This window comes from Oleidesulfovibrio vietnamensis (assembly GCF_055388115.1).
Genome location: NZ_AP042419.1, coordinates 115,343 through 173,013, shown reverse-complemented (window position 1 = coordinate 173,013; position 57,671 = coordinate 115,343). Strand labels below are relative to the sequence as shown.

The window sequence follows — 57,671 nt, the reverse complement described above, 5'->3', positions numbered from 1 at the left end:
TTCGGCGCCGAGGTGACCACCGACCTGCTGCGGCCTGACACACGCCCGAGGTGGAGCATTTTCGGGCAGGCCGGTAAACGATACTTTGTGGTCTACCGTGAATTTGCACCGCTGCAGGGCCGCCATGCCCGCAGGGGACACATGATGCCGCACATGCGCAACCACGCGTGGGATAACTGGCAGCAGCCGGACGGCCCGCCGCCCATCATTTTTGTCGGGTTCGACGTTCAGCCGTTCGAAGACGCCCGCAGACAGGACAAACAGCACACCATGACCATGGCAGCCATAGTGCTGCTGTTGGGGGTTGCGGGTTTCATATCGCTTATCTGGGCACAGAATGTCCGCCGCGCACGCAAAGAGCTGGAAAGCACACAGGCCCTGTCGGATGAGATTGTTTCCAATCTCCCCGAAGGTCTGGTGGTGCTGGATGCCGCCGGAGATGTTTCTTTCATGAACAATACGGCCCGCGCCATGCTGGGAGACGGTACCGCCGCTCACGATACGCACGAAGCAGCCGCAAGCTGCCCGCCGCTGCCGCCGGTACTCATGCATGCCGTACGCCAGCTGGACACCCAGCACATACTGAGCGGCAGAGAAACGGTGCTTTCCGGCACCGGAGGCCCTGTCCCCGTCAGTGTTACCGGTGCGTGCATAACAGGCGAAGACGGTTCGCTGATGGGCAAACTGCTGCTGCTGCACGACCTGAGCGAAGTGCGCAGACTGGAAGAAGAAGTACGCAGGCGCGAAAAGCTGGCAGCCATAGGCAGTCTGGCTGCGGGGGTGGCTCACGAAATACGCAATCCGCTCAGCTCCATCAAAGGATATGCCACCTATTTCGGCACCCGCTTTGCCGAAGGCAGCGAAGACCGCGATGCCGCCCGGATCATGGTGCAGGAGGTGGACAGGCTCAACCGCGTCATTTCCGACCTTATCGGTCTGGCCCGCCCGTCGGACCTGTCTTTAAAGCCCAGCAGACCGGAATCGCTGGCAGAAAACGTACTCCGCCTTATCCGGCAGGATGCCGCGGGCAAAAACATAGACTTGCGGTTCGCCGCGGCGGACGACCTGCCGCAGGCAGTGCTCGACCCCGACAGAGTGACGCAGGCGCTGCTGAATGTCTGCCTTAACGCACTGGATGCCATGGAAAGCGGCGGCGTACTGACGCTGAGCGTTGACACCGACAGTACCTCTTCCGAAGGCCGCAGGCTGCTGCGGTTCAAGGTGCGTGACACGGGCTGCGGCATAACGCCCGAAACCCTGAGCACCATGTTTGACCCGTATTTCACCACCAAAAGTCAGGGAACGGGGCTCGGGCTGGCCATTGTGCACAAAATAGTGGAGGCCCACGGCGGCGAAATAGCCGTGCAGTCTTCCGTAGGCAGCGGAACGGAAATATCTCTCATTCTGCCGCTTGAACCGCAACGCAACGCGAACAGCTGACCCGGCGGCGCGTCAAAGGAACAGCCATGACAAACGCTCCTACCATATTGATAGTGGATGATGATCAGGCGCACAGAACCATGCTGCGCACCATGCTGCGCGGCTGGCAGTACTCGGCGGAAGAAGCCGACGACGGTTCCGTGGCCGTGAGCAAGGTGCAGGAGCGCGCATATGACGCCATCCTGATGGATATCCGCATGGCCCGCATGAGCGGCATAGAAGCCCTGCGGCATATCATGGCCCACAATCCGGCCATTCCCGTGCTTATCATGACGGCATATTCTTCGGTGAATACAGCGGTGGAAGCCCTGAAAATAGGTGCTTATGACTACCTGACAAAGCCGCTTGATTTCGACGAGCTGAAACTGACGCTGGAGCGCGCGCTTGATCACACGCGGCTGGCCTCGGAAAACAGAGAGCTGCGCAGCTCTCTGTCCGCGGGGCAGGCTGCCTCGCGCATTATCGGCCGCAGCGAGGCCGTGCGCCGGCTTACCGAGCTGGTGGCCACAGTGGCGCCCAGCGACGCCACGGTACTCATCACCGGAGAATCGGGCACAGGCAAAGAACTGGTGGCCAGAGCCATACACGAAGGAAGCAGCAGACGTGACAGACCGCTGGTAACCGTCAACTGCGCCGCCCTTACGGAATCGCTGCTGGAATCAGAACTGTTCGGCCACGAAAAAGGTGCTTTTACCGGTGCGGACAAAAAACGCGACGGGCGGTTTGTTCAGGCGGACGGCGGTACGTTGTTTCTGGATGAACTGGGCGAAATGTCTCTGGCACTGCAGGCAAAGCTGCTGCGTGCGCTGCAGCAGGGTGAAATCCAGAGGGTAGGCAGCGACAACCCGCTGAGAGTCGATGTACGCGTCATCGCCGCAACCAACCGCAATCTGACCGCAGAGGTGACCGCAGGCAGGTTCCGCGAAGACCTGTTTTACCGGCTCAACGTCATCGGCATAGCGGTACCGGCACTGCGGGAACGGCGCGACGACATCCCCCTGCTGGCCGGACACTTTCTGACCCGCTATGCCGAACGTAACCGCAAGATGCTCAAAGGATTCACCCCGCAGGCCATGAACTGTCTGGTCAACTATGACTGGCCGGGCAATGTGCGTGAACTGGAAAACGCCGTGGAGCGCGCCGTTATCATGAGCATGGGCGAATATGTCACCGGACGCGAACTGCCGCCGGACATTGCAGCGGCTGACGGCGAAACGGATATCACCGCAGCAGTGCCCGATACGGACACACCGCTGCCCGACACCGTCCATGACCCCTATGCGGGGCTCTCGCTGGAAAATCTGGAACGCCGCGCCATTGAAGCAACGCTGCGCGAATGTGCCGACAATAAAAGCGAAGCCGCCCGCCGGCTGGGCATCACCCGCGCAACACTGCACAACAAGCTGAAAAAATACGGCATGGAATAACCGGAAGACCGGAACCGGAACAAGACCTCCGGCGGGCAAGAGGCATGATTCCCCCTGCATCCCCCGTTGCGCATGTTCTGCCGCGGTCAGCTGACATCGAAGAGCTTACGGTTGCGGCTGCATGGCGGCAACCGCACGGCGCGTCGCGTTGCGGGCATCGCTGTGCCTTGCACGGGGCGCATTACAGGGGGGAAGGTTCAGCCGCCCCCTGACGGAGTTTTCTTCAGGCTTCTCAGGCTTCTCAGGTTTCTCAGGTTTCTCAGGCATCCGGCGGGCAAAATCCGCAAAATCAGGCAAACAGCGATTTATCTGATCCGATCAATGAAAGCGCCAGTTCCATTTCGCGTTCAAGGCGGTTTTGCACTGCGGAGCGCACGGCGTTGGTGGAGGAACCGAACTGCCTGCTGCGCAGGTCATAAACTGTGCGTATAAACCGCCCTTGAAATGCAGGATCGGTAAAAGAATCATCCTGTCCGGTTCTGCCCAGAGCCTGACGGAAAATGCGAGCTGCGCCCGTGGGCCCGTGCTGCACGGCGGTGCTCCACAGCACTTCGCCCAGAACACCGCTCATATGGTCGCGTTCAAGTACCGAGTTGCGGGTAACCTTTCGCAAAGCGGGAAGGAAATTGTTCTCCCGCACGAATCTGTTCTGCAATGATTCAAATCCTGCCGGATCAGCAGCGGCGATTTGCGCCCATACACGGGGCATTGCACCTTGCGTACCGCCGGTGTTGGCCGGCCCTGCGGCGTTGAGACGCTGCGCGTACTCGGGTGCTGCCCGCTGCAGAAAGCGGATAAAGGCATCCATGCTGCCCGCCCGCGAGGAAATCTGATATTTTCCGTAGGAGGTGCCGCCATGACGGTCGTAGCCGATGCTTGCCACGCCCTGCGTGCCGGACTCAAACTGCGCTGCCAGCCAGCCGGTAAGCGGTGCAGACTCCGCAACGCCGCCTGCGGCGTTCTTCCCGTCAGCAGGAGCAATCTTTCCGGCAGATTCGGGCGCAGCAGGTTCCTGCCGGAGCGCGCTCATGCCGTCCGGAGCTTCCGCGGCCTGCCGGTAGGCTGCAGCCGCACCGTTCCATGATATGCGGCCTCTTACTTCACCGGTTTCACTGCCCAGTCCCACGGCATCGGCTATGGCAGACCGCAACGAAGCCAGCCCTTCCACGGGCAGTGCCGCGGTACCGGCAGGTGCTCCGCCCGATGCCAGACCCGCCAGACCGGAGGAACCGGCCAGACCGGACGGGCCGGACGGGCCGGAGAGCACTCTGGTAAGGGTGGCCAGCGCTCTGGTATTCAGCAGATTCATGCTGCCCAGCATGGCGCCTTCAAGCGGAGATTCTTCTTTGCCGTCACCTTTGCCCAGCCCCAGAACATCATCAAGCAGCTTCTGACCGTTGCGTGACAGGGCGCTGCCGCCCAGCAGCTCCCCGAAGCGTCCGGTGCCGGAACCTGCAGCGGCGGTCTGCTGTGCAGGCAGTGTACGGCCGGTAACGGGCCTACGCAGAACCCTGTCCGCCCTCTGCAGGCTTATGGTGCTGAAAGGATCGTATGCCATGGTGCCTCCTCGCTCGGGGCAGTACCCCGCAGCAGGACTAGCAACCATAGTGCCGATATTTCATACCCTCTTTTTTCCGGCATGTTACCCTTGCAAAAAAACATGGACAGCAACCGGAACATGCAGGGCCGACGATTCTCCGACACGGCCGTACGGTTATGAAGAGGCGGGCCGGTAGTAGCCTTTTGCCTCGGGCAGCAGCTGGCGGATGGCTTTTATGCGGTTTTCATCAGCAGGGTGGGTAGAAAGGAACTCCGGCGGTTTTTTGCCGCCCTTGGCAGCCATGTTCTGCCAGAAAGTCAGCGCGGCTTCCGGGTTGTACCCCGCCTTGGCCATAAGAATAAGACCTATCCGGTCGGCCTCGTATTCGTGGGTGCGGCTGTAGGGCAGCAGTATGCCCACGCCCACACCTATACCATACGCCGCCACCGCGGCCTGCGCCACCTCAGGCGATGTCTGGGAGCCCACGGCGATGGCCGTCCCCAGCTGCCCCAGCTGCGCCACAACCTGTGTGGAATACCGCTCGGCCCCGTGCCGCGCGATGGCGTGGCCCACTTCGTGACCGATAACAGCGGCCAGCTGCGCATCGTCTTTGGCGGCTTCAAACAGCCCTGTATACACAAATATTTTTCCGCCCGGCAGGCAGAAGGCGTTGGGTACGTCTTTTTTGACGGTATGAAATTCCCATTTATATTCAGGGTGTCCGGCCACGGCCGCTATGCGGCGTCCCACGCGGGTCACGGCACGGGCATAGTCGCTTGTGGTATCAATCTGCTCCGACTTGACCACTTTCTGCGCTTCAGAGGCCCCCAGCGCCATTTCCTGCTGCGAATCCATCATGATAAACTGGTTGCGGCCGGTATACGGCGCCTTGGCACAGGCAGAGACAACCAGTACCGCCACTGTCAGTGCGGCAAAAAGCCATTTTTTCATATTTCTGCGCATAATCCCGTCCTTACTGGCTTCCTGCCCGCCGCGGACTGCCCTCAGCGGGCAAAGCGCGGCACGTCAAACTTGACGCTGTTGGCATTTGTCGTATCTTCCCCTACCTGAAAGCATGTGACAGCCCGACGGCCGCACAGGCTTTATACACCAAGCACCCGAAAGGCCGCAACGCGCTCCGTCCGCGGAACCGCCTGCGAACAAGGACAACTCATGGGCAAAGACCTCATCATCGTCGAGTCTCCCGCCAAGGTGAAGACTATCAAAAAGTTTCTGGGCAACAAATATATGGTCCAGGCCAGTGTGGGACATATCCGCGACCTGCCGACCAAGGAGCTCGGCGTGGACGAGGAAAACGACTTTTCTCCTGACTATCAGGTAATTCAGGGAAAACAAAAGGTTGTTTCCGCCCTTCGCGAAGCTGCGGCAAAAGCTGATAATGTATTTCTGGCGCCCGACCCCGACCGCGAGGGCGAGGCCATTGCCTGGCATGTTGCTGAAATAATTGCCAAGGAAAACAAAAACATCAGCCGTATCCAGTTTAACGAGATTACCGCCCGCGCCGTGCGCGAAGCGCTGGAAAACCCGCGCGAGCTGAACCGGAGTCTGTTTGACGCACAACAGGCACGCCGCGTGCTCGACAGACTGGTCGGTTACAAAATTTCGCCCATTCTGTGGAACAAAATAAAACGCGGCATCTCTGCCGGCAGGGTGCAGTCGGTGGCGCTGCGGCTGATTGTAGACCGCGAACGCGAACGCTATGCATTCACATCGGAAGAGTACTGGGTTTTCCGGGCCAATCTGGCCGCGGAAACGCCCCCGCCCTTCAAGGCGGAACTTTTCAAGGTGGATGACAAAAAACCCGCCATTGCCAGCGCGGAGCAGGCGCAGGAACTGGAAAAGTCCATTGAGGGCAAAGCGTTCATCGTGGATTCGGTGCAGGAGAAAGAACGCTCACGCAAACCGCAGCCGCCGTTCATCACCTCCACCCTGCAGCAGCTGGCCAGCCAGCGGCTCGGTTTTTCCGCCAAGCGCACCATGTCGGTGGCGCAGCGGCTGTATGAAGGCCTTGATCTGGGCGACATGGGCACCACGGCGCTCATCACCTATATGCGTACCGACTCCGTCCGCATTTCGGATGAAGCCCGCGACAGCGCGCGCGAGCTTATCGTCTCGCTGTACGGCAAAGAATACTGCCCCGCCAAGGCGCCCGTATACAAAACCAAAGGCTCGGCACAGGACGCGCACGAAGCCATCCGCCCTGTTGACGTAACGCTGACTCCGGACAAAATAAAAGGTCTGGTGGCACCGGAACAGTACAGCCTGTACCGCCTTATCTGGTCGCGGTTCATGGCCTCGCAGATGGCGCCTGCCCGCTTCCACGACACCACGGTGCTTATCGGATGCGGCGGCACGCAGTGGCGCGTAAAAGGCGAACGGCTGCTTTTTCCGGGGTATATGGCCGCCGCGCCTGCTTCGGCCAAAGAAGCCAATGTGGAGCTGCCCCCCATGCAGCAGGGGCAGACGCTGGAACTGACCCTGCTGGAAAAAGAGCAGAAGTTCACACAGCCTCCCGCCCGCTATTCCGAAGCCTCTCTGGTGCGGGAGATGGAAGAAAAAGGCATCGGCCGTCCCTCAACGTATGCCAGCATCATTTCCACCATTGTAGACCGCGACTACACCCGTCTGGAAGAGAAGCACTTTGTGCCCACCGATCTCGGCTTTGTGGTGTGTGACATGCTTACCAACCACTTCGGCACGCTGATGGATATCGGCTTTACCGCGCAGATGGAAAATTCGCTGGATAAAGTGGCCGAAGGCGACCTTGACTGGGTGGCACTGATGAAGGACTTCACCAGCGACTTCAACCCTACGCTGGCATCCGCCGCCAAAGAAATGAAAACCGTGAAGGCGGGGCTGGAAACGGACATCGTGTGCTCTGAATGCGGCAAACCCATGGCCATCAAGTTCGGCAAGGCCGGCCCCTTTCTGGCATGCACCGGCTACCCCGACTGCAAAAACACCAGTAACTTCACGCGTGATGAAAGCGGAACAATACAGCTGGTTGAACGTGAGCAGGAAGAACTGAAACCCGTCGGCACCTGCCCCGAATGCGGCAAAGACCTTGTGGTCAAACAGGCACGCACGGGCAGCAGATTCATCGCCTGTACGGGCTATCCCGACTGCAAGCATACCGAACCGTTTTCCACCGGCGTTCCCTGCCCCAATGACGGCTGCGATGGCCAGCTGGTGGAAAAAAGCTCGCGCCGCGGCAAGATATTCTATTCCTGCAACCGGTACCCCCAGTGTGACTATGCCACATGGAACTGGCCTGTGGCCGAAGCCTGCCCGCAGTGCGATTCCAAAATTCTGACCATCAAGTCCACCAAGGCAAGAGGCAAACATATTGCCTGCCCTGCCTGCAAGTACACGCGGGCGCTGGAAGACGAAGAATAGCATGACGCGGGGCTTAACGGCCCCGCGTTTTTTGTGGATTTATGCTAGGGGCGGCTTCAGCCCGGCAGATATTCTGCAAACGATATACGGCGTTTTTGTATTACAGAACGCTTGCATAATGTTATACAAAGAACAGGCTCCGGCAGAGAAAAGAAACCGGCAGATAACCGAGCGCGGCAGGCGCAGAGCCGTGTCTGCGGCCTGTCCGGCCCGTATTCCGCGTCTGCCGCCATCCGGCATGCATGGCTGTGTCTGCTCCGCGGCTGGCATTACCGAAAATAAAACCCCGTCCGGAAAGGACGGGGTTTGTCATTACGCGTAAACCGCCGCCACGGAGAGGCAGACGGTGCACCGGCTACAGGACCGGCAGATACCGCTTAAGCTCAAACTCGGAAACATGGGTGCGGTAGGCATCCCATTCAATGAGCTTGTTGCCCACAAGATTCTGGTGCGTATGTTCGCCCAGCACTTCTTTCATCAGGGCGCTGTCCCGCAGGGCCACCGCGGCCTCGTACAGCGAACCGGGCAGCGAATCAATGCCCTTGGCGCTCAGGTCTTCGGCCTCCATGGCAAAGATATTCTCTTCCACCGCGCGCGGCACTTCGTACCCTTTTTCTATGCCTTCCAGACCTGCGCCCAGCATGGCGGCAAAGGCAAGGTACGGGTTGCAGGCAGGGTCGGGGTTGCGCAGCTCGATACGGGTTGCCGCTTCCTTTCCGGGTTTGTACATGGGCACACGGATAAGCGACGAACGGTTGCGCTGCGCCCACGCGATATACACCGGGGCCTCATATCCGGGCACCAGCCGCTTGTATGAGTTCACCCACTGGTTAGTGATGCAGGTAATCTCACTGGCATGGGTCAGCAGACCGGCGATGTAATGGCGGGCTTCGGCCGACAGGTGATGCGGGTCGTTGGCATCAAAGAAAGCGTTTTTACCGTTCTTGAAAAGAGACTGGTGCACATGCATGCCCGAGCCGTTTTCGCCGAAAATGGGCTTGGGCATAAACGTGGCGTACACGCCGTGTTTACGGGCAATCTCTTTGACCACAACCTTGTAGGTCATGGCTATATCAGCCATTTTCAGGGCTTCGTTGTACCGCAGGTCTATTTCGTGCTGCGAAGGAGCCACCTCATGGTGGCTGTATTCCACATCTATGCCCATTTTCTGCAGGGCAAAAATAATGTCACGGCGCACTTCATTGCCCAGATCCAGCGGGGGCGCGTCAAAGTACCCTCCGGAATCAAGAGGTCTGGGGCATGTGGAGTCGGCGAAAAGGAAAAATTCCAGTTCCGGGCCTACATAATAGGTGTAACCCTTCTGTGCGGCCTTATCCACCAGCCTGCGCAGCACATATCTGGGGTCGCCTTCGTAGGGGTTGCCGTCGGGCGTGCGGATATCGCAGAACATGCGGGCCACGGGGCGGTCCATGGGACGCCACGAGCATATCTGAAAGCTTGAAGCGTCAGGAAACGCGATCATGTCGCTTTCTTCAATGCGGGTGAACCCGAGAATTGAGGAGCCGTCAAACCCCATTCCTTCTTCAAAGGCTGCTTCCAGTTCGTCAGGGGTTACCTGAAAACTTTTGAGGTTGCCCAGAATATCCACAAACCAGAACTGCACAAAGCTGACATTGTAGTCCTTCACAGCTCTGATGACATCATCGCCGTTTTTGCAGTTGAAGACGGGATAATTTGTACTCATACGCTATTTCCTCTCGGTGGTTGGTTGCGGTGCATGAGACAAGGCGCCGCTGAGGAGGCAGACACGACGTTCCGCCCCGCAAGCGGACGGGCATGGCGGCTGATGAACCTGTACGGAACGTCATATCACATTTTTGCAAAACTAGCCATGAGACAAAACGGATTCAACGCAGAATTGCTTCCGTCCTGCTCCTGATTCCGCTTGATAGCTTCTGGCGCAGAAAAAGGAAAGGCCCGCTGACGCGGGCCTTTACAGTGTCGGAAAAACAGGCGTCTGCCTATTTGATAAACAGCATTTCCTGATAGCTGGGCAGCGGCCACAGATCGTCAGCCACAATGTTTTCCAGCTGGTCGGCATAGCTGCGCACCTTTTCCATGGCGGGCAGCACTTTTTCGCGCATGAAAGCAGCCTCTTCAATCTCGGATTCAAAATGACTGTTCACAAGCGCATCCAGAGCATCGGTATTCTGCTGCAGGCCGCGCAGCTTTTCGGTCAGGTCCGACAGCGTGTGCGTCACAAAGTCCATGCCGATGGCCTTCATGTTTGCGCAGGTGGCTGCCAGTTCGCTCTGATAGCGCACTGCCGCGGGGAATATCTGGGTGCGGGCCATTTTCACCACCAGCGCGGCTTCGGTGTGAATGGTGCGGCAGTACTGCTCAAGGTAGATGCTCTGGCGGCTTTCCAGCTCGCGGCGAGAGAATACACCGTACTTTTCAAACAGTTCCACAACCTCTGGTGCGGTCAGCACGGGCAAAGCCTGCACCGAAGTGGGCAGATTTCTGAGGCCGCGGCGTTCCGCTTCCTTGTGCCATTCGTCAGAGTAGCCGTCACCGTTGAAAATAACGGCTTCATGCTCGGTGATGATATCGCGCAGCAGGCACTGCACGGCTTCGGGCAGCTTGCTCTGGTCGCCGCCGGTGGTTTTTTCCAGCTCGGTGGCAATGTAGTCCAGCGATTCTGCAAGCATGGTGTTCAAAGCCACCTGCGGACCGGCAATGGACATGTTGGACCCCACGGCACGGAACTCGAACCGGTTGCCCGTAAAGGCGAAGGGGCTTGTGCGGTTACGGTCGCCCGCATCCATGGGCAGGGGCGGCAGCGTATCCACACCCACCTGCAGCATGCCGCGTTTTTTGCACGACTTGGCACCGCCGTTCTTTATCTGTTCAAACACATCGGTCAGCTGTTCGCCCAGATACACGGACATGATGGCGGGCGGTGCTTCATTGGCGCCCAGACGATGGTCGTTGCTGGCAGATGCCACAACGGCGCGCATAAGATGACCGTACTTGTGCACGGAGCGGATCATGGCAGCGCAGAAAACAAGGAACTGGGCATTTTCGTGCGGGGTATCGCCGGGGTCAAACAGGCTGCCCAGTTTGCTGTTGCCAAGAGAATAGTTGACGTGCTTGCCCGATCCGTTGATGCCCGCAAAGGGTTTTTCGTGCAGCAGGCAGGCCATGCCGTAGCGCTTGGCGATGCTTTTAAGCGACGTCATGATTATCTGGTTATGGTCGGTGGCAAGGTTGGACACCTCGAACACGGGGGCTATTTCGAACTGTGCGGGGGCCACTTCATTGTGGCGGGTTTTCACCGGCACGCCCAGTTTGTACAGCTCGTGCTCCACTTCCAGCATAAAGGCCAGCACCCGCCGCGGCACCGTGCCGAAATAATGGTCTTCGAATTCCTGCCCCTTGGCCGGTTTTGCCCCCAGCAGGGTACGGCCTGCAAGCTGCAGGTCGGGACGCGCAAAAAAGAAGTTGCGGTCGATCAGAAAATATTCCTGCTCGGCACCGGCGTAGGAAACCACCCTGTCGCCCGTATCAGTGCCGAAAAGGCGCAGCACGCGGCGCGCCTGCGTGTTCAGGGCCTGACTGGCGCGCAGCAGCGGAGTCTTTTTATCCAGCGCCTCGCCCGTCCACGAAACAAACGCCGTGGGAATGCACAGAAACGTTCCGTTGGGGTTTTCAATGATGTACGCGGGGTTGGTCACATCCCATGCGGTGTAGCCGCGGGCCTCGAAAGTGGCGCGCAGTCCCCCGCTGGGAAAGCTGGAAGCGTCCGGTTCGCCCTGAATGAGCTGGCTGCCGCTGAATTCCGCCAGCACGTTACCGTTGCCGTCAGGGGTAAGAAAGCCGTCATGCTTTTCAGCCGTCAGCCCGTTGAGCGGATAGAAAACATGCGTGTAGTGCGTGGCACCCTTGGACATGGCCCAGTCCTTCATGGCGGTGGCCACCACATCCGCCACCGAAGGATCCAGCTTTTCGCCCTGCTCGATGGTGCGCATGAGCGACTTGTACACCTTTTTGGGCAGACGCTCGCGCATGACTTTATCATTAAATACATTCGAGCCGAACAGTTCCGTGGGCGTCGAGTCCGCAAAGCTGAATGCCGGCGTTCCGGCCTTGTAGTTGGTAACTGCCGCAATCGCGTTCAGTCTTGCCTGATGTCCGCTCATTCTGCTGCTCCTTACTAGGGTCTTGAACATTGCATGGATGTGGGGCGGGTTGATCCGCAAAAAACCTGTGTACCACATTGCAGAGTCGGTGCCAACAAACCCGGAAGTAACTATTACAGCATGTTATGAAAAATGCCTGTTTTTTGTTTAAATTATTTTTTACATAAATGTTTAAAAATAGCATTACGAAAACATTTTAGTTAACTTTTTTGTTAAAATAACAACTTTCTGCACATAATCCCCTCCGCCGTGCCGCGCGCACGCCGTGATGCCGCACTCTTGACCGCAACCACCAATCCGCCTATCCCTTCGCAAGAAGCAGCAGCCGCGCACAGACAGGCCGCCCATTGTTCTACCAGCCACGCGAAGGAGACTCTTTTATGAAACGTACGCAGATACTCGACGCCCTCAACGCATCCGCCCCCTGCGACGATATCCGCATCTGCGGATGGGTGCGCACCCGCCGTGATGCCAAAGGCTTTTCCTTTCTCGAACTCAACGACGGGTCGTGCCTGACCAATATACAGGTTATCGTCGATGAAGAGACCGATGCCTACCGTTCGGTGGGAGAGGCCACCACGGGCGCTTCGGTGGACATCCGCGGGCAGCTGGTGGAATCGCCGGGCAAAGGGCAGAAATGGGAAGTGCGCGCCGCAACCATGACGCTGCTGGGCAAAGCCGACCCCGAAACTTTTCCGCTGCAGAAAAAACGCCATTCCGACGAATACCTGCGCACCATCGCGCATCTGCGTCCGCGCACCAACAAATTCGGCGCCGCGTTCCGCATCCGCGCGGAAGCAAGCTACGCGGTGCACTCATTTTTCCGCGAAAACGGCTTTTTCAACGTGCACACGCCCATTCTCACCGGTTCGGACTGTGAAGGCGCCGGAGAAATGTTCCGGGTGACCACCCTGCCCGCGGTGGGCGCATCGGCACCCGCAGAAGGTTCGGTGTTTGACGGGGACTTTTTCGGCAAGGAATGCAGCCTGACCGTTTCCGGTCAGCTGGAAGCCGAAATAATGGCACAGAGTCTCGGCAAGGTTTACACCTTCGGCCCCACCTTCCGCGCCGAAAATTCCAACACTCCGCGCCATGCCGCCGAATTCTGGATGGTCGAGCCGGAAATGGCCTTTGCCGACCTTGAAGACGACATGCAGCTGGCAGAAGACATGGTCAAGTATGTAATCAGCCATGTGATGAAGCATTGCGCAGCTGACCTGGACCTGTTCTGCAAGTTTGTGGATAAAGAGCTTTCCGCACGGCTTGAAAACATTCTCGCCCACCCCTTTGCCCGCGTCAGCTACACGGAAGCCATCGAAATCCTGAAAGCCAGCGGCAGAAAATTTGAATACCCCGCGGAGTGGGGCGCAGATCTGCAGACCGAACATGAGCGCTATCTGGCCGAAGAACACTTTAAAAAGCCTGTGGCTGTCTATGACTACCCCAAAGAAATCAAGGCTTTTTACATGCGTCTGAATGATGACGGCAAAACCGTGGCCGCCATGGACCTGCTGGTGCCGCGCATCGGCGAACTGGTTGGCGGTTCGCAGCGCGAAGAGCGGCTGGACGTGCTGGAAGCCCGCATAAAAGAACTGGGCCAGAATCCTGATGATTACTGGTGGTACCTTGAACTGCGCAAATTCGGCACCGCTCCCCACGCCGGCTTCGGCATGGGGTTTGAGCGTCTGCTCATGCTGCTTACCGGCATCGGCAACATCCGCGACGTCATTCCCTTTCCCCGTACGCCGCGGCATCTGGAATTTTAGCCTCTCCGGCAGCCCGTCATAAAAAAAGCTCTGCATCTGCAGAGCTTTTTTTATGCGTACTCCCTGAATTTCCGGAATCCGTTGCCATAGCCCTACAGACGTTATATGCTGTATGCCAGTCTGTCGTACTGAAAGGAGGCGCACTATGGAAATCAAACGGATACTGCTCCCTGTGGACGGTTCGAAAAGCTCTCTGACCGCTGCCGGAGAAGCGGCCAGCCTCGCCAATATATTCACGGCCGACGTGCTGCTTGTGCACTGCAACGAAGTGTTCCCCAATCTTAAGCAGCACCTTGACTATGCCCGCGAAGTGGCAAAGCTTTCCAACGAAATCCTCGGTCCGGCACGCGATATTCTGCAGGACCATAACATCCGGTATGTTGAACGCGTGGTGGATGGTTCTCCGGCAGAAGAAATCGCCGAACTGGCCCGCAGGGAAAAATGTGATCTCATCGTCATGAGTTCGCGCGGACGCACCGTGCTGGAAGGGCTGCTGCTGGGCAGCGTCACACAGCGCGTGCTCAAGCTGGCCCCCTGCAGGGTGCTTGTCATACCCGCAGGCTCATAGCCGCACCTGTCTGCGCCGGTATTTACGCAGGGCCTGCCACCGCAGGCCCTGTCGCATAAGCAGGCCGCAAAAAAACGTTAAACAGGATAATCAGGCAGATTCGCGCATGCAGCGTGCATAGTGCAGCAGGTCCTGCGCCATAAACTGTATGCTGTGATAAAAAGCAAAAAACTGCAGCAGCTTCTGCAGATAAAAGCGGCGGGTGGCGCCTTCGCTGCGCAGTGCGGCAAGCCGTGTTTCACACGCCTGCAACGCACTCTCCAGATGCTCCGTACAGGGCACCTCACCGGCGCCGATGGCTTTCATGCCTTCCATGGTGGCTTCTGCCAGTGTGCGCAGCTCGTGCTTCATAATCACGTCATACCCCTCGCCCTGCGTGTTATTAAGGGCGTGCAGCATGGCGCGCAGGTGAGCCGCACACTTGGCCAGCGTATCGACCTTCAGCGAAAGCAGCCGGACATCGTCGTGGTACAGAATCCGCTCGTGGCTGGCCACCTTGCGGTACAGGGTCTTGTCTTCCAGCACTCCGGCATTGAAGCCGTCCAGCATGCCGGCATCCAGTTCTTTCTGCGAATCAATGAATGCCTCCATCATCAGCTGGTACAGACGGGCACCTTCGGCAAACTGCGCACGCAGACGCTGGCGCAGCACTTCGCCCACCCGCTGGGGCCACAACGTGACGGAAACAAGAAACGCACACCCTACCCCCACGGTGATTTCCAGCACACGAAACAAACCGAACATGACAGGCTGCGGCTGCCCGTAACTGGCCAGCACCACGATGCATACCGTGATGGCAGCCATACGGTACCGGGCATTGTACCGGGTCATGTATGCGCAGAACGCCACAGAAACAAAAAGCGACAGCAGATGCATGGGCAGCGTATCGGGAAACGCCAGAATGGCAAAAACCCCGATGACGGCCCCCACAGCGGTCCCCGTAAACCGGTACCACCCCATCTGCAATGAATCCGCCACGTTCATCTGCATGACGATAACGGCTGATATGGCGGCCCAGTACCCGAACTTGAAGCCGAAATACTCTGCCAGCCAGTAGGAAAGCACCGCCGCAAGGCCGGTTTTGAAACCGTGGCGCACATGCGCAGTGCCTGATGTGGGATCGTGATATGCCATATATAACCTGAGTAAACCGCGACGGCGCTGCCCGCAGCTAGTCGCGCGCCAGAATATCCTTGTCTATGATGGGCCGGTCCCATACGCAGTTGATAATAGCACGTTTGATAAAACGCTCCAGCGGCAGCGAATCATCATACTGGTCGCAGGTTTTGGTAAACGCCTCGACCTTCTGCGCGTCGTTGAACCGTCCGGGGTGCTTTTCCTCGATGGCCCGCATAACTGCACGCAGCAGGTCAATATCCTCTTTGTCGGGAAATACAAGATGTTCTCCGCTCATTTTTTTCATCCTCAAAAATCTTGTTATATCAATAAGACAGACACACAACAGTGTCGTTACTGCCTGCACAGTGCCAGCAGTGTTTCCCTGTTTTTCTCTTTGTTCAAAAAGTCATAGCGCAGCACCCGCCAGCCGTCCCACGGCAGCGCGGCGCAGAAATCGTGTACCGCTGCGGCTTCTGCACTGCCGCCCGCATGACCTGTATACAGATGCAGCGTCACAAGCCCTCCCGCACGCAGCAGCGGCATAACCGCCCTGAGTGCCGCCTCGGTGGTGTGCCAGGTGGTGACCACCTGCTTGTCGCTGCCGGGCAGATACCCCAGATTGAACATGGCGCAGGCCAGATTTTCAGTACCGGCAGGCAGCAGCCTGCCTGCCGCTTCATGTCCGGCATGAAACAGCGTCACCTGCCTTTCCGCACCGTGCCGCTGCAGACGCCTAGCCGTATTTTCCAGTGCCTGCGCCTGCACGTCAAATCCGTACACCCGCCCCTGCGGTCCCACAAGACCTGCCAGAAACAAAGTGTCGTGACCGTTACCCGCGGTGGCGTCCACAACGGTATCTGCGCTGCGCACAACCTGACGCACAAGTCCGTGCGTAAATTCCAGTATGGAGGGGATGCCCCCATCAGGCGCTCTGCTCATCTGATCCCCCTGCAGGCATTGCACATGTGCATCATGCTGCACAAAAAGCTGCACGCAGCTGTCCGCTTATGCACAACACCTTGCACCTGAACACCGCCTCTCATTTGTAACACCCCGGAATAAAAGAAATGAACATTTTGGCACGCCCTGTGCTTTATGGTCTGCATAGGTGAGGTTATGAATATGTACACTGTCCCGACACAACCTGCTGCAACCTGCAGACCCGTTCCTCCTTCCGGGTCATCGTTTATCGCCGGAGCCCTGCGTGCCCTCTCCGCCCAAGAGCGGCAGCGTGTCTACCAGACCATGAACTGGTGGAAGGCCACGGCACCCCATACAGCGGGACAGCTGCAAGACTCCCCCTGTTCTTCCCTTACCTGATGACTCCCTTTGCCCGGCCGGAAGATACTCCGGCAACTCCAAAGGCCCCTTACGGGGCCTTTCGGCGTTTCAGTCAGGCTTTCCCGATGACTTCCAGCGGGTCCTGCGCGCTGGTCTGTGCAAAAAACAGCGTGCGGTCAAAGGGGCCGAACTCTCCTTTTTCCGCCACCAGTGTAAAATATTCCACCCGCGCATACCGGCGCAGACGCTCTTCGGTGATGCCGTTGGCCCTGTAATATTCCTCACGGCGCACCGGACGGTTAGACTCGGTCAGGTCATACACGGCTTCGGGTGTTTCCGCCCAGGCGTGCAGCACCCACTGCCCGTTGCGCCTTACCCACCCGTGTACCACACCGAACTCTTCCACTTCGCTGGCCACTTCCATGGCTGCATCAAAACACAACGGTCTGTACGGCATTCCGTGCTCCTTATTCAGACGGGGACATGCCGCGCAACGCCAGCGCGGCCGCGCCCATGGCGTTGCCCACTTCATACAGTTCGGGAAAAACAGCCCGGGTTCCCAGCCGCGCGGCCACCCCGGGCACCAGATACCGTGCAGCCGCGCCAATGCCCACCACGGGCACCGCAAGCCGTACGGAAACATCAAGCAGAGAAAAAGACTGACGCCGTGTCAGAAATCCCGCAAAATTCGCCCCGACCTCTCGGCGGGCCACATGCTGCAGTATAGCCTCCTCAATACGGGCTTCAGCCCGCTCAAGAACATTACGGCTGAAGGTCACAGCATCTTCACCCCGCAACGCCGCCAGCGCCCGCGCCATCCGCAGCGATGCGCCGGCATCTCCCAGCTGCAGGGCACCGGTCACATGCAGTGCGTCCGTGGGCGTAAATCCGCACTCAAAAATTTTCTGCCCGCGGGCCAGCCGCATCATGCGGCCGTTATAGGTGACCTCGGCCATGGACAACGCGGCCAGCAGTTCTGCCAGCGGCATAGCGCGCCGTGCGCACAGCAGCTGCAGCAGCGCATCGCCGGAGCAGGCATCGCCTTCCAGACCGGCACCGGCACAGACACAGCGCCCGCCCAGCCCCGGACCTGCCCACAAGGCAGGATCGGGCAATTCCACCCCCCAGGCGGCGGCCATGCATACGGGCACCACCCGCGCAGGTCCGAGAGACAGTGTTCCCACGGGGTCCAGTTCCACCAGACTGTCGCCCCCCACAGCCACGGTAAACATCTCCACGGCATCTACGTGCGTCTGCCATTCGCCCACCAGCATGCCGCCGGTATCAATAACCGGCCGCCCCTCGTGCACAATGGTCATATCAGTGGTTGTTCCGCCCACATCAACCACCAGCACGTCCTGCGGCTGCTGCCCCGCATAGTCGCAGCACGCCGTGGCCGCGTATTGCGCACCGAAGCATGCCGTGGCCGCGGGCCCGCTGGCCACTGTGCTGGCCGCACTGCGCACCGCCTGTTCCATGCCCATGGTCGAAGCATCGCCGCGCACCACCTGCACCGTTCCCCTGATGCCCTGCTCGTCCAGAGCCTTGCGCACACCGGCCAGAAACTGTTCCATCACCGGCAGCAAGCGGGCATTCAGCACCGCCGTGGTGGCCCGTTCACGCATTCCCGCCTGCATGCTCACCTCGTGCGAACAGAACACGGGCAGACCGCTGGTCAGCCGGATGGCCTCTGCCGCCACCAGCTCATGAGCCGGATTGGCGTAACTGTGCAGCGAGCACACCGCATATGCATCCACCCTGCCATGCAGGTCTTTCAGGTGATCCAGCAAAAATTCCAACCCCAGCGGTTCAGCTTCGGTACCGTCCTGCCTGTGGCCGCCGGGCACATAACGGGCGGCAGCGGCAGGAACCTCCATACGCTGGTTGAAACCGATGACGATCAGCCCCACATCCACGCCTTTGTTTTCCAGCAGGGCGTTGGTGGCCAGCGTGGTGGAAACCGCCGTGCTGCGGACATCAGCCGGATTGATGCCTGCCTTCAGCAGCACATCACCTATGGCTGCAGCAACCCCCGTACTGGGCTGATAGTGTGTTGTGGGCCTCTTGGCACGCGCCACGGCGTGCCCTCCGGCTATGTCCACCACCACGGCATCGGTGTATGTGCCGCCGGCATCCACTCCGATGACAAACCCGCCGTCAGGGGCTGCCGTCCGGTTCTGCTCTGTAAAGTCACTCATGATTCCCGCTCCGTCTTCTGCTGTCCGCCGATGGTTCCGGACGGCTGTGATACCGCCCGTTGCCTTGGTTTGGCAATGGCTGAACCGTCAGGCATAGACATTGACTATGACACGCGCAGCGTTTCATCGGAACAAACTATTTGCCCGCTGCCGGAACCTCCTGCACACGAAAGAGACCCGCCCCCTTACACACAGGGCTCACCGCAATTTCAGCATCGGAGGAACAATGAGCAACCCGGCATACACAGCAATGTGGGAAAAACTCAATCTCGACATTCCCGCTCATGACGGACTTCTGGAAGTACTGGGCAAATTTTACGGCGATATCTACATGTCGCAGCAGGGCCGCCTGCAGGGCATGGAATATCTGGATTTTGTACTTTCAGAAGTACACGGCCTGCGCATACAGGAACTGCAGCAGGCTAAAGAGCAGGGCAAGAAGATCATCGGCACGTTCTGTGTCTTTGTTCCCGAAGAAATCACACTGGCTGCCGGTGCCGTGCATGTGGGGCTGTGCTCCGGTGCCGATGCAGGAACCGAAGAAGCGGAAAAGCTCGTTCCCCGCAATACCTGCGCCCTTATCAAATCCTTCATCGGTTTCAAACTGGCACGCCTGTGTCCGTTTACCGAATCCTGTGATCTGGTGGTGGGAGAAACCACCTGCGACGGCAAGAAAAAAGCTTATGAAGCCTTTGCAGAACATGTTCCCATGCATGTGATGGAGGTACCCAACACAAAAAGCGATGCCGCGCGCGATCTTTTTAAAACCGAAGTGCTGCGCTACATGCAGGCGTTGCAACAGCTCACCGGCACGGCCATAACTCCGCAGGCGCTTGCCTCGGGCATCCGCACCGTCAACGCCAAACGCCGGGCACTGCAGCGTCTTTCCGCCCTGCGCAGCGCCGATCCCGCCCCCATATCCGGACGGGACGCCCTGCTTATCAATCAGGTTTCATTCTACGACGACCCGGAACGCTTTACCCGCTCCATAAACACGCTGTGCGACCAGATGGAAGAACGCATAGCGCGCAAGGAAGGCATAGCCCCCGCAGGCACACCGCGTCTGCTGCTTTCAGGATGCCCCATGGCCGTCCCCAACTGGAAACTGCCTTACATCATGGAAAGCTCCGGCGCCGTGATAGTGGGAGAAGAGTCCTGCATCGGCACGCGCAACACACGCGACCTTGTGGATGAATCGCAGGAGACCCTTGACGGAATGATAGACGCGCTGGTGGACAGATATATGAAAATCGACTGCGCCTGCTTTACCCCCAACACGGAACGGCTGCACAATGTCACCGCCATGGCGCAGGAACTGAAAGCGGACGGCATAGTGCACTATGCCCTCAAGTTCTGTCAGCCCTATGCGCACGAAGCTTTTAAAATAGAAAAAGCAGCCCGCGAGAAAGACATCCCCGTACTCAGTGTGGAAACCGACTACTCCATGGAAGACGCGGAACAGCTGAAAACCCGCGTGGAAGCTTTTGTGGAAATGGTGCGCGGATAAATGCTCACAGCCGGCATAGACATAGGGTCGCGCTCCATCGAACTGGTGGTCCAAAAGGACGGTACAACCGTACACAGTGCACGCTCTGACACGACCTTTGACCCCAGAACACAGGTGCGGGCGGTCATGCAGGGGTGGCGCCCGGATATTCTGGTGGCCACGGGCTACGGCAGAGCACTTGTGGAGCAGATGGATATGGCCGGCCGGGTGGAAACCGTAACGGAAATCAAGGCGCACGCTCTGGGTGCCGCGTCGTGCTTTCCGCAGGCCCGGACAGTACTGGACATAGGCGGACAGGACACCAAGGCCATTGCCCTTACCCCGCAGGGCAAAGTGGCGCGCTTTGAAATGAACGACCGCTGCGCCGCGGGTACCGGCAAGTTTCTGGAATACACGGCCACGGTGTTTCAGATTCCCGTGGCGGAGTTCGGCCTGTACGCGCTGAAAGGACAAAATCCGCCGGTCATCAGCAGCATGTGCACCGTTTTTGCCGAAACAGAGGCAACATCACTCATGGCGCAGGGCATCGCCGCCCCGGACATCGCTCTCGGGCTGCACTGCGCCATAGCGCGGCGCACGCTTTCCATGCTGGACCGCATTGACTGTCAGCCCCCGCTGGTTTTTGCCGGCGGGGTGGCCCGCAACCCGTGCATGCGCATGCTCATCGCCCGCGAGCTGCGCCTCATACAGGACGAAACACTGCTCGTGGCCGACAGGCCCGACATGAACGGCGCACTGGGTGCCGCGGTGCATGCACTGCGGCTTGCTACCGCCGGCTGACCCGGCAACAATCCGCCCCTTCCGCTGTGGCGGAAGGGGCTTTTTTTCGCCCGCAGTTCAGAACGGCTGGCCGCCGTTTACCTGAGACATGAAACCGTAGGTGCCGCCCCCGCCCGACCTCACTGTTTTAATGGCCGCAATAAGCGCCTTGTCTGTTTGCGCGTCGGCACCGGTCCATTCGATAACCGCATGGCCGAACACCACCGGAACCATACCCTGCGCCCATATACGCACCATCCGCGTGGCACCGGGCGGCAGAGCAAAGCTACCGTTGCCCGCCCTCAGCTGCACGGGCGCCCCTATTCTGTTGCCTGTAAACACATTGCACAGGCTGCTCACATCCTTGCCGTCATGATCATACACCGTAACCCTGCAGGTTACATCGCTTTCTGAAACATTGGTGATAAACAGGTTGGTGATAAAATCCCATGCCTCGCCACGGGCTTCAACACCGGTAACCAGCGCTCGGCCGCGGGGCTGAAACGTCATATCCTCCGCCACGGCATACGAAGCCGTTGCAGACACCAGCACCGCGCAGGCCATCAGGACAGCCAGTATACTGTATCGCATCACGCTCTCCTTTATTCCTGGTGCGTTCTGCCGGACACACTCCTTGTGCGATACTCAGGTAGTTGCACAAAACCGCCGGTTGTGTCTAACACCGTACAGTTTGCGCCTTACGCCCGCGCTTATGCAGGAGGACCCTATGGAACTGGAAATTGATCTGCTGCGCTGCTTTGCCGCGGTGGCGGAAGAAGGCGGCTTCACTGCGGCGGGCAGCCGTATTGGCCTTACGCAGTCCGCCGTCAGTCAGCGCATACGCAGACTGGAAGACAGGCTGGGGCGCAGGCTTTTGGTGCGCACAACCCGCACCCTGAGCCTGAGCACCGAAGGAGAAATGCTGCTGCATTACGCCCAGCGCATGCTGGCCCTGCATGACGAAGCACTTGCGCGGCTGAGTGCTTCCAGCATCAAAGGGGCCTTGCGCATCGGATTTGTGGACTATTTCGGGCCTGACGCCATGCCGGAAACCGTCCGGCAATTTATCAGAAGCTTTCCGGACATCCACCTTGAACTCCATGCCGGGCTGGGCATGGAACTGCGCCAGCTTTTCGACCACGGCAAACTGGATGTACTGGTGGCAGGCGATGACGGACAGCACACCGGAACCTGTATTGCCCGCGATACTCTGGTCTGGGCCTGCCATACCGCATACAACTGCGCCGCAGCGCGCCCTGCGTTCATGCTTGAGCACCTTGCAGCTGAACCGGCGGCCACCGGTGCTCCGGTACCGCTTGTGGCGCTGCCGCTGCCCTGCGTGTTTCGCAGCGCGGCCATTGCCGCACTGGAATCACTGCAGCGCCCATGGGAGGTGGTCTTTACCGCCACGGGCATGGCCAGCGTACTTGCTGCCGTACGCGCCGGACTGGGCATCACCGTGCTGCCCCGCAGCGCCCTGACCCCCGACCTGAAAATTCCCGCACCGGAGGAAGGGTTCCCCCCGCTTCCGGCCTTTTCCACCTGCATCTACGCCAACGACAATGTCAATCTGCAAGCACTGGAGGCGCTTACCCGCCACCTGCGTCAGCAGCTTGGTACACAGCGGGCATAGCCCGCACAGCCTTACCCGCACACAAAAATCCCCTGCACCGGCACGCGGTGCAGGGGACTGCGGCATTGCTACCGCACGTCATATTTCGGTTATTATCCGTTCCTGAGGCCAGCGGGATTTGGGTGTCACCGCATTGAAATCATCAGCGGCACTAAACCCCAGAGCCACAATGACCGAGGGCTTGTACCCTTTCTCCGTCAATCCCAGCTCTTTTTCCAGCACTTCGTGATCAAAGCCTTCCATGGGGCATGCGTGTATGCCCAGATGTGCCGCACCGGACAACAGATTACCAAGGGCGATAAACGTCTGCTTCTCCATCCAGTGAAAAGCGTCCTGCAACTCGTTACGGTGCAGCATGGCAAAAAACTCACGGCCTTTTCTGTTGGCGGCCTTCGTTTCTTCAGAAGGAAAACGACCGTCCCGCTCTTCCTGCTCAAGCACCTGTGTGGTGTATTCCGTGTCGATATCCGTTTTTGTGCACAGCACCACAACATGAGAAGCATCGCAGATTTTTGATGCGTTAAATGCGTAAACCCCGTGTGCTGCCTTTGCCACGCGCTGCCTGCCTTCATCCGTACCGGCAATGACAAAATGCCACGGCTGAGAGTTGGTCGAAGAAGGACTGAGTTGCAGAATATCCTTCACCGCCTGCACGGTTTCGGCGTCCAGCCTGCGGTCCGGATCAAACTTTTTTGTGGTGTATCTGGTGGTAAGAGCTTCAATATAGCTATGCATGACTGCCTCCCTGCGATGGTCTGCGGTTCCTGAAGTTACGATGTAATAATGGCCGGTCATGCGCCTGAAGTAAAATTACTATTTACAGCCGCTTTAATTAATCTTGCTAATGTATAGCCGCATATTCTCCCGCCGCGGAATTCTACCCCACTTGCCGCATTGCGCCCGGATGTGTATCCACAACGCACCGGCCCGTTTTCATTTCAGCCGAGGAGTAACCACCATGCCGCTGTCCAAGCCACGCCGCGCCGCTTCCCCGGGCAGGCTTGACGCTCTTGATACACTGCGCGCCGTTGCCATTGTCATGGTGGTCTGTATTCATGTGCTGGGCTACTGCCTGCCGCTGCCGCCTGCACAGTATGCCGTGATTTCATTTGTGGTACAGACCGCCGGTGTCGCCACTTTTTACCTGACAGACGGCTATCTGCTGGCATTCGGCAGGGCTCATAAAGAACACCACCACCGGCAGTTCATGCAAAAAAGCGCCCGCAGGCTGCTGGTTCCGTGGATTGCTTTCACGGTGCTGTACACTGCGGCTCGCTATGCCTTCGAGCTTGCCGGGCTGATGGACAATTACGCAATCGCAGGGCGCTCTCCGGCCGAAGTGGCAACCGCGGCATACAGCTCTGTGTACGCTCCGCAGCTGTATTTTCTGGCGTCGCTGTTTCTCATCAGGGCCGTGTGCCCCGTTACGGCGGCCCTTATGCTTAAAATGCCTGTGTATGCGGCAGGCGCACTGCTGGCTGCAGGAGTTTGGGCTTTGAACAGCTACGGCATCAGCGGCCTGTTTCCCTTCTCTCTGCTGGCCGGTTTCCCGGGGCAGGAACCGGTTCTCCATGCCGTCCACGGGCTGCAGTTTCATGCCTGCGGCATGCTGCTGTGGCGCCTGCACAACCGTTACGGTCTGCGACCTCTGGTTCTGACCACCTTTCCCGTTCTGGGCCTCTGCCTGCTTGGTCTCCTTACAGGCAATCTGCACCTGCCAAGGATAACGCAATACGCTTATCTGCTTTCACTCTTTTTATTTTTTGCTGCTACCGGCTTCCAGCCCGCGCCGTTGCTTTGGCTGGGCAGAAACACCATGGGAATCTACCTGCTCCATACTCCGATAATTCTCAAAGCCGTATCCATGGCTGTGAACCGACTGGTCACCATACCTCTGCTTTCTTTCACACTCATCACATGCGGTGTTGTACTGGCAAGCGTGACGGCAATCCCGCTGTTGCGCCGGTTACCGGCGGGACACCTGCTGCTGGGCGAATATCCACCGGCAAAAAAGCAGGCCGCCCCCCGACGCCGCGTTCCCGCATAGAGCCGCAAAGCAGCCGGTCCGTTTAAACAGGAACAACGCCCCACCAAAAGCGCGGCCCTGACTCCACGGGTAACTCCGGCGGGGTCCCGCACAGAGTTCCGTAGAGGACATACCGCCTGCAAAGACGGTCAGAAGCCCGCTCCACGCAGTTCCTTCCGCAATAACGCCGCTATGCTTTCCCGCTGCGGGACATTACCGTGATGCACAACCCGTCCGTCAATAACCAGCACAGGGGTCATCAGAAAGCCCGCAGCAGGTGCTGCCAGACGGCACGGTTCCAGCGCCCGGTCAAGTTCCGGCGACCAGCGGTCCGCCGGACGCAAAGCCACCTTTCCGGACGGTCCCGCCGCCAGACGGTATACTTCTTCCCAATCCATATGAATATCCGCAGCTGAGGCCACATGTCCGGCTGTACCTATGCGGCAGCGCAGTGCATCCCCCAGCTGTACCGCCTCCGGAGCATCAAAGGCACAGTGACGCAACACCCAGTTCCCTCCTTCCGGGGCCTCCTGCTGCAGCAGCAGTCCCAGCAGGTCACAGCGCGGGCAAGGCGGTTCTGTTCCGATTACAAGTATATCCACAGCTTTTTTCATTATTCAGCCTTCCCTCGGCAAATTTGCACACATGTTTCCCCGCAGGGCATACCATGTCAACAGGACAGGCAGACTGCTGTCTCGGGTGCAGATCAAAATCCGGACTGAAAAAAACGGAAACCACGCATGCGGAAGACGCCTGCAGTGACATTCCGGTGGCCGACCGGCACCAGCGCGGCGCAAAAGAGGCAGGAAACGAAGACGACCCTTGAGTCAGATAAGGCCTTCTTTCAGGTCGTCGGAGGATTCAGCGGTTATTCGTAAGGATACCCGTTGCCGAATTCTCCAGCGCGGGGGTTGGGATACTGGCGTTCCGCAATCAGTTTCTGTATGCCCTGAGACCGGTCGGTCCAGTGCATGTGCAGAAACTGCTCAGCCTTATGGCTCATAGGATGTTCAAGCCAGTCCTTGTACAGTTTCATTACCTGCGGGTTGTCCTGCGATGCCCGATGCACAAACGTTTTGTCCGCAGCGTAGACACTGTTTATGCGGTCGGTCATATACTCTTTAACCTGCTTGACCGCTGCCAATGCCTTACCGGTAAAGCGGATACCAACAATTGCAGCGCCGCAGGCCATGCAGCCGGCTTTCAGAAACTGACGACGGGTGAATGCAGCAATACTCATTTCATCCTCCTATGCCTTGCTGGACGACATTCTGTTCAGACGCTCTTTGAGTCCGGCAAAGGTTCTGGAAACTTTGCGGTCCATAGCTTCCAGTACTCCGGGCATCACAGGCTGACCGCCACCGCAGACACATCCTCCGGGGCAGGCCATAAACTCGATGAAATGCCACGGGCTTTTCCCTGTCTTAATCACCTCGCATACTTCCGCAAAACGCTTTGCTCCGTGAACCACCGCCACGTTTATCTTTGCATCGCCAATGGTCACAGTACCTTCTTTGATACCGTTCAGGCCGCGAACCATCGTAAAATCCCAGCTCGACGGTTTTTTGCCGGTCACAGCCTCGTAGGCATAACGCAAAGCCGCTTCCATAACACCGCCGGAGACACCGAAAATCGTGGCTCCACCGGTGGAATCACCCATCAACGTGTCCCGTTTGCCCTCCGGCAGAGCGGCGAAATCAATGCCTGCCTTTTTTATCATGTAGGCCAGTTCGCGGGTGTCTATGGTTGCGTCAATGTCTTTGTAGCCGCTGGACCACAGGTCCGCGCGCATGCCCTCATACTTTTTAGCGGTACAGGGCATAATGGAAACCGTATAAACCTTGGACCGATCATATTTCATCACATCCGGTCCATACGTTTTGGCCAGTGCGCCCATCATCCCGATGGGAGATTTGCAGCTTGAAAGATGCGGGAACAACTCAGGATAAAAGCTTTCCACATATTTGTGCCAGCCGGGGCAGCAAGAGGTAAACTGAGGAAGCGGCTTGTCAATCTGCCCTGTAAGGCGTTTGACAAACTCGGTGCCTTCTTCCCATATGGTGACATCTGCGGTGAACTCATTGTCCCATACGTGGTCAAAGCCCAGCATCTGCAAAGCTGTCAGCATCTTTCCCGTGGTTACCGTGCCCACCGGCATGCCGAAACATTCTCCAAGCCCATACCGGACAGCAGGAGCCGGCATGGCGATTACCTTGATCTCCGGATCTTTGATTTTTTCACTCAGCTCCCGAACCCAGGACTGCACCTCGTAAATGGCTCCGACAGGGCAATGAGTAAGACACTGCCCGCAATTGATGCAGATTTCTTCATGAGGAATACTATGCGCACTCCCGGTATCGCCAAATATGGCGCCCGTCGGGCAATACTCCTGACAGGTATCGCAGCCGATACATTTTTCCGGATCAATCTGGATGAAAAAAAGTTCATCCGGATTCGCTCGCGGGTCAGGCGACTGATCCACATACTGAATCTTTTCCATTTCAACCAAGTTCATAGCTACCTCCGTCTATTATAAGGGGATTTCCACGGCGTACCAAAAGCCGAAGAATGCCATTGGAACCTAGAGCATGCGAATTCATGATATTATGTGAATACTTTTTTTAAATTAGTAACACTCTATGAGGTTATCATCCTTCTGGCAATTACTAATTGCATAATATGCTCTCATCATACCACTACCGCAGCCGGACGCCCGAAGCAGTGGGGCTGACCGGTGCAGGACGGGCGCAACGGGCGATGCAAGGGGAATCATTCCCCTTGCCCGCCGGAGGCGTATTTAGGGTTGTTCAGTATCTGCCTCCGGCGGGCAGGGAGATGATCTCCCTGCACCCGCAATGCGCGGAGTCGGCAGGCGGCAGAGAAAAGGCTCCGGCGCGGCGGGCGGTGTTTGCTCTGCCCACTAACCGCCGACTAGAAACCACACAGCGCCTTCTCAAGCAGAACATAGGCCAAGAAACTCACCCCTTCTGGTCGACACAAATCCGCAGCCGTACGCCCGAAGCAGTCGGGTTGACCGGTGCAGGACGGGCGCAACGGGGGATGCAAGGGGAATCACTCCCCTTGCCCGCCGGAGGCGTAATTATGGTTATTCAGTATCTGCCTCCGGCGGGCAGGGAGATGATCTCCCTGCACCCGCAATGCGCGGGGTTGGCAGGCGGCAGAGAAATAGCTCCGGCGCAACGGATAGTGTTTGCTCTCCCGAATTACGTCATGACTTGCCGAATACCGTCAATCGCCCGATGAGCTGGTCCATAAAGTATCGTTTACACGGAAGGCTCCCGAACGCCCAACGTATGCCGCAGCCGTGCGCCCGAAGCAGTGGGGCTGACCGGCGCAGGGCGGGCGCAACGGGGGATGCAAGGGGAATCATTCCCCTTGCCCGCCGGAGGCGTATTTATGGTTGTTCAGTATCTGCCTCCGGCGGGCAGGGAGATGATCTCCCTGCACCCGCAATGCGCGGCGTTGGAAAGTCGCAGAGAAATGGCTCCGGCGCGGCGGGCGGTGTTTACTCTGCCGAATTACGTCATGCCTTGCCGAATCCCGTCAATCACCCGATGAGCTGGTCCATAAAGCAGCGTTGCACGGAAGGCACCCGAACGCCCAACGTATGCCGCAGCCGTACGCCCGAAGCAGTGGGGCTGACCGGCGCAGGACGGGCGCAACGGGGGATGCAAGGGGAATCATTCCCCTTGCCCGCCGGAGGCGTATTTAGGGTTGCTTAGTTTCTGCCTCCGGCGGGCAGGGGGATGGTTGTTCTGATCATGCCACACAACAGTGGAGCATCAGTTAACCCCCTACAGCCTTACCGGATGGCAGGGAGCAAGGCGGCAGATACGGAGCTAGTGCGCGTGCGGAGGGAGATGGAGGGGTTCAGAAACGACAACAGGCTCTGATCCGTTTTGGATCAGAGCCTGTTGCGCTTTTTAAAGAAAAAGCCTTGGCGACGGCCTACTTTCCCACAAGCTCCCTTGCAGTATCATCGGCGATGGCTGGCTTAACTTCCGAGTTCGGAATGGGATCGGGTGTACCCCAGCCTCCATGGTCACCAAGGCAAATTCGTGGCCGGGCTTGGTGGTCACCGGTAAGGCGGCGGGTATATCTCCCCGCGCCACGTCGACGACTGCCTGGCCGAAATTTTAATTAAATAGGGTGGAAAGGAATTTATGAGAATCAATAAGCCGCACGGGCTATTAGTACTGGTCAGCTGAGCATGTCGCCATGCGTACACCTCCAGCCTATCAACCGGGTAGTCTACCCGGGCCCTTCAGCTCTTAAAAGAGAGGGAGATCTTATCTTGAGGCAGGCTTCCCGCTTAGATGCTTTCAGCGGTTATCCCTTCCGAACATAGCTACCCTGCGGTGCCTCTGGCGAGACAACAGGAACACCAGTGGTTCGTCCATCCCGGTCCTCTCGTACTAGGGACAGGTCCTCTCAAATCTCCTACGCCCACAGCAGATAGGGACCAAACTGTCTCACGACGTTTTAAACCCAGCTCGCGTACCACTTTAAACGGCGAACAGCCGTACCCTTGGGACCTGCTTCAGCCCCAGGATGTGATGAGCCGACATCGAGGTGCCAAACCGCGCCGTCGATATGAACTCTTGGGCGCGATCAGCCTGTTATCCCCGGCGTACCTTTTATCCAATGAGCGATGGCCCTTCCATGCGGAACCACCGGATCACTAACACCAACTTTCGTTCCTGCTCGACATGTCTGTCTTGCAGTCAAGCTCCCTTATGCGTTTGCACTCGACGGCTGGTTTCCAATCAGCCTGAGGGAACCTTTGCATGCCTCCGTTACATTTTGGGAGGCGACCGCCCCAGTCAAACTACCCACCAGACACTGTCTTCCTGCCGGCTAACGGCGAGGAATTAGAGCCTTAGACTGACAAGGGTGGTATTTCAAGGTTGGCTCCACCGATACTGGCGTACCGGCTTCAAAGCCTCCCACCTATCCTACACATGTCAGCCCAAAACCCAATGTCAAGCTATAGTAAAGGTGCACAGGGTCTTTCCGTCTTGCTGCGGGTACACGGCATTTTCACCGCGACTTCAATTTCACCGAGTCACTAGTTGAGACAGCGCGGAGATCGTTACGCCATTCGTGCAGGTCGGAACTTACCCGACAAGGAATTTCGCTACCTTAGGACCGTTATAGTTACGGCCGCCGTTTACCGGGGCTTCGGTTCGAAGCTTCGCTTGCGCTAACCTCTCCCCTTAACCTTCCGGCACCGGGCAGGCGTCAGTCCCTATACGTCGTCTTACGACTTAGCAGAGACCTATGTTTTTAGTAAACAGTCGCCACCGCCATTTCTCTGCGGCTCTCCTGGGCTTATTGAGTAAATCATTCACCCGGAAGAGCACCCCTTATTCCGAAGTTACGGGGTCATTTTGCCGAGTTCCTTAACTAGTGTTCTCTCGAGCGCCTTGGGTTACTCACCCCACCCACCTGAGTCGGTTTACGGTACGGTCTGCATGAACTATACTTAGGAGCTTTTCTAGGCAGCATAGGCTCAACCACTTACGTCCTTGCGGACACCGCATCGTGCCTCGGCCTTAGAGGAAGACGGATTTGCCTGTCTTCCAAGCCTACACACTTGCACCGGCTAATCCAACAGCCGGCTGGCCTACCTTTCTGCGTCCCTCCATCGCGCGATCACACAGGTACGGGAATATTAACCCGTTTCCCATCGACTACGGCTTTCGCCCTCGCCTTAGGGGCCGACTAACTCCGGGCAGATTACCTTTACCCGGAAAACCTTGGGTTTACGGCGAACAGGTTTCTCACCTGTTTTATCGTTACTTATGTCAGCATAATCACTTCTCTACAGTCCAGCTGGCCTTACGGCGCACCTTCGACCCATAGAGAACGCTCCCCTACCGCTCGTCAAAGACGAGCCCGAAGCTTCGGTACCATGCTTAGCCCCGTTACATTTTCGGCGCAGGATCTCTAGACCAGTGAGCTATTACGCTTTCTTTAAAGGATGGCTGCTTCTAAGCCAACCTCCTGGCTGTCTAGGAAATCCCACCACCTTTGCCACTGAGCATGGATTTGGAGACCTTAGCTGTCGGTCTGGGCTGTTTCCCTTTCGACTACGGACCTTCGCACCCGCAGTCTGACTCCCAGGGTACATCTTACGGCATTCGGAGTTTGATAGGGTTTGGTAAGCTGGTAGGCCCCCTAGCCCTGTCAGTGCTCTACCTCCGTAAGACAATCCCTGAGGCTATACCTCAATATATTTCGGGGAGAACCAGCTATCACCGAGTTTGATTGGCCTTTCACCCCTATCCACAAGTCATCCAAATCATTTTCAGCTGATACTGGTTCGGTCCTCCACCAAGTTTCACCTTGGCTTCAACCTGCTCATGGATAGATCACTCGGTTTCGGGTCTACTCCGCTGTACTTGTCGCCCTGTTCAGACTCGCTTTCGCTACGGCTACACTTGCGCTTAACCTTGCACAGCAGAATAACTCGCTGACTCATTATGCAAAAGGCACGCGGTCACATCTTAAAGATGCTCCCACAGCTTGTAGGCAACTGGTTTCAGGTTCTATTGCACTCCCCTAACAGGGGTTCTTTTCACCTTTCCCTCACGGTACTGGTTCACTATCGGTCGCCAGAGAGTACTTAGCCTTGGAAGATGGTCCTCCCGGATTCCCACGAGGTTTCACGTGCCTCGCGGTACTCAGGTGCCTTCCGAGCCGTGTTCCGTTTCAGGTACGGGGCTTTCACCCTCTATGGCCAGGCTTCCCAGCCTGTTCCCCTGCGTACTTACGGATCTCTTATGAAGGTCCTACAACCCCGCATGGACGAATCCACACGGTTTGGGCTGATCCCCGTTCGCTCGCCGCTACTGAGGGAGTCTCGTTTGATTTCCTCTCCTCCGGGTACTGAGATGTTTCACTTCCCCGGGTTTGCTCCGCAAGACCTATGTATTCAGTCAAGCGGTAACGGGACATGACTCCCGCTGGGTTTCCCCATTCAGAGATCTCCGGATCACAGGATGTTTGGCTCCTAACCGAAGCATATCGCAGCCTACCACGTCTTTCATCGCCTTCTGGCGCCTAGGCATCCACCAGTTGCCCTTAATAACTTATTAATTCTCGTTCCTTTCCATCCCTATTCAATTTTCAAAGAGCGAGGAACATATGTTCCTCTTACGCAGTTCAGTGTACTGCGTTTAGCAGAAGCTTTCGCTCCGGCCGCACGGCAAGTGCGGGTTGCAATTGCAAAGCCGTATGCTTTGCCGCTGCTGTCGGACTTGCCGTTATGTAAAAGAACTCGCGGGCCATGCCACCGTAAAGTGGTGGAGGCGAACGGATTTGAACCGATGACCCCCTGCTTGCAAGGCAGGTGCTCTCCCAGCTGAGCTACGCCCCCACGGTGCGTGGTGATGGTGGGCCTAGGAAGACTTGAACTTCCGACCTCACGCTTATCAGGCGTGCGCTCTAACCAGCTGAGCTATAGGCCCAGGCTTCCCGCGTCAAAGAGTCAAGCTCCTTGAAATTAAATAGCGAGTTGGACAAATGGAATCGTTAAAGGAGGTGATCCAGCCGCAGGTTCCCCTACGGCTACCTTGTTACGACTTCACCCCAATCATCGGCCCTACCGTAGACGACTGCCTCCCTTGCGGGTTAGCTCATCGGCGTCGGGCAGAACCAACTTTCGTGGTGTGACGGGCGGTGTGTACAAGGCCCGGGAACGCATTCACCCCGTCATGATGATACGGGATTACTAGCGATTCCGACTTCATGCAGTCGAGTTGCAGACTGCAATCCGGACTGAGACGCACTTTTTGGGATTAGCTCCACCTCGCGGTATCGCAACCCTTTGTATGCGCCATTGTAGTACGTGTGTAGCCCTAGGCGTAAGGGCCATGATGACTTGACGTCGTCCCCACCTTCCTCCCCGTTAACCGGGGCAGTCTCTCCAGAGTGCCCAGCATTACCTGATGGCAACTGAAGATAGGGGTTGCGCTCGTTGCGGGACTTAACCCAACACCTCACGGCACGAGCTGACGACAGCCATGCAGCACCTGTCTCGGAGCTCCCCGAAGGGCACTCCCTCTTTTCGGAGGGATTCTCCGGATGTCAAGCCTAGGTAAGGTTCTTCGCGTTGCATCGAATTAAACCACATACTCCACCGCTTGTGCGGGCCCCCGTCAATTTCTTTGAGTTTCAGCCTTGCGACCGTACTCCCCAGGCGGGATACTTAACGCGTTAGCTACGGCACCGAGGATCAAGTCCCCGACACCTAGTATCCATCGTTTACGGCGTGGACTACCAGGGTATCTAATCCTGTTTGCTACCCACGCTTTCGCACCTCAGCGTCAGTGTCAGTCCAGGTGGCCGCCTTCGCCACCGGTGTTCCTCCAGATATCTACGGATTTCACTCCTACACCTGGAATTCCGCCACCCTCTCCTGAACTCTAGCCTAGCAGTATCAAGTGCAATTCCCCGGTTGGGCCGGGGGCTTTCACACCTGACTTACCAAGCCGCCTACGCGCGCTTTACGCCCAGTGATTCCGATTAACGCTTGCACCCTCCGTATTACCGCGGCTGCTGGCACGGAGTTAGCCGGTGCTTCCTCTAGAGGTACCGTCAGGCATGCGGCGTATTACTCCGCATACGGTTCTTCCCTCTTGACAGGAGTTTACGACCCGAAGGCCTTCATCCTCCACGCGGCGTCGCTGCGTCAGGCTTTCGCCCATTGCGCAATATTCCCCACTGCTGCCTCCCGTAGGAGTCTGGGCCGTGTTCCAGTCCCAGTGTGGCAGGTCATCCTCTCAAACCTGCTACTGATCGTTGCCTTGGTGAGCCATTACCTCACCAACTAGCTAATCAGACGCGGACTCATCAGCACCCGGAAGCTTGCAAGCAGAGGCCCCCTTTACCCTTTCAAGACTATCCGGCATTAGCAGTCGTTTCCAACCGTTATTCCGGTGATGCAGGTAGATAATCCACGCGTTACTCACCCGTGCGCCACTTTACTCATCCCCGAAGGAACTTTCGCGTACGACTTGCATGTGTTAAGCACGCCGCCAGCGTTCAATCTGAGCCAGAATCAAACTCTCCAGTTAGAAAACTGAAGCCATAAAATTCTATGGCCAAAATAAAGCTGAACTTATTTCCTGTCCAACTCGCTATTTAATTGTCAAAGAGCTTTACGCTCGCTTAAGGCCTGTGCCTTTTCGCCAGTGCGAAATTTGAACCTAGCGACTTGCGCTTTGTCCGTCAACAACTTTTTTAAAAAATTGTTTCCGCTCCGACCCACAGACTTTAAAAGAACTCGCTTAAGGCAACCTCCTGAGATCACTTGTGTTCTCTCGCGTCGTGGCTGCTCTCTCGCGTCGAGAGGGAGGTTCTATGGGAGAACCCCTCCGGAGTCAACAAGTTTTTTAAACTTTTTCTACTTTTCTGACAACAATTCGATTTTATTACATAAAAAGAGGCGGCAAAAGGCCGCCTCTTCCTTTACACTTTCACAAAAGCCGGGCCGAAAAGCCTTATGGCGTCACAAGCCCCTCTCTGACCATGCGTTCCACCTGTGCCACGTCCTTGTCGCCGCGGCCCGACAGGTTCACTGCTATGATCTTGTCGGAAGACAGGGTCGGCGCAAGACGCATGGCGTATGCCAGTGCGTGGGCTGACTCCAGCGCAGGTATGATGCCTTCTGTACGCGACAGATCGAAAAATGCGCTGAGGGCCTCCGCATCGCTGGCGTTTACATATTCCGCACGGCCCAGATCTTTAAGGTGGCTGTGCTCGGGTCCCACTCCGGGATAGTCCAGCCCGGCGGAAATGGAGTACACGGCCGCAGGCTCTCCTGCCTGATCCTTCAGCATATATGAATTGAAGCCATGCATGACACCCGGTTCACCTAAGCACAGCGTGGCGGCGTGGTCACCGTATTCAAGCCCGCGGCCCGCCGGCTCCACCCCCACAAGACGCACGCCGTCATCATTGATGAAACCGGAAAACATGCCGATGGCATTGGAACCGCCGCCCACGCAGGCGATGCAGTAATCCGGCAGACGGCCTTCGGCTTCCAGCATCTGGGCCCGCAGCTCACGCCCTATGACGGACTGGAATTCTCGTACCATAAGCGGGAAGGGATGCGGCCCCACGGCCGAACCCAGCAGATAGAACGTTGTATCGGCTTCGCGTATCCAGGCGGCAAGAGCTTCGTCGACGGCTTCCTTAAGAGTCTGCTGGCCGCTTGTTGCGGGAACCACTCTGGCGCCCATCATCTGCATGCGGAACACATTGAGCTTCTGACGCTCCACGTCTTCCGCCCCCATATATATGGTGCACTCCATGCCCATCAGCGCGGCTGTCGCCGCAGTGGCCACGCCATGCTGTCCGGCACCTGTTTCGGCGATGATTTTCTTTTTGCCCATGCGCTTGGCCAGCAGAATCTGCCCGATGGTGTTGTTGACCTTATGGGCACCCAGATGGTTCAGATCCTCGCGCTTGAGATATATTTTGGCCCCGCCGAGGCGCCGTGTCAGATTGGCACAAAGATACAGCGGTGTCTCGCGGCCCGAGTAGCGGGTAAGGTAGTAGTTGAATTCCTCCAGAAACCCGGGGTCGTTTCTGTACCGTTCAAACGTGGCGGCAAGCTCGTCCAGAATGGGTTTGAGCGAATCCGGCACATACTGGCCGCCGTAAGCGCCGAAAAATCCGTCAGCAGAGGGAACGCTGGTCATGGTATACTCCTGAGTGAAAGCAAAAGGCTTGTTGCCGGCAGAGATGCAAGACCACAAAAAAACCGCGGTCAGATGCTTTCCTGCCGCGGTTTTGTGCTGAAATTCCGATAGTTCTTACTGATTACCGGCCACTACACACCACGACGCCTGTTCAGGCGCCACCACCAAGGTGCGGAATGAGTAAAAGGAATGTCGATAATCATAAAAAGGACTTTATGAGCAGCAGCGCTGGTTGTCAAGCAACAAATGCCACAGGGCGCGACCGGCAAACACGCACAACGCCGCACGCCTGACAGGCCTGACAGGCGTGACAGACCAGATTGGCCGGACAGGACAGACAGGCCGGACAGGGCCGTTCACAGCAGAGCGACTTTGTTTCTGCCTGCCTTTTTGGCCTTGTATAAGGCTTTATCCGCTTTTTTCAGCACCGATTCAAAGTCGTCTTCGCCGTCTTCGCGTTGCGCCAGCCCGATGCTCACAGTCACGGTGACTGACTTATCGCGCACCACCTTGGCACTTTTGTTACGGGTACGGATGCGGAAAGGTATGGCTGCCACAGCCTCCCGCACGGCTTCAAGATGGGGTCTGGCTTCGGCTTTGCCCAGACGTGGAAACAGAATGGTGAACTCTTCGCCGCCATAACGGTACACCTTGCCGCCGTCCACTCCGGCCAGCCGCGCAGCCACCATACGCAGCACGTCATCGCCCACATCGTGGCCGTATGTATCATTAAAAGCTTTGAAATGATCCACATCGGCCATGGCCACGCAATAGCTTCCGCCCAGCTTTTTCGCATCCGCCATCAGCGCACGCCGCGACGGCACCTCGGTTAGCTCGTCCACAAAAGCCATGCTGTAGGAATCGCGGAATAATGCTGTCAGCTGGGCGGCACCGGCCGCGGCCACAAACAGGCTGACCACCGGCCCGTTGCCCACAGAGTGAAACGCGGCTGTCAGGCTGAGCAGAGTGCCCAGCAGACTTGCACTGAAGCCGTCTTCCAGCCGGACGACACGCACCACAAGCACCACGGCAGCAAGCAGCACAAGCAGCAGGGCAGGCTGCGTGAGCGGAGTCCAGCTGTCGAACCAGCCGGGCAGGGGAGAGGCATAAACCCAGCCCTCCACAGCGCGCTGCATGGTTCTGCCCAGCGATGTCGCCAGCAGCACACCGCCGCCGCGCACAATAAAGGCCGCCGTCATGAACTGCCCCAGCAGCCATGCAAGCATGCCCATGCCCCAGCGCGAAAAAACCCCTCTGTCTTCCAGAAAGGCAAACAGCAGCAGATTGCAGGGCAGCAGGGTAAGCACAATGCCGTACCACAGCCGCACGCGGGTGGCGTCGCCCAGCGCCGGAAGCACATTGTACAGCAACAGAAACACGCCGCACCCCAGCAGCAGTACAAAAACGGCGCGGCTTCTTCTGAAGCGCTCCGCCAGAGGCATTCCCCCGGCCAGAGCCGCCCACGCCGCATAGGGGGCCACCTCTCCGGCGGAAGGCGGCAGCGTATTCATAAACAGACCGGCCAGAGCCGCCGCCGCAAATAGTCCCAGCGGCACCGCCAGCAGCCTGCCCACCGCGGCAGCATTCACCATGCAGCCTCCGCCGCGGCGCTTTGGTGCCCGCGGGGGGGCGCATCTTTTCCATATATATGCATCATGCCGTTTTCCTTTATCAGTTGCCGGAACATAATAGACCGAAGCGTACCGCAGGGCAATGTGTACCCACCCGCACTCTGCAGCCGGGGTTGCCAGCAAGCCCCCCATAAGGCTACACCGTGGCATATATTGCATAACAATGCCGACGGGATTCCATGTCCCGCATGCGGCGCATTCCCTGTCATCATATACCGCTCCGGAGAATCACATACCATGGAGACCCATATCCGATACTCGCGGCAGGACAGAACGCTCATCCTGCTGGACCAGCGCGTGCTGCCCACCGTGGAAGAAGATTTTTACTGCAACGACGTGGCTGACACCATTTACGCTCTGCAGACCATGGTGGTGCGCGGCGCACCGGCCATAGGCGTCACCGCGGCCTACGGCTGCTGCCTTGCCGCGTATGAGGCAGGTCATCCCGCCCCACACACGCAATGGCAGAAAGAACTGGATACCCTGCTTGAAAAACTGGCACAGGCACGCCCCACGGCGGTCAACCTGCGCTGGGCCGTGGAACGCATGCGCTCTGTCTGGAAAAGCATGGGCGACCCCGACCTGAACACCCTTATCGCACGGTGGCTGGACGAGGCAGAAGCCATCCACGAAGAGGACAAAAGCATCAACCGAGCCATAGGCAGACACGGAGCCACGCTGATACAGGATAATGACTGTATAATGACCCACTGCAACGCCGGTGCGCTGGCCACAGCAGGTTACGGCACGGCGCTGGGTGTGGTACGCGGGGCAGTGGATGCCGGCAGGACCGGTATAACCGTTATCGCCAACGAAACACGGCCGTTTCTGCAGGGTGCACGTCTGACGGCATACGAACTGCACAAGGACGGTATTCCCGTAACCGTGGCGTGCGACAACGCATGCGGCCTGCTGATGCAGCGCGGCATGGTGCAGAAAGTGGTTGTGGGAGCCGACCGCATTGCGGCCAACGGCGATGCCGCCAACAAGATAGGCACCTATTCCGTGGCCCTGCTGGCCCGCGAACACGGCATCCCTTTCTATGTGGCCGCCCCTCTTTCCACAATCGACCGTGCCACGCCCTCCGGAAAGCAGATACCCATCGAAGAACGCCCGGCGGAAGAGGTGACACATGTGGGGGAAACCCGCATAACGCCCGAAGGCGTACCCGTATACAACTACGCCTTTGATGTCACACCCGCGCACCTTATCGCAGGCATCGTGACTGAGCAGGGCGTGCTGCGCCCCCCGTATACGGCCAGCATTGCCCGGGCCTTTGCCGCCGCCGACAAAGACAGATCATAACCTTCCGCGGGGCGGCCATCAGTCCGCCCCGCAGCAAAACAGTATTCCGACTGCACCGCCACGCACAGGAGCACATGATGCGCACCTGCATTTTCATTCCCCCGCTGAAAAAAGCCACCGGAGGCACCGCCGTGCTGCTTCAGCTGGCCCGGCATCTGCATCAGGGCGGTTACGGGGTATGTCTTGTCCCCCGTGAAGACACCATGCCCGCCGGAGACGACCATGCGGATATTCCCGTTGTACGGTGGGATAGCCTGCGTCTGACGCCGCAGGACATCTGGCTGGTACCCGAAGGATGGGTAAACGCCCTGACCCCCGGACTTCAGGCCGGTGCGCGTTCCGTCGTGTATGTGCAGAACTGGGCCTATCTGCTTTCCGCTCTGCCGCAGGGGGTGCACTGGAACAGGCTTCCGGTCTCTTTTCTCAATGTTTCACAGCCGGTGGCATGGTTCACGCGTGAAGCCACCGGCAGACAGGGACCGGTACTGCGCCCGGGCATAGACACTGCATTGTTCCACGCTCCTGCCGCCAGACCGGGCGGTCCGGTGCGCATTGCATGGATGCCCCGCAAAAACAAAGCTCTGGCCGTACGCATACGGGAATTTTTTGAAGCACGGCGGGCACAGCACGGCGGTGCACAGGTTGAGTGGCGCGAACTGCACGGGCTGACGCACCGGCAGGTGGCGGAAGAGCTGCGTCAGGCCGATATTTTTCTTGCCACTGGTTTTCCCGAAGGCTGTCCGCTGCCACCGCTGGAGGCCATGGCCTGCGGCTGCGTGGTAACAGGCTTTTCAGGCATGGGCGGCTGGGACTACATGCGGCAGGCCATGCCGCAGGGCTACACCCCGTGGTGGCCCATGCGTCCGCCACATGAAACGCCGTGGGACGGTAACGGTTTTTTTGCCGCAGACGCAGATGTGCCCGCCGCGGCGCTGGCGCTGGAACACGCGGTATCACTGGTGGAAACATCGCGCACAGAGCCCTGCGCGCCTCTTGACTCCGTACGTAAAAATGCGCAGGTAACCGTTTCGCACTATTCACTGGAAAAACAACGTGAGGCTGTGCTCGACCTGTGGTCGCAGGCCGCCCTCGGAAACATATTCTCTTAGTCTGTCCGCCGGATATCCGCCCATGTCAAAAAGCAAACATAAAACTCCGCCCCCTGCCGCGCATACGCTCGGACTGCCGCCGGCCGGTGTGGACTCCCATGCCCATCTGGATCTGGACGCCCTGCGGCCCGACCTTGACGAAATACTGACCCGTGCGCGTGAAGCAGGCGTCTCCCACATCGGACAGGTTTTTCTGGGCCCCCAGGCATGGGCGCAAAACCGCCATCTTTTCGACGCTTATCCGCAGGTTTTTTTCATTCTGGGGCTGCACCCCGGCGATGCCGACGCCTGCGACGAAAATGCCGTCACTGCCATGAAACAGGCCTTTGCCACTGACCCGCGGCTGAAAGCCGTGGGCGAAATAGGGCTGGACTACTACTGGGACGACCACCCGAGGGAACTGCAGCAGAAAACCTTTGTCATGCAGTTGCGCATGGCCGTTCAGATAGACAAACCCGTGGTCATTCATTCGCGCGATGCCGACGAAGACACCGTGCGGCTGCTTGAAGCGGAAGGGTTTGCGGGACGTCCTTTGCTGTGGCACTGCTTCGGCGCGGACGCGGCACTGGCTGAACGCATTGTGCGCAACGGCTGGCATGTCTCCGTTCCCGGCCCCGTCACCTATCCGGCCAACAACGCCCTGCGTGAAGCGCTTTCTGTCATACCGGCAGACAGACTGATGCTGGAGACAGACTGCCCGTACCTGACACCCGTACCGTGGCGCGGCAGACGCAACGAACCCGCGCTGGCAGCATTCACCGGGGCCTGTGTGGCCCGATGTCTGGGAATCGACCCCGCAGAACTCTGGACCCGGTGCGGAAACAACGCCCGCGCCTTTTTCGGGATACAATGAAACATATGACAGACCTCACCGAAACGCGGCCCATGTGCAAAGGCATCGCCATGCGCGAGCTTTTTGAAGCTGTGGAAATGTTCAACGCCGGCGACTGGTACGAAAGCCATGAAATACTGGACATGCTGTGGCTGGCGGAAACCAGTCCCGAACGCGAACTGTATCAGGGTGTTCTGCAGATAGCCGCCGGCCTGTGGCACGACCGCCGCGGCAACCGCAACGCCGCGCAGCGGCTGTGCACAAAAGGTCTGGGGCATCTCAGGTCATTTCCCGAAACATGCAAGGGGCTGCGTCTGGGCAACTTCATCAGACAGGTTGAAACACTGCTGCATTTTTTTGAACAATCGGCCACAGCCCCCGTGCCCGACGACCTGATTCCCTTTATCTACAGGACATCAGACCCGCAATAACCCCGCTGTCCGCGCAGCGTGCCGCAACACAACGCCGCGGCACGCTTCCTGTCGTCTGTAAAAAAGCATACAGACAAAAATCTAATATCCTAATGCACCATAACCATAGAATAACAGCTTTATGGTGCAGGAAGGCAGAAAGTCTGTTTTCCACAAGCCTGACCCGCCGAAACCGGCGGCAGCACTTGCCATTATCATCCGGTGAACGCATAACAGGCGTTCAGCAGTGCCACGCCTGAGGACTAAAATATCATCAATCCTTGCCCTCGTTCAGGGTACTAGTCAGGCATGAAACCGCCCTTTGCTTTTTCGGAGAAATTATATGCCGACCATACTCATAGTAGAAGACGACCCCATAACGCGTGGGATATTACGTGATATAGTGACTTCTTACGGCCACAAAGTGCTTGACGTGGCAGACGGCAGAACAGCCTGGGAACGCCTGCAGAATGATCCGGACATAGACCTGATGATCACCGACGTGCGCATGCCCGGGCTGGACGGTATGGAACTGGTGGGTATGCTGCGCAGCAACGACAGGCTGCAGGGACTGCCTGTGATCATCACTTCCGGCGTGGTGGGACTGCGCCAGATTGCCAGACTGCTCCGCCGCGGAGCCAGCAGCTTCATCGCAAAACCCATTGACCCCAAGGAGCTGCAGCACTGCATACAGAACACTCTGGCTGCCGGAACAGGAGTGCCGCACAGCTCACGCCCCGACGATGTTTCGGCACGCAGCTGACCGTACCGGCCGGTCGCGGGCACCGCAGCCGGCAGCAGTCTGCGGCGTCAGCCGCGCCGTACCGGCAACGCGCCGAGAGCTTGCAGCCGCTGCACCAGCGGCGGGTGTGTGTAGTGCAGAGCAACCTGCAACGGATGCGGGTTCAGATTAGTCATATTTTCGGATGCCAGTTTACGCAACGCGGAAGACAACACATCCGGACGCCCTGTGGTGCGCGCTGCAAAGGCATCCGCGGCGTATTCATTGCGCCGCAGCAAAGCATGGAAGCCCACACCGGTAAACAAAGACACCGGAGTGAACAGCAGCGAAAAAAAGACCAGACCGGCATGGTATGACACCTGCTGCACACCGAACGCCGCAAAAAGCTGCGGCTCCGTCAGAAAAAAAGAAAGCAGCCAGAGCATCAGTCCGGTGCGTGCCACGCTCAGCCCCAGCATCACCGGTATGTGGCCCAGTGTGCAGTGCCCCACCTCGTGCGCCACAACCGCCACAACTTCATCGTCATCCAGTTTTTCCAGCAGCGTATCAAACAGCGCTATGCGGCGCTGCCTGCCCAGACCCGTAAAATAAGCATTGACCTTGGCGCTGCGCCGCGACCCGTCCACAACAAAAAGTCCCGACAGCGTATACCCCTGTCCTGTCACATATCTGTCTATGGCACTGCGCAATGCGCCCTGCGGCAGCGGAGTAAAGGTATTAAACAGCGGCAGCAGATACCGCGGAGCCAGAAAAGACACCAGCAACGAAAACACACTGACCAGCAGCCATACGGGCAGCCACGCTTCCGGACCGTACAGGGCCAGCAGCCACAACACACCGGCCGCCAGCGGACCGCCCATAACGGCAACCAGCAATCCGGCTTTCAGCCTGTCCGCAACAAACGTCAGCGGAGTTGTTCTGTTGAAGCCGAAGCGTTCTTCGTGCACAAAAGTCCGCCACAAAGAAAAAGGCAGACCTGCCAGCGACGAAAGCACTCCCAGCAGGCCGAAGAAAACCAGACCGGTCATGATTCCGGTTACCGCCGGACCACCCCCTGCAAAGCCGCCAAGCAACGCACCGGCAGACCTCGACAGCGCATCCGCGACCCCAAAGCCCCCGCAAAGCCAGAACACCAGAAACACCGCCGTACCTGCCGTGTCCTCGGCGATGTTCAGACGCATTCCGGAAGCCACATACCGCTGCATACGTTCGCGCCGCGCCGGTTCCATATCCAGCCCTGTACCCGCAGGCAGCGGAGCTCCTGTCCTCCCCAGCCCCAGCACCGCCGCTGCGGTCTGCAACAGCCAACTGCCCGTCACCGCCGCCAGTATGATGATACAATACGTGTTCATGGTGGAATTCCCGCTGCCGCAGCAGCTTTACGTTCTGACAGATGAGCGCCCGCGAAAGAAAAGCCTCCGGCGGGCAGGGAGAGAACCTCCCTGCACCCTCAATACGCGACCGTTTTCTCCGCGTGCGGCGCGTTGTAATGCCTTGCTCCGTGCCGGTGATGCCGCCCTGAACGCCCGAAAAGGCATAGCTGACCGGTTCCCGACGGGCGCAACGGGGGATGCAGGGGGAGTCAGTCCCCTTGTCCGTCGGAGACATGACACAAGCATACATGAAGACGCCTCCGGCGGGCAGGGAGATGATCTCCCTGCACCCTCAATGCGCGAACCCGCGGAAGCCGCTTTCCCCGCGTGCGACGCGTTGTAATGCTTTGCTCCGTGCCGGTGATGCCGCCCTGAACGCCCGAAAAGGCATAGCTGAACGGTTCGCGACGGGCGCAACGGGGGATCCGTCGGAGACATGACACAAGCATACATGAAGACGCCTCCGGCGGGCAGGGAGATGATCTCCCTGCACCCTCAATGCGCGAACCCGCGGAAGCCGTTTTCCCCGCGTGCGGCGCGTTGTAATGCTTTGCTCCGTGCCGGTGATGCCGCCCTGAACGCCCGAAAAGGCATAGCTGAACGGTCCGCGACGGGCGCAACGGGGAATGCAGGGGGAATCAGTCCCTTTGCCCGTCGGAGACACAGCATAAGCATACATGAAGACGCCTCCGGCGGGCAGGGAGATGATCTCCCTGCACCCTCAATGCGCGAACCCGCGGAAGCCGTTTTCTCCGCGTGCGGCGCGTTGTAATGCCTTGCTCCGTGCCGGTGATGCCGCCCTGAACGCCCGAAAAGTCATAGCTGAACGGTCCGCGACGGGCGCAACGGGGGATGCAGGGGGAATCTGTCCCCTTGCCCGTCGGAGACATTACACAAGCATACATGAAGACGCCTCCGGCGGGCAGGGAGATGATCTCCCTGCACCCTCAATGCGCGAACCCGCGGAAACCGCTTTCCCCGCGTGCGACGCATTGTAATGCCTTGCTCCGTGCCGGTGATGCCGCCCTGAACACCCGAAAAGGCATAGCTGACCGGTCCGCGACGGGCGCAACGGGGAATGCAGGGGGAATCAGTCCCCTTGCCCGTCGGAGACACTACATAAGCATACATGAAGACGCCTCCGGCGGGCGGAGTACAAAACAAAAACAGCTCCGGTTTTACGGCAGGGCCAGACTCCGGTGGTTCCTGTCCGGCGCATGATGCGCCGGAGCGGGGTATGACCGGATATGTCGGGCAGCCTGCGGCACGACCGGAAGCTGTTTTACGCATTCGTTACAAATGCCGTTCTGCGGCCTGCGGTTACAGATCCTGCCGGAACTGCAACGACTGGCGCAATGTTTCCTTGTCTATGAACTTCACTTCGCTGCCCAGCGGTATGCCCTGTGCAAGACGGGTCACACGAACCTGCGGAAAATCGCGGTTCACCATGCTGCGGATGTACGAAGCCGTATTTTCCGCTTCCAGCGTGGTTCCCAGTCCCAGAATGATTTCCCGCACTTCGCCTTCGGCCAGTCTGCGGCGCAGTCTTTCCAGCTCCAGCGATTCAGGATTCACATTATCCAGCGGAGCCAGCAGCCCGCCCAGAATCATATACTGCCCTTTGTAGAATCCGCCGTCTTCCATCGCCAGCAGGCTGTCCCATTCCGAAACCAGACACAGCGTATCGCGCCCGCGCGTGGCGTCGGTACATATGGCGCATGGGTCCACATCCGTCAGCGAACCGCAACGTCTGCACAGGTGCAGGTTGTCGCGCAGCTGCGCTATGGCGGCACCCAGACCGCGGGTTTCACTTTCGGGCCATTTCAGCAGGGTCATGGCCATGCGCAGGGCGGATTTTGGTCCCAGACCGGGCAAACGGGCCAGCCTGTCCACCAGCGCTTTGAGCGGTTCAGGCAATCGTTGCGCTGTCACGGCGTTACATCAGCCCCGGAATTTTCAGGCCGCCGGTCAGAGCACCCATTTCTTTTTCAACCATTTCCTTGGAAAGGCGCATCCCTTCATTGATGGCTGCCAGCACAAGATCCTGCAGCATGTCCACATCCTGCGGGTCCACCACAGCGGGGTCTATTTTAATGGCGCGCAGTTCCTGCTTGCCGGACACGGTTACTGAAACCATGCCCCCGCCTGCACTGGCATCCACGGTGCGCTCGCCAAGCTGTTCCTGAAGCTCGGTCATCTTCTTTTGCATAATCTGCGCCTGACGCAGCATATCCTGCATGCCTCTCATATGATCCTCCGGGAATGTCTGTATACGGCCAGCGCCGTTATCAGTCGTTGTTATTTTTTTCCATATACCGCACCGCCAGCACACGCGCTCCCAACTCTTCTTTCAGAAGCTGTACGGCAGGGTGGTCATCCAGTTCCTTGCGCAGGTCCGAGATGGCCTTGCGCTGTTCGGTGGGTTCACCCACCGCCACTGTAACACCCGCACCCCAGTAGCTGCGGGCCAGAGTCTCCAGAGCGGCTGCCATTTCCGGCTGTGTCAGACGGTCGCGCTGCAGCTGGTACGCGGGGGTGATATGCAGCACCCCGTCACGCAGTTCACCTTTTATCTGCCGCAGGAGCCGCAGGCTTTTGCCGTCCTGACCGTTCTGCTGCAGGCAGAACTGCGCGAAACCCTCCCACGTGGCGGGGCCGGACGGCTCGGGCTGCCCCGGCGGGGCATCCTCGGCGGGGGGGGGCGCTGTACTGTCTGCCTGCGCCTGCTGTTGCGGTTCCGCCGCATCCGCAACACGACCGGAAGTACCGGCAGAGTCCGGGACAGACGGGGCAGACGGGGCAGAGCGGGGCGGAGCAGCATGTCCGCCCGCCGGCGGAGTACCGGACGAACCGCCGGAAGGAGCAGGTCCGTCACCGGCCACGGGCACCGGAGCAGGCGCCGTCTGCGAAGCCTGCTGCATACCCAGCAGGCGCGGCATGAATGCAAGATTGAGCAGCAGCAGTTCCAGCGCCATGGCCGGTTCAAGGCTGTTCAGCACGCGCCGCTGTCCTTCCAGAGTCATCTGCCAGCAGGCATGGATGTGCGACAGGGCAAACTGCGGTGCCCATTCAAGCCACTGACGGGCTTCTTCTTCGGGCAGGTCCAGCAGGGGCAATGCGCTTTCGCCTGCCTGACGCAACATGAACAGGTTGCGCCACATGCCTGTCAGCTCGCGCAAAAAAAAGCCCAGATCAAGTCCCTGATCAAGAACATCGCGCAACACGGTGGAAACACCGACACAGTCCTGACGCCTGATGGCGTCGGCCACGCGGAAAAACAGCTCCTGTCCGGCAAGCCCCAGAATACCCCGGGCATCCGCCACGGTCAGAGAATCGCTGCCCAGTGCCAGCACCTGTCCCAGCAAAGACATGGAGTCGCGTACGCTGCCGGCGGCACGACGGGCAATAAGCTTGACCGCTTCAGACTCGTATCCTGTGCCTTCGCGCTCAAGAATGCGCACCAGATGCGCTGCCAGTCCGTTTTCGGTAAGCCGTTTGAAAATAAAATGCTGACAGCGGCTGACAATGGTTACGGGAAATTTATGCGGCTCGGTGGTGGCCATGACAAAGGTGACATTGGCCGGCGGCTCTTCCAGCGTTTTCAGCAGCGCGTTAAACGCCTCGCGGGTGAGCATGTGCGCCTCGTCGATGATGAAAACCTTGTACCGGCCTTCCATGGGGGCATAACCGATGGCTTCCTTGAGGCGTTTGGCGTCATCAATGCCGCGGTTGGAGGCGCCGTCAATCTCCACCACGTCCACAGCCATGCCCTGCGTTATCTTGCGGCACTGTTCACACTCGTTGCAGGGTTCCGCGGCCGGACCGCGGGTGCAGTTAAGCGCCTTGGCAAAAATACGCGCGATGGTGGTTTTTCCCACCCCGCGCGTACCGCTGAACAAGTAGGCAGGCGCGACCCTGTTTTCGGCCGCGGCCCGTGACAGAATGGCTTTGACGGTTTCCTGTCCGGCAACGTCGGCAAAGGTCTGCGGCCTGTATTTTGCGGTTAGCGATGCGTGACTCATAAGTGGGGGGGCTAAAAGGGTGAAAAACCGGCCCTGCCGAGGCAGGGCCGGCCGGAAAGGCGTATGCCGCTACAGTGAATACTGATGCAGCCAGTGTGCGTACTTGGGATTTTCACCCTTTACAAGCTTGAAGTACTCGGTCTGCAGATGCTTGGTGACCGGTCCGGCCTTGCCGGCGCCGATAACGCGGCGGTCCACTTCACGTATGGGAGTGACCTCCGCCGCAGTGCCGCAGAAAAAGGCTTCATCGGCCACATACAGCTCATCGCGGGTGAACTGCTGTTCCACCACGGTGTAACCCAGATCACCGGCCAGCGTCATCAGGCTGTTGCGGGTGATACCGTCCAGTATGGACGTAAGGGGCGTTGTTTTAATAACGCCGCCGCGCACGATGAAAATGTTTTCGCCGGTGGCTTCAGAAACAAATCCCGCGGTATCCAGCATCAGCCCTTCGTCGTAACCGTCTGCAAGAGCTTCTGTTTTGGCCAGAATGGAGTTTACATAGTTGCCCACGGCCTTTGCCTTGGTCATCATGGCGTTTACATGATGACGCTGGAAGGAACTGGTTTTTACGCGGATGCCCGCTTCCAGCGCCTCTTCACCCAGATACGCGCCCCAGGGCCACGTGGCAATGATGGTCTGTATGGGGTTGCTGCCGGGGTTCACACCCATGGCACCCGCGCCCACAAAGCTCAAGGGGCGGATATAGCCTTCGTCCAGTTTGTTGCGCTGCAGCGTTTCCACCACGGCATCCACAAGCTGGTCGACGGTATAGGGAATTTCCATGCGCAGAATGCGGGCCGAAGCAAACAGGCGTTCGACATGTTCGCGCAGGCGGAACACGGCGGAAGTGCCGTCAACACACTTATAGGCGCGGATTCCCTCGAACACGCCCAGACCGTAATGCAGGGTGTGGGTCAAAACGTGCACATTGGCATCGTCCCATGCAACCTGCTTGCCGTCAAACCAGATCGTTTCCGATTTCTGGACCATTAGTAAACCCCTTTACGCGCCCTTGCGCAGACGCGGGTTGCGTCGGACTCCCATGCGGAGCGACGAGAATGATTGCACTCAAGCCAACAACGCACGCTAAAAGAACACAGCCCGTCTGGTCAAGCGGGAGCGCACGCGATGCTTTGTGTTGCGGCGCTTTTTCATCTACAATGCATGGCAGGGTGACGCCGCAGGTTCATGCCGTCCGGCGCGGTGTCCGTCACACATACTGCCACGGAACCATATGAACAGACGATCCTTTCTCGCCCTTGTTTCCGGCACATGCGCCGCACTGGCCCTGCAGGGCGGCCCGGCCGGGGCTGCCGTGCTTACCAGTTTTTTTCCGCAGCAGGGACTCATCGAATCGCCCGTACGCGACTACGTTTCGCGCATGCTGCGGTTTGACGCGCCCGATCCGGCGGACATTGTGCTGCCGGCACACAGGCTGGCCGTACTGCAAAGCGCCGCAGAACGCCTTGCCCGCACCGAACAGGTTGTGGGACACGGCAACTTCTGCATTCTCGGTTTTGATTCCGCGCTGCGCTATGCGCAAAGCTACCCTGCCATCGGGCCTTTTACCAGTGAGGAAAAAGACCTGCTGGATGAACTGTTTCACGAAGATGCCACCCGCTACGGCTTTTACGGCACCAAACCCGTGGACAGACTTACCGCCCGCATCCCCCAGCGCGAGGTGACAAAAGTGCCCTACACGGGCAACTGGCTGTTCCGGGGGCGCCCCGAACGCACATGGCACACCATACGCTCCATTCTCGGCGACGAGGTGGTGCTCACCTCCGGCGTACGCGGCGTGGTGAAGCAGTTTCTGCTCTTTCTCAACAAGGCTGTGGCCGCACAGGGAAACCTGTCGCTGGCTTCGCGCTCGCTGGCGCCTCCGGGCTATTCGTTTCACGCCGTAAGCGACTTCGATGTGGGCAAAAAAGGCTTCGGAGAAGCCAATTTCACCGCGCGCTTCACAGAAACGGAAGTCTTCAAACAGCTTGAAAAACGCGGCTACATCACGCTGCGCTATCCGCAGGACAACCTGCTGGGCGTGCGTTTCGAGCCGTGGCATGTAAAGGTACCTTCATGAAGTGTATTGCCGCCGTCATCATCTGCCTGCTGCTGTCCGTCACGGAATCTGCGGCTGCCGCCCAATGTGTCAGCCGCACCGCTCCGGCGCTTGACTTCACCCTGCACTGCCTGGGCACAGACACTCCGGCGGCGGCAAACGCCACGGCTTCGGCATCCGGCCCCACGCTGCTTATTGTCGGCGGCATACAGGGAGACGAACCCGGCGGTTTCAATGCCGCCTCGCTTGTGGCTTCGCATTACACCATAACCCGCGGCAGTGTCTGGGTGGTGCCCGACCTCAATTTTCCCAGCATCATCAAGCGGTCACGCGGCATACATGGCGACATGAACCGCAAATTCGCCCGCCTGCCCCGACGCGATCCCGAATTTGACACCGTGGCGCGCATCAAATCCATCATTCTGGACCCCAGAGTGGACGCCGTGCTCAATCTGCATGACGGCAGCGGTTTCTACCGGCCGCAGTGGGAAGACGCGCAACGCAATCCCAACCGGTGGGGCCAGTCCGTCATCATTGACCAGTCGGACATAAAGGCACAACGGTTCAGCAATCTGGAGCTGCTGGCCAGAAACGCCGTTGACCACGTCAACAGCGAACTGCTGGACACCGCCCACCGGTATTACCTGAAAAACACCCATACCAGCATGGGCGACCGCGAAATGGAAAAGACCCTGACCTATTTCGCCATCCTGCACGGCAAACCGGCGTTCGGAATTGAAGCCAGCAAGCAGTTTCCCACACATATCCGCGCCTATTACCATCTGCAGATTCTCGAATCGTTCATGCGCCAGATGGGCATACAGTTCCGGCGGCACTTTCCGCTGACCAAAGGCGGGGTATACGCCGCCATAGAACGCGACGTAGCCATGCGCCTGTATGACGGCCGCATCACACTGCCGCTGGACGACATACGCCGCGCGGTCAACTATGTGCCCATGCGCAAAGACCGTCCGGTAACCTTTTCGCCCCTGCGCCCGCTGGTCACGCTGCTGCCGCAGAGCGGTTCCTTTGACGTGTACTACGGCAACCGCAGACTCACCGCCATAAGACCGCAGTATTTTGATTTCGACGATACACTGCACAGCGTGACGCTGGACATAGACGGCCGCACCGTTGCCGCAAGTCCCGGCGACATAGTTTCGGTGAACAAGATGTTTGCCGTGCGCCCGCTGGCAGGGTACCGGGTAAACATTATCGGCATGACCAGAGACGGCGTGGACGACGAGGCAGGGCTGTCCGTACGGCGGGAAGACTTTATGCCGGGCTTTTCGCTGGACACCGGAGAATCACTGTACAGGGTTGAAGTATACCGGCTGCGGCAGGGCCGCGATGATGCCTTTGCCGGCATGCTCATAATGAACTTCGGCGGACCGCAGTCACGCCAGCAGCTGGCCATGGAAGCACCCGACGCCATGAACGCCGCCGGAACGGAAAAAAAAGCCGATCAGGCAGGCCGCTGACGGCCATGCCGCCAGCACGGCGGCATCATGTACCGGACAGACAAAAACGGCGCCGGATTCCACAGGAATCCGGCGCCGTTCAGTATACGGGCAGGGCAGAGTGCCTATTTTTTTCTGTCACGGTTTTTGGTGTGGCTCGACCGGAAACGCACCCGCATGGGGGCATGCTCGATTTCAAACCGTTTCCGCATGAATTTTTCCAGATACCGCGCATACGACTCCTGAATACGCTCATGGTCGTTGACAAAAAACACAAACGTCGGCGGGTTGGTTTCCGCCTGTGTCAGATAAAAGAATTTGGGACGCACCCGTTTGACCACCGGCGGCTGGTGACGGGTGACGGCTTCCGTAAGTGTCCGGTTCAGCAGCCCCGTACCCACGCGCACATAACATTCCTTGTTAATTTTACGGGCCATGGGCAGCAGCTTGTCCACTCCGCGGCCGCTGCGCGCAGAAATGTACATGATGGGCACATGCTTGCAGAATGTCAGGGCATCATCGTACAGACGCTTCAACGCGGTCAGGCCATCCCGGGGCACAAGGTCAATTTTGTTGATCACCAGCATGAACGGCGTCTTGCGCTCGTCCAGCAGATCAATGAGCCGCTTGTCCTGCTGTGTCAGACCTTCCACCGCATCCAGCACCACCAGCGTCACATCGGCCTTGGTTGTCGACTTGAGCGAAGAGTTGACGCTGTACCGTTCCACAGGGTCCTGAATCTTTGCCCGACGGCGCACTCCGGCCGTATCCACAAAAACATAGCGCCTGCCGCCCAGTTCCACGGCAATATCCACGCTGTCGCGGGTGGTGCCCGCCACATCGGAAACAATCATGCGGCGGCTGCCGCTCAGGGCGTTGACCAGCGAAGACTTGCCCGCATTGGGGCGGCCCAGCATGGCCAGTTTGAGGGGGCGTTCCTCTTCTTCCTGCGGGGCGTCTTCGTCTTCGGGAGGCAGCAGGTCAAACAACTCGCCGCTGAATGCCCGCACATTGAATCCGTGAGCGCCGGAAAGCGGGATGACCGGAAAGCCCAGCGTATGGAATTCGGCCATGTACAGGTCGGCCATTTCTTCGCCGTCCACCTTGTTGACGGCCAGCAGCACGGGCTTGCCCGATTTGCGCACATACGCGGCCAGACTTTCGTCAAAGGGAGTCAGCCCCTCGCGTCCGTCCACAACCAGGCACAAGGCCACGGAATCGGCAATGGCCTCTTCCGTCTGGCGCAGAATCTCCGCCTCGAACCCGCGCAGTTCGTCCGGCCCTTCCGCCACGGCAGCGTGTTCGTCCAGCGTTATGCCGCCGGTGTCAATAATGATGAACTTCCGGTCTCCCACTTTCACATAGCCTTCCATGCGGTCACGGGTTACTCCGGGACGGTCATGGGTTATGGCTCTGTTGCTGCGGATCAGCCTGTTGAAAAGGGTGGATTTGCCCACGTTGGGGCGACCGATGAGAGCTATCTTGGGTAACATGATATTTTCCGGTGCGAGGCAGAGCCTTGCGCGTATGCAGCAGACCGGCAGGCCTGCCATGTGATTGCGGGCGACCGCGGCGGGAATCCCCTGCAAAGGCCGCAAGGGAGAAGCCCATTACCGTAAAGCCGACTCACATGCAAGCACTATTCATAGCAAAAGCCGGGCAGTTGTCCAAGTCCGCGGGGTACGTTATACCGCATTCTTCCGTGTTTGCGGCTTTCCGTGCCGGTTGACGGCGGCGCCGTATCCGCCGGCGGAACACTGCACTGCAGGCTCTGCGGACTTTGTGAAATTTTGGACTTGACGCCGCCCTGCTGAGTGTCCATAGTCTGCACACGCGCAATCCGCGCCAGATCAGGAATCGAGGAGTTCTCATGTCCACGGAATTCGGCAAGGCCCTTAACCAGATTGTCGAAGTCATGATGTTTGAAAACTGGCTTCGCTTTTATTTTATCAACGAAGAAGAAGATTCCGCTCTGCTTATCCGTGTTCCGGAACAGGCGGAAGAGCATATCACCAAGGATTATGCTCATCTGGCCGGCATGCTGGAGCTTCTGAACAATAAAGAAATCACCTTTGAATCGTCGCGCAACGCCGTCTGCACCTTTGTGGCCACCAGTCTGGAAGGCCGCACCATGCGCAATGATCTGGCGGCGCGAGTTTTTGACAGCTCCGTCTTCCAGCTGGAAATGCAGCTCTTTAACATCTGGGTGCAGTCGCACGAAGAGCAGCTGGACAAATCCTTCATGGAATTCAGCACATGGAAAAGCATGTTCGAGGAATGGAAAAAGTCTGACAAAGTAAAAGACTATGTGGCTGAAATGAAAGACACCCTCGTGCGTTCAGCCAAGGAAACCTGTACTGTACAGTAGCTTTCTGACGGTTTTTTGCGTCTTTCCGGCGGCACCCTGCGGGGTGCCGCCTTTTTTATTGCCGCAGTTACGCCTTCTGCACATAGCCAAAGCCTGTCTGTTGGCTTACCGTAGGTAAAAATACAGACCGGCTCTGACCAAGGAGGGCTGTATGAGCAAAATCCGTTCGGCCATTCTGGCCTCATTTGTGGCTGATTCGCTGGCGCTGGGCGCACACTGGGAATATGACCGGGAACGCATTACGCGCGAACTGGGCAGGGTGGACAGACTGCTTGCCCCGCGCCTGAACACCCATCATGCGGGCAAAGAAGCGGGCGACCTGTCGCACTACGGCGACCAGACCCTGCTGCTGCTTGAAGCTGTGGCGGAAACCGGCGATTTTTCGCTGTCACGTTTTGCCGCCAGATGGCAGCAGATGATGGTGCATTACAACGGGTATATGGACAGGGCATCGCGCGATGCGCTGACACGGTTTACAGAAGGACTGCCTCCGGACAAAACCGGCGCCGTGACTTCCGATTTTTCCGGCGCGTCACGGGTCGCACCTCTGCTTGCCGTACTGGGAGACCATGAGGACAGACTGGCGGCTGCCGCCCGCGCACAATGCCTGATGACTCACGGCTCCGTGCTGGTTGCCGACGGTGCGGAATTTATGGCGCGCGCCGCACACGCCCTGCTGCAGGGGCAGAACGTTCCGCAGGCGCTCGCCACGGCTGCCGGGGCTGATTATGCGCAGCTGCCCGCACAGGACTGGCTGGCATTTGCCGACATGCACGCCGCTCTGGAAGGATGCGAAGCGGTATCACGCTTCGGGCAGGCATGCGGCATGAAGGGCGCCTTCATGAGCGTGGTGCATCTGGCCGTCCGGTATGAAAACGCACCGGCCGAAGCGCTGGTGGAAAATGTCATGGGCGGCGGGGATTCCTGTGCCAGAGGTCTTGCTCTGGGCATGCTGCTGGGGGCGCGCCACGGGCAGGACTGGATACCCGTACACTGGCTTTCCGGACTGCGCAGCAGAAATGCCGTGGAAGAATGCTTCACCAGACTGTGGCGCTGAATGCAGTTTTATACCTGTCCCGCTGCCGGCCCGTACCGGCTGCAAAGACACGCTGCGGACTCTGCATACAAAAAGACCGGACGGATACCCGTCCGGTCTTTGCTGTACGCATCAAAGCAGCGTCAGATCCCAGTTGAAGGAACTGCTGCGCGACGGCTCAGGCACTTCGCGCGGCGGCTGCTCTTTCATATGAACAAAGATCGTATACCCCGCAGCCTTCAGTTCATCCTGATGAGCGGTGATATCCAGCGGCCACCCCGGGAAAATCCACGTATTCTGCCCGTAGCGGCGCGCCCAGAAAGGTTCACGCTTGGGACTGAGGAAGGGTTCGCCCTGTTTGAGCGGCTGCAGCGGATTACGCGTGACCCCCATGGGCCAGTAGCCCGAAAGCACCACCCCGAGGGGCAGGGGACTCATGGACGGCAGAGAAAGCACTTCTTCGCCCGACAGCTCGGGGCTTACTATGGCCCCGCGGAACCCCATGCGCTCCAGCACGGCCAGAGCGGCGGGGTTGGCCACGTTGCAGAAAGGACCGGCCACAGGCGCTATTTTGGCATTTTCCGGAAAAAGCTCCATCTGCCACGGGGCTCCCAGTACAAAATGACGGGCGCCGTTGCGCAGCACCTGCGTGATAAGGCGTTTCCACTGGTCTTCCTCGTTGGGCCAGATCACGGGCGGCAGCCACCACGAATACCGTGAGACCAGCGTCCGCGACACTTCGGCTGTGCGGGGAGACAGCCACAGTCCGTCCACCACGCCGCCTTCGCGTCCGCCGCGCCTGCCTTTGGGAATACTGCCGTGCAGCAGCACGGTAAACCCTTTGCCCGGCTTGTCCAGACGTGCCGGCAGCACCGGTTCGAAATCCACGGAGGTCTCGCTGCCGCCGCGCACGTCGGCCAGACGGCCTTCCCAGCGGCGCAGCAGGTCCACAAGGTCTTTCTCGCGCCGGTCGATCAGAAATACGGGAGTTCCCGCCGCGGGCGGCCGCCCTTTGGCATGGGGCAGAGTAAAGGCCCCGCCCTTGGGCACTCTGCGGGTCACGCGCACAGTGCGGTGCCACGGATCATCCTCGAACCCGACACGCAGAAAGTCCTGCGGCTGCAGCTCCATACGGGGCTTGAACTCCAGCGCACCCTTTTTATCGCGCGCCAGTTTGCCCACAAGCATGCCGGAACTGGTCGAATCGTTGGGGGCCGTCACCGGATGCTGGCGCTGCGGCAGAAAACGGGCATGGGTAGTGGGACGGCTGAGCGCCTGCTTCAGCAGGTCTTCTGCCTGCTTGCGTACCGAAGGATCGCCCGGATTGTCGCGCAGCATGCGGTATGCCGTGACAGTGTAAAAAACATAGTGGGGGCCTTTCTTGCGCCCTTCTATCTTCCACGACGACAGATTTTCCATGTCCAGCAGGTTGCGGGCCAGCACGTCCAGCGAGAGGTCGAGGCACGAGAAATACCGCCCCTCGCGGCTCTTCTGCTTGTACACACGGCGGCAGGGCTGCACACAGCGTCCCCGAAGCCCCGACTTGCCCCCCATGTAACTGGACCAGTAGCAGCGGCCCGAAACGCAGTAGCACAGGGCCCCGTGCACAAAAAGCTCCAGATCAAGCCCTTCGGGACAGGCGTCGTTACACTGGCGCACCTCGTCTATATCCAGCTCGCGCGGCAGAATGACACGGTCCGCCCCCATGCGGCGGGCAGCGTGCAACGCTGCAGGGTGCGTTATGTTGGCCAGTGTCGAAAGGTGAATTTCACCTTCAAATCCCGCCTGTCTGGCCATCTCCACGGCGCCGAGGTCCTGCATGATAAGCGCATGGGGCTGCACACCGCGCGCAAGCCGCCGTATGAGCCGTCCCGCCGCGGCAGGGTCGGTCGGTTTAAGCATGGAGTTGAGCGCTATGTAAACTTTGCGGTCTTCGCGCCTTGCCAGTTCAACCATGCGGGCCAGTTCCTTGACGGAAAAGTTGTCGGCCTGCATACGGGCGGAAAAATGCTTCATGCCCACGTACACGGCGTCGGCGCCGGCGGCCAGTGCCGCAAGAAAAGACTGCGTATCGCCTGCAGGGGCAAGTATTTCGGGTAATTTTTTCATGATCAGATTCCGTTGCGGGGCGGAAGGAATACGGCCGCACCAGCGCACTCTGCGCGGCAAGGCAGCCGGACGGCCATGTCTGAAAGGAGTTCCGTCAGATACACGGCACGCGGCAGACAGACCAGCACCCCGGCACAGTTCCGCCTGCAACCCTGCATCTAACCATAGTCGGGCCCAGATGCAACAGCAATGATTCCGCCACGGGGTGCCGCCCGCAAAAAAAATCCGGCAGCGCTGCAAATCGGAACACCGGCGGGTTCCTCTTGTCATGCGCCGATGAAAACACTATGAGTTTGCAGCCGCGCCGCATGTAAATCTCCGCTTACCTGCCTTTGCCGCCCACTCTGCGCGGCCCGCCGCGCAGAAGAACGCGCCATCGCCGCTCTTTGGCAAGATAGTGTTGACCCGCTCAACCTCCTGCCCTAGACAATAGGGAGCCATGCCTGCGCCAAAGTGCGCGCGGCTAAGAAATACGAGGAATTTGAAATGAGCGAACAGCAATGCACCGAACTCAAGGTGCTGGATACTGTCCCCTTCGGACAGGTTTCGGGAGATGCGCAGTTTTACGCTCTGCGCCTTGAAAAACCCCGCTGGAAAAGCTGGAAACCCGGCCAGTTTGTCATGATACGCCCTCAGGGATGGGCGCTGGACATGCTGTGGGCCCGTCCCTTTTCCATCTGCCGCGTCAGCAGCCGCGATCTGGTTCTGTTCTTTCAGGCAGTGGGCCGCGGCACCCGCAGACTGGCAGACCTGAAAGCGGGCGACACCGTTGTGGTCTGGGGGCCTCTGGGCAACAGCTTTGCGGTGGAGCCTGAAACGCCCACGCTCATGCTGGCCGGCGGCATTGGTATCGCTCCCTTTATCGGTTATGCCCACACGCACCCCAAACCGTGGAACCTGTGGATGGAATTCGGCCACCGGATGCCTCTCGGATGCTATCCGTTTGAAAGCATCAACGAAAAAATCATGGCCGACAACCATCAGGAAGAATGCCCCGACGACCTGCTGCGATTCATCGAGCGTCTGGAAAAACGCATCGCCGAATACGCGGAACAGGACGGGCTGGTACTGGCCTGCGGCCCCACTCCGTTTCTGCGCACGGTACAGCGTTTTGCCCTGCAATACGGCGCGCGCTGCCAGCTTTCGCTGGAAACCCGCATGGCCTGCGGCGTGGGCGGATGTCTGGGATGCGTCACCAGCACGACGGAAAAACACCACCTGCACCACACGCAGGCGGGCAAAGCGCAGGTCTGCAACAACGGTCCGGTTTTCTGGGCCGATCAGGTAGACCTGGATAAAGCATAGGAGCGCTGTCGTGGATTTGCATGTCACCATACCCAGCGGCCTGCACGGCCTTGAGCTGAAAAACCCCGTCATGACGGCCTCCGGCACATTCGGCTACGGTGTCGAATTTGCCCCTTACGGCGACCTTGCCCGTCTGGGCGGCATAGTGGTCAAAGGTCTGTCGCTTAAAGCCCGTGCCGGCAACCCCATGCCGCGCATCGCCGAAACCGCATGCGGCATGCTGAACGCCGTGGGGCTGCAGAACTCCGGCGTCGAAAACTTCATCACGCAGAAGCTGCCGCAGCTGCCCTGGCAGGAAACACCCGTCATCGCCAACCTGTATGCCTGCGACCC

43 protein-coding genes, 2 tRNA genes and 3 rRNA genes (2 of these 48 running past the window's edge) are annotated in these 57,671 nt (G+C 58.6%); 20 read left to right on the top strand and 28 right to left on the bottom strand.

The genetic code is table 11. The features are described 5' to 3' along the window. Positions 1-1,440: the 3' portion of an ATP-binding protein gene (locus tag ACZ5D1_RS00745; protein ID WP_464555598.1), read on the top strand. It extends 339 nt beyond the left edge of the window; 1,440 of the gene's 1,779 nt are visible here — the last part of the coding sequence; its start codon lies beyond the left edge, outside the window; it ends in the stop codon at positions 1,438-1,440. 26 nt (positions 1,441-1,466) lie between these two features. Continuing rightward, complete coding sequence (locus ACZ5D1_RS00740; protein WP_011366285.1) at positions 1,467-2,867, top strand: sigma-54-dependent transcriptional regulator; 1,401 nt, start codon at positions 1,467-1,469, stop codon at positions 2,865-2,867. A 289-nt stretch (positions 2,868-3,156) separates the two neighbouring features. Here ACZ5D1_RS00740 and ACZ5D1_RS00735 read toward each other — a convergent pair whose 3' ends face one another. After that, a complete protein-coding gene (locus ACZ5D1_RS00735) occupies positions 3,157-4,425 on the bottom strand; it encodes a VgrG-related protein (RefSeq protein ID WP_464555597.1) in 1,269 nt (422 codons plus the stop codon). A 156-nt stretch (positions 4,426-4,581) separates the two neighbouring features. Next, on the bottom strand, positions 4,582-5,370 hold the full coding sequence (locus ACZ5D1_RS00730) for a M48 family metallopeptidase (protein WP_464555595.1): 789 nt from the start codon (positions 5,368-5,370) through the stop codon (positions 4,582-4,584). A 210-nt stretch (positions 5,371-5,580) separates the two neighbouring features. On the opposite strand from ACZ5D1_RS00730, the gene topA reads away from it, so the two are divergent. Continuing rightward, on the top strand, positions 5,581-7,824 hold the full coding sequence (gene topA / locus ACZ5D1_RS00725) for a type I DNA topoisomerase (protein ID WP_464555593.1): 2,244 nt from the start codon (positions 5,581-5,583) through the stop codon (positions 7,822-7,824). 355 nt (positions 7,825-8,179) lie between these two features. Here topA and ACZ5D1_RS00720 read toward each other — a convergent pair whose 3' ends face one another. Together ACZ5D1_RS00720 and ACZ5D1_RS00715 are read right to left on the bottom strand one after the other, a co-directional pair. Further along, positions 8,180-9,529, bottom strand: coding sequence for a glutamine synthetase family protein (locus ACZ5D1_RS00720; RefSeq protein WP_011366281.1), 1,350 nt, complete (start codon positions 9,527-9,529; stop codon positions 8,180-8,182). Positions 9,530-9,806: 277 nt separating this feature from the next. After that, positions 9,807-11,987 (bottom strand): glutamine synthetase III family protein, encoded by a 2,181-nt coding sequence (locus tag ACZ5D1_RS00715; RefSeq protein WP_011366280.1) that lies wholly within the window; start codon positions 11,985-11,987, stop codon positions 9,807-9,809. A gap of 380 nt (positions 11,988-12,367) precedes the next feature. Between ACZ5D1_RS00715 and asnS the strand changes: the two genes are divergently transcribed. Further along, positions 12,368-13,753, top strand: a complete 1,386-nt coding sequence (gene asnS, locus ACZ5D1_RS00710) for an asparagine--tRNA ligase (RefSeq protein ID WP_011366279.1) — start codon at positions 12,368-12,370, stop codon at positions 13,751-13,753. Positions 13,754-13,898: 145 nt separating this feature from the next. Then, complete coding sequence (locus ACZ5D1_RS00705; protein ID WP_011366278.1) at positions 13,899-14,321, top strand: universal stress protein; 423 nt, start codon at positions 13,899-13,901, stop codon at positions 14,319-14,321. A gap of 90 nt (positions 14,322-14,411) precedes the next feature. Here ACZ5D1_RS00705 and ACZ5D1_RS00700 read toward each other — a convergent pair whose 3' ends face one another. From ACZ5D1_RS00700 to ACZ5D1_RS00680, 5 genes are all read right to left on the bottom strand, one after another. Further along, positions 14,412-15,455, bottom strand: coding sequence for an FUSC family protein (locus ACZ5D1_RS00700; RefSeq protein ID WP_027182570.1), 1,044 nt, complete (start codon positions 15,453-15,455; stop codon positions 14,412-14,414). Positions 15,456-15,492: 37 nt separating this feature from the next. After that, on the bottom strand, positions 15,493-15,735 hold the full coding sequence (locus ACZ5D1_RS00695; RefSeq protein WP_011366276.1) for a hypothetical protein: 243 nt from the start codon (positions 15,733-15,735) through the stop codon (positions 15,493-15,495). A 56-nt stretch (positions 15,736-15,791) separates the two neighbouring features. Then, positions 15,792-16,379: a tRNA 5-(aminomethyl)-2-thiouridylate-methyltransferase MnmM gene (gene mnmM / locus ACZ5D1_RS00690; protein WP_011366275.1), complete on the bottom strand. Its 588-nt coding sequence runs from the start codon at positions 16,377-16,379 to the stop codon at positions 15,792-15,794. Between the two features lie 454 nt (positions 16,380-16,833). Next, positions 16,834-17,178 carry a hypothetical protein gene (locus tag ACZ5D1_RS00685; RefSeq protein ID WP_464555590.1) on the bottom strand — a complete coding sequence of 115 codons (345 nt, stop codon included), beginning with the start codon at positions 17,176-17,178 and terminating at the stop codon, positions 16,834-16,836. A gap of 10 nt (positions 17,179-17,188) precedes the next feature. Then, positions 17,189-18,919, bottom strand: coding sequence for a hydantoinase/oxoprolinase N-terminal domain-containing protein (locus tag ACZ5D1_RS00680; RefSeq protein ID WP_464555589.1), 1,731 nt, complete (start codon positions 18,917-18,919; stop codon positions 17,189-17,191). Between the two features lie 226 nt (positions 18,920-19,145). Between ACZ5D1_RS00680 and ACZ5D1_RS00675 the strand changes: the two genes are divergently transcribed. Together ACZ5D1_RS00675 and ACZ5D1_RS00670 are read left to right on the top strand one after the other, a co-directional pair. Next, complete coding sequence (locus ACZ5D1_RS00675) at positions 19,146-20,426, top strand: double-cubane-cluster-containing anaerobic reductase (RefSeq protein ID WP_027182573.1); 1,281 nt, start codon at positions 19,146-19,148, stop codon at positions 20,424-20,426. After that, positions 20,427-21,206 carry an acyl-CoA dehydratase activase gene (locus ACZ5D1_RS00670; RefSeq protein ID WP_027182574.1) on the top strand — a complete coding sequence of 260 codons (780 nt, stop codon included), beginning with the start codon at positions 20,427-20,429 and terminating at the stop codon, positions 21,204-21,206. 57 nt (positions 21,207-21,263) lie between these two features. On the opposite strand, the gene ACZ5D1_RS00665 is transcribed toward ACZ5D1_RS00670, so the two are convergent. Beyond that, positions 21,264-21,776 carry a hypothetical protein gene (locus ACZ5D1_RS00665; protein ID WP_464555587.1) on the bottom strand — a complete coding sequence of 171 codons (513 nt, stop codon included), beginning with the start codon at positions 21,774-21,776 and terminating at the stop codon, positions 21,264-21,266. A 136-nt stretch (positions 21,777-21,912) separates the two neighbouring features. On the opposite strand from ACZ5D1_RS00665, the gene ACZ5D1_RS00660 reads away from it, so the two are divergent. Then, entirely contained in the window at positions 21,913-22,818 is a 906-nt protein-coding gene (locus ACZ5D1_RS00660) for a LysR family transcriptional regulator (protein ID WP_464555586.1), read from the top strand. A gap of 78 nt (positions 22,819-22,896) precedes the next feature. On the opposite strand, the gene nfsB is transcribed toward ACZ5D1_RS00660, so the two are convergent. Next, the gene (gene nfsB / locus ACZ5D1_RS00655) at positions 22,897-23,553 is read right to left on the bottom strand and encodes an oxygen-insensitive NAD(P)H nitroreductase (protein ID WP_273195873.1); all 657 of its coding nucleotides are present in this window, start codon (positions 23,551-23,553) and stop codon (positions 22,897-22,899) included. A gap of 223 nt (positions 23,554-23,776) precedes the next feature. On the opposite strand from nfsB, the gene ACZ5D1_RS00650 reads away from it, so the two are divergent. Continuing rightward, positions 23,777-24,865 (top strand): acyltransferase family protein, encoded by a 1,089-nt coding sequence (locus ACZ5D1_RS00650; protein WP_464555585.1) that lies wholly within the window; start codon positions 23,777-23,779, stop codon positions 24,863-24,865. Between the two features lie 128 nt (positions 24,866-24,993). Here ACZ5D1_RS00650 and ACZ5D1_RS00645 read toward each other — a convergent pair whose 3' ends face one another. The 10 genes from ACZ5D1_RS00645 to ACZ5D1_RS00600 all read right to left on the bottom strand — a co-directional run bounded on the left by ACZ5D1_RS00645 (position 24,994) and on the right by ACZ5D1_RS00600 (position 37,166). Continuing rightward, entirely contained in the window at positions 24,994-25,446 is a 453-nt protein-coding gene (locus ACZ5D1_RS00645) for a thioredoxin family protein (RefSeq protein WP_464555583.1), read from the bottom strand. A gap of 266 nt (positions 25,447-25,712) precedes the next feature. Next, a complete protein-coding gene (locus ACZ5D1_RS00640; RefSeq protein WP_464555582.1) occupies positions 25,713-26,084 on the bottom strand; it encodes an iron hydrogenase small subunit in 372 nt (123 codons plus the stop codon). Between the two features lie 9 nt (positions 26,085-26,093). Further along, a complete protein-coding gene (locus ACZ5D1_RS00635) occupies positions 26,094-27,359 on the bottom strand; it encodes a [FeFe] hydrogenase, group A (RefSeq protein WP_464555580.1) in 1,266 nt (421 codons plus the stop codon). Positions 27,360-28,800: 1,441 nt separating this feature from the next. Beyond that, positions 28,801-28,915 (bottom strand): 5S ribosomal RNA (gene rrf, locus ACZ5D1_RS00630). A 119-nt stretch (positions 28,916-29,034) separates the two neighbouring features. Beyond that, positions 29,035-31,965, bottom strand: a 23S ribosomal RNA gene (locus ACZ5D1_RS00625). 205 nt (positions 31,966-32,170) lie between these two features. Continuing rightward, positions 32,171-32,246 (bottom strand) — tRNA-Ala (locus tag ACZ5D1_RS00620). A 14-nt stretch (positions 32,247-32,260) separates the two neighbouring features. Beyond that, positions 32,261-32,337 (bottom strand) — tRNA-Ile (locus ACZ5D1_RS00615). A gap of 66 nt (positions 32,338-32,403) precedes the next feature. After that, positions 32,404-33,945 (bottom strand): 16S ribosomal RNA (locus ACZ5D1_RS00610). The 16S, 23S and 5S rRNA genes sit together here with 2 tRNA genes alongside, the layout of an rRNA operon. A 426-nt stretch (positions 33,946-34,371) precedes the next feature. Continuing rightward, positions 34,372-35,574: a tryptophan synthase subunit beta gene (gene trpB / locus ACZ5D1_RS00605; RefSeq protein ID WP_027182076.1), complete on the bottom strand. Its 1,203-nt coding sequence runs from the start codon at positions 35,572-35,574 to the stop codon at positions 34,372-34,374. A 356-nt stretch (positions 35,575-35,930) separates the two neighbouring features. Continuing rightward, the gene (locus ACZ5D1_RS00600; protein ID WP_464555579.1) at positions 35,931-37,166 is read right to left on the bottom strand and encodes a GGDEF domain-containing protein; all 1,236 of its coding nucleotides are present in this window, start codon (positions 37,164-37,166) and stop codon (positions 35,931-35,933) included. Between the two features lie 276 nt (positions 37,167-37,442). Between ACZ5D1_RS00600 and mtnA the strand changes: the two genes are divergently transcribed. The 5 genes from mtnA to ACZ5D1_RS00575 all read left to right on the top strand — a co-directional run bounded on the left by mtnA (position 37,443) and on the right by ACZ5D1_RS00575 (position 41,624). Next, on the top strand, positions 37,443-38,510 hold the full coding sequence (gene mtnA / locus ACZ5D1_RS00595; protein ID WP_464555577.1) for an S-methyl-5-thioribose-1-phosphate isomerase: 1,068 nt from the start codon (positions 37,443-37,445) through the stop codon (positions 38,508-38,510). A gap of 77 nt (positions 38,511-38,587) precedes the next feature. Next, positions 38,588-39,619 (top strand): glycosyltransferase, encoded by a 1,032-nt coding sequence (locus ACZ5D1_RS00590; RefSeq protein WP_464556570.1) that lies wholly within the window; start codon positions 38,588-38,590, stop codon positions 39,617-39,619. A gap of 22 nt (positions 39,620-39,641) precedes the next feature. Continuing rightward, positions 39,642-40,472 carry a TatD family hydrolase gene (locus ACZ5D1_RS00585; protein ID WP_011366259.1) on the top strand — a complete coding sequence of 277 codons (831 nt, stop codon included), beginning with the start codon at positions 39,642-39,644 and terminating at the stop codon, positions 40,470-40,472. A 5-nt stretch (positions 40,473-40,477) separates the two neighbouring features. Then, positions 40,478-40,882, top strand: coding sequence for a DUF309 domain-containing protein (locus ACZ5D1_RS00580; protein WP_158303349.1), 405 nt, complete (start codon positions 40,478-40,480; stop codon positions 40,880-40,882). 322 nt (positions 40,883-41,204) lie between these two features. Further along, positions 41,205-41,624, top strand: a complete 420-nt coding sequence (locus ACZ5D1_RS00575; RefSeq protein ID WP_011366257.1) for a response regulator — start codon at positions 41,205-41,207, stop codon at positions 41,622-41,624. A gap of 47 nt (positions 41,625-41,671) precedes the next feature. Here the strand turns inward: ACZ5D1_RS00575 and ACZ5D1_RS00570 are convergent, their stop codons facing one another. The 5 genes from ACZ5D1_RS00570 to ACZ5D1_RS00550 form a co-directional block, all read right to left on the bottom strand. Further along, positions 41,672-42,955, bottom strand: a complete 1,284-nt coding sequence (locus tag ACZ5D1_RS00570; RefSeq protein WP_273238546.1) for a M48 family metallopeptidase — start codon at positions 42,953-42,955, stop codon at positions 41,672-41,674. Between the two features lie 1,341 nt (positions 42,956-44,296). Beyond that, positions 44,297-44,908 carry a recombination mediator RecR gene (gene recR, locus ACZ5D1_RS00565; RefSeq protein ID WP_011366255.1) on the bottom strand — a complete coding sequence of 204 codons (612 nt, stop codon included), beginning with the start codon at positions 44,906-44,908 and terminating at the stop codon, positions 44,297-44,299. A gap of 4 nt (positions 44,909-44,912) precedes the next feature. Next, on the bottom strand, positions 44,913-45,224 hold the full coding sequence (locus tag ACZ5D1_RS00560; protein WP_011366254.1) for a YbaB/EbfC family nucleoid-associated protein: 312 nt from the start codon (positions 45,222-45,224) through the stop codon (positions 44,913-44,915). 40 nt (positions 45,225-45,264) lie between these two features. Beyond that, positions 45,265-46,998 carry a DNA polymerase III subunit gamma/tau gene (gene dnaX, locus ACZ5D1_RS00555; RefSeq protein ID WP_464555574.1) on the bottom strand — a complete coding sequence of 578 codons (1,734 nt, stop codon included), beginning with the start codon at positions 46,996-46,998 and terminating at the stop codon, positions 45,265-45,267. A gap of 69 nt (positions 46,999-47,067) precedes the next feature. Then, the gene (locus ACZ5D1_RS00550) at positions 47,068-47,991 is read right to left on the bottom strand and encodes a branched-chain amino acid transaminase (protein ID WP_011366252.1); all 924 of its coding nucleotides are present in this window, start codon (positions 47,989-47,991) and stop codon (positions 47,068-47,070) included. A 244-nt stretch (positions 47,992-48,235) separates the two neighbouring features. Between ACZ5D1_RS00550 and ACZ5D1_RS00545 the strand changes: the two genes are divergently transcribed. Both ACZ5D1_RS00545 and ACZ5D1_RS00540 read left to right on the top strand, forming a co-directional pair. Next, positions 48,236-49,081, top strand: coding sequence for a M15 family metallopeptidase (locus ACZ5D1_RS00545; protein WP_011366251.1), 846 nt, complete (start codon positions 48,236-48,238; stop codon positions 49,079-49,081). After that, entirely contained in the window at positions 49,078-50,541 is a 1,464-nt protein-coding gene (locus tag ACZ5D1_RS00540) for a M14 family metallopeptidase (RefSeq protein ID WP_464555572.1), read from the top strand. The genes ACZ5D1_RS00545 and ACZ5D1_RS00540 overlap by 4 nt, the downstream gene beginning before the upstream one ends. A gap of 104 nt (positions 50,542-50,645) precedes the next feature. On the opposite strand, the gene der is transcribed toward ACZ5D1_RS00540, so the two are convergent. After that, positions 50,646-52,013 (bottom strand): ribosome biogenesis GTPase Der, encoded by a 1,368-nt coding sequence (gene der / locus ACZ5D1_RS00535; RefSeq protein WP_011366249.1) that lies wholly within the window; start codon positions 52,011-52,013, stop codon positions 50,646-50,648. Positions 52,014-52,390: 377 nt separating this feature from the next. Between der and ACZ5D1_RS00530 the strand changes: the two genes are divergently transcribed. Together ACZ5D1_RS00530 and ACZ5D1_RS00525 are read left to right on the top strand one after the other, a co-directional pair. Continuing rightward, entirely contained in the window at positions 52,391-52,888 is a 498-nt protein-coding gene (locus ACZ5D1_RS00530; protein WP_011366248.1) for a hypothetical protein, read from the top strand. Between the two features lie 151 nt (positions 52,889-53,039). Further along, the gene (locus ACZ5D1_RS00525) at positions 53,040-53,945 is read left to right on the top strand and encodes an ADP-ribosylglycohydrolase family protein (protein WP_273195673.1); all 906 of its coding nucleotides are present in this window, start codon (positions 53,040-53,042) and stop codon (positions 53,943-53,945) included. 111 nt (positions 53,946-54,056) lie between these two features. Here ACZ5D1_RS00525 and ACZ5D1_RS00520 read toward each other — a convergent pair whose 3' ends face one another. Continuing rightward, positions 54,057-56,033: a peptidase U32 family protein gene (locus ACZ5D1_RS00520; RefSeq protein WP_027182069.1), complete on the bottom strand. Its 1,977-nt coding sequence runs from the start codon at positions 56,031-56,033 to the stop codon at positions 54,057-54,059. Positions 56,034-56,519: 486 nt separating this feature from the next. Here ACZ5D1_RS00520 and ACZ5D1_RS00515 point away from each other — a divergent pair, with 486 nt between their 5' ends. Continuing rightward, the gene (locus ACZ5D1_RS00515) at positions 56,520-57,338 is read left to right on the top strand and encodes an iron-sulfur cluster-binding protein (RefSeq protein ID WP_011366245.1); all 819 of its coding nucleotides are present in this window, start codon (positions 56,520-56,522) and stop codon (positions 57,336-57,338) included. Between the two features lie 10 nt (positions 57,339-57,348). Then, on the top strand, positions 57,349-57,671 hold the beginning of the coding sequence (locus tag ACZ5D1_RS00510; protein ID WP_011366244.1) for a dihydroorotate dehydrogenase. 604 nt of this gene lie beyond the right edge of the window; the window shows 323 of its 927 coding nt (coding positions 1-323); the start codon lies at positions 57,349-57,351; its stop codon lies off the right edge, out of view.

Coding starts and splice junctions, on each gene's coding strand:
- ACZ5D1_RS00740 (WP_011366285.1), top strand. CDS start 1,467: ATGACAAACGCTCCTACCATATTGATAGTGGATGATGATCAGGCGCAC.
- ACZ5D1_RS00735 (WP_464555597.1), bottom strand. CDS start 4,425: ATGGCATACGATCCTTTCAGCACCATAAGCCTGCAGAGGGCGGACAGG.
- ACZ5D1_RS00730 (WP_464555595.1), bottom strand. CDS start 5,370: ATGCGCAGAAATATGAAAAAATGGCTTTTTGCCGCACTGACAGTGGCG.
- topA (WP_464555593.1), top strand. CDS start 5,581: ATGGGCAAAGACCTCATCATCGTCGAGTCTCCCGCCAAGGTGAAGACT.
- ACZ5D1_RS00720 (WP_011366281.1), bottom strand. CDS start 9,529: ATGAGTACAAATTATCCCGTCTTCAACTGCAAAAACGGCGATGATGTC.
- ACZ5D1_RS00715 (WP_011366280.1), bottom strand. CDS start 11,987: ATGAGCGGACATCAGGCAAGACTGAACGCGATTGCGGCAGTTACCAAC.
- asnS (WP_011366279.1), top strand. CDS start 12,368: ATGAAACGTACGCAGATACTCGACGCCCTCAACGCATCCGCCCCCTGC.
- ACZ5D1_RS00705 (WP_011366278.1), top strand. CDS start 13,899: ATGGAAATCAAACGGATACTGCTCCCTGTGGACGGTTCGAAAAGCTCT.
- ACZ5D1_RS00700 (WP_027182570.1), bottom strand. CDS start 15,455: ATGGCATATCACGATCCCACATCAGGCACTGCGCATGTGCGCCACGGT.
- ACZ5D1_RS00695 (WP_011366276.1), bottom strand. CDS start 15,735: ATGAGCGGAGAACATCTTGTATTTCCCGACAAAGAGGATATTGACCTG.
- mnmM (WP_011366275.1), bottom strand. CDS start 16,379: ATGAGCAGAGCGCCTGATGGGGGCATCCCCTCCATACTGGAATTTACG.
- ACZ5D1_RS00685 (WP_464555590.1), bottom strand. CDS start 17,178: ATGCCGTACAGACCGTTGTGTTTTGATGCAGCCATGGAAGTGGCCAGC.
- ACZ5D1_RS00680 (WP_464555589.1), bottom strand. CDS start 18,919: ATGAGTGACTTTACAGAGCAGAACCGGACGGCAGCCCCTGACGGCGGG.
- ACZ5D1_RS00675 (WP_027182573.1), top strand. CDS start 19,146: ATGAGCAACCCGGCATACACAGCAATGTGGGAAAAACTCAATCTCGAC.
- ACZ5D1_RS00670 (WP_027182574.1), top strand. CDS start 20,427: ATGCTCACAGCCGGCATAGACATAGGGTCGCGCTCCATCGAACTGGTG.
- ACZ5D1_RS00665 (WP_464555587.1), bottom strand. CDS start 21,776: ATGCGATACAGTATACTGGCTGTCCTGATGGCCTGCGCGGTGCTGGTG.
- ACZ5D1_RS00660 (WP_464555586.1), top strand. CDS start 21,913: ATGGAACTGGAAATTGATCTGCTGCGCTGCTTTGCCGCGGTGGCGGAA.
- nfsB (WP_273195873.1), bottom strand. CDS start 23,553: ATGCATAGCTATATTGAAGCTCTTACCACCAGATACACCACAAAAAAG.
- ACZ5D1_RS00650 (WP_464555585.1), top strand. CDS start 23,777: ATGCCGCTGTCCAAGCCACGCCGCGCCGCTTCCCCGGGCAGGCTTGAC.
- ACZ5D1_RS00640 (WP_464555582.1), bottom strand. CDS start 26,084: ATGAGTATTGCTGCATTCACCCGTCGTCAGTTTCTGAAAGCCGGCTGC.
- ACZ5D1_RS00635 (WP_464555580.1), bottom strand. CDS start 27,359: ATGAACTTGGTTGAAATGGAAAAGATTCAGTATGTGGATCAGTCGCCT.
- trpB (WP_027182076.1), bottom strand. CDS start 35,574: ATGACCAGCGTTCCCTCTGCTGACGGATTTTTCGGCGCTTACGGCGGC.
- ACZ5D1_RS00600 (WP_464555579.1), bottom strand. CDS start 37,166: ATGGTGAATGCTGCCGCGGTGGGCAGGCTGCTGGCGGTGCCGCTGGGA.
- mtnA (WP_464555577.1), top strand. CDS start 37,443: ATGGAGACCCATATCCGATACTCGCGGCAGGACAGAACGCTCATCCTG.
- ACZ5D1_RS00590 (WP_464556570.1), top strand. CDS start 38,588: ATGCGCACCTGCATTTTCATTCCCCCGCTGAAAAAAGCCACCGGAGGC.
- ACZ5D1_RS00585 (WP_011366259.1), top strand. CDS start 39,642: ATGTCAAAAAGCAAACATAAAACTCCGCCCCCTGCCGCGCATACGCTC.
- ACZ5D1_RS00580 (WP_158303349.1), top strand. CDS start 40,478: ATGACAGACCTCACCGAAACGCGGCCCATGTGCAAAGGCATCGCCATG.
- ACZ5D1_RS00575 (WP_011366257.1), top strand. CDS start 41,205: ATGCCGACCATACTCATAGTAGAAGACGACCCCATAACGCGTGGGATA.
- ACZ5D1_RS00570 (WP_273238546.1), bottom strand. CDS start 42,955: ATGAACACGTATTGTATCATCATACTGGCGGCGGTGACGGGCAGTTGG.
- ACZ5D1_RS00560 (WP_011366254.1), bottom strand. CDS start 45,224: ATGAGAGGCATGCAGGATATGCTGCGTCAGGCGCAGATTATGCAAAAG.
- dnaX (WP_464555574.1), bottom strand. CDS start 46,998: ATGAGTCACGCATCGCTAACCGCAAAATACAGGCCGCAGACCTTTGCC.
- ACZ5D1_RS00550 (WP_011366252.1), bottom strand. CDS start 47,991: ATGGTCCAGAAATCGGAAACGATCTGGTTTGACGGCAAGCAGGTTGCA.
- ACZ5D1_RS00545 (WP_011366251.1), top strand. CDS start 48,236: ATGAACAGACGATCCTTTCTCGCCCTTGTTTCCGGCACATGCGCCGCA.
- ACZ5D1_RS00540 (WP_464555572.1), top strand. CDS start 49,078: ATGAAGTGTATTGCCGCCGTCATCATCTGCCTGCTGCTGTCCGTCACG.
- der (WP_011366249.1), bottom strand. CDS start 52,013: ATGTTACCCAAGATAGCTCTCATCGGTCGCCCCAACGTGGGCAAATCC.
- ACZ5D1_RS00530 (WP_011366248.1), top strand. CDS start 52,391: ATGTCCACGGAATTCGGCAAGGCCCTTAACCAGATTGTCGAAGTCATG.
- ACZ5D1_RS00525 (WP_273195673.1), top strand. CDS start 53,040: ATGAGCAAAATCCGTTCGGCCATTCTGGCCTCATTTGTGGCTGATTCG.
- ACZ5D1_RS00520 (WP_027182069.1), bottom strand. CDS start 56,033: ATGAAAAAATTACCCGAAATACTTGCCCCTGCAGGCGATACGCAGTCT.
- ACZ5D1_RS00515 (WP_011366245.1), top strand. CDS start 56,520: ATGAGCGAACAGCAATGCACCGAACTCAAGGTGCTGGATACTGTCCCC.